50 protein-coding genes and 1 tRNA gene (2 of these 51 running past the window's edge) are annotated in these 57,671 nt (G+C 55.4%); 36 read left to right on the forward strand and 15 right to left on the reverse strand.

The genetic code is table 11. The features are described from left to right. Window positions 1-1,544, forward strand: the 3' portion of a protein-coding gene (locus SR894_RS00890; protein WP_133731664.1) for a bifunctional metallophosphatase/5'-nucleotidase. 97 nt of this gene lie to the left of the window's left edge; the window shows 1,544 of its 1,641 coding nt (coding positions 98-1,641); its start codon lies beyond the left edge, outside the window; its stop codon occupies window positions 1,542-1,544. Window positions 1,545-1,562: 18 nt separating this feature from the next. Here the strand turns inward: SR894_RS00890 and SR894_RS00895 are convergent, their stop codons facing one another. The 4 genes from SR894_RS00895 to ugpB form a co-directional block, all read right to left on the reverse strand. After that, the gene (locus SR894_RS00895; RefSeq protein WP_223288615.1) at window positions 1,563-2,621 is read right to left on the reverse strand and encodes a sn-glycerol-3-phosphate import ATP-binding protein UgpC; all 1,059 of its coding nucleotides are present in this window, start codon (window positions 2,619-2,621) and stop codon (window positions 1,563-1,565) included. Window position 2,622: 1 nt separating this feature from the next. Next, window positions 2,623-3,465, reverse strand: a complete 843-nt coding sequence (ugpE, locus tag SR894_RS00900) for a sn-glycerol-3-phosphate ABC transporter permease UgpE (RefSeq protein WP_133731662.1) — start codon at window positions 3,463-3,465, stop codon at window positions 2,623-2,625. 18 nt (window positions 3,466-3,483) lie between these two features. Next, window positions 3,484-4,368, reverse strand: a complete 885-nt coding sequence (ugpA, locus tag SR894_RS00905; protein WP_133731661.1) for a sn-glycerol-3-phosphate ABC transporter permease UgpA — start codon at window positions 4,366-4,368, stop codon at window positions 3,484-3,486. A gap of 90 nt (window positions 4,369-4,458) precedes the next feature. Further along, window positions 4,459-5,784, reverse strand: coding sequence for a sn-glycerol-3-phosphate ABC transporter substrate-binding protein UgpB (gene ugpB / locus SR894_RS00910; protein WP_133731660.1), 1,326 nt, complete (start codon window positions 5,782-5,784; stop codon window positions 4,459-4,461). Between the two features lie 215 nt (window positions 5,785-5,999). On the opposite strand from ugpB, the gene argE reads away from it, so the two are divergent. Continuing rightward, window positions 6,000-7,163, forward strand: coding sequence for an acetylornithine deacetylase (gene argE, locus SR894_RS00915; RefSeq protein WP_133731659.1), 1,164 nt, complete (start codon window positions 6,000-6,002; stop codon window positions 7,161-7,163). Between the two features lie 77 nt (window positions 7,164-7,240). Here argE and SR894_RS00920 read toward each other — a convergent pair whose 3' ends face one another. After that, on the reverse strand, window positions 7,241-7,552 hold the full coding sequence (locus tag SR894_RS00920) for a hypothetical protein (protein WP_022520780.1): 312 nt from the start codon (window positions 7,550-7,552) through the stop codon (window positions 7,241-7,243). A 184-nt stretch (window positions 7,553-7,736) separates the two neighbouring features. On the opposite strand from SR894_RS00920, the gene SR894_RS00925 reads away from it, so the two are divergent. From SR894_RS00925 to SR894_RS00980, 12 genes are all read left to right on the forward strand, one after another. Then, window positions 7,737-8,210 (forward strand): YchJ family protein, encoded by a 474-nt coding sequence (locus SR894_RS00925; RefSeq protein ID WP_088702122.1) that lies wholly within the window; start codon window positions 7,737-7,739, stop codon window positions 8,208-8,210. After that, window positions 8,203-8,502 (forward strand): GIY-YIG nuclease family protein, encoded by a 300-nt coding sequence (locus SR894_RS00930; RefSeq protein WP_133731658.1) that lies wholly within the window; start codon window positions 8,203-8,205, stop codon window positions 8,500-8,502. The genes SR894_RS00925 and SR894_RS00930 overlap by 8 nt, the downstream gene beginning before the upstream one ends. Before the next feature lie 46 nt (window positions 8,503-8,548). Continuing rightward, window positions 8,549-9,583, forward strand: a complete 1,035-nt coding sequence (locus SR894_RS00935; protein WP_133731657.1) for a histone deacetylase family protein — start codon at window positions 8,549-8,551, stop codon at window positions 9,581-9,583. Window positions 9,584-9,685: 102 nt separating this feature from the next. Continuing rightward, entirely contained in the window at window positions 9,686-10,021 is a 336-nt protein-coding gene (locus SR894_RS00940) for a hypothetical protein (RefSeq protein ID WP_022520776.1), read from the forward strand. Between the two features lie 231 nt (window positions 10,022-10,252). Continuing rightward, entirely contained in the window at window positions 10,253-12,109 is a 1,857-nt protein-coding gene (locus tag SR894_RS00945) for an ABC transporter ATP-binding protein (protein ID WP_133731656.1), read from the forward strand. 35 nt (window positions 12,110-12,144) lie between these two features. Then, a complete protein-coding gene (locus tag SR894_RS00950; protein WP_133731655.1) occupies window positions 12,145-13,674 on the forward strand; it encodes an ABC transporter substrate-binding protein in 1,530 nt (509 codons plus the stop codon). 94 nt (window positions 13,675-13,768) lie between these two features. After that, entirely contained in the window at window positions 13,769-14,692 is a 924-nt protein-coding gene (locus tag SR894_RS00955) for an ABC transporter permease (protein WP_133731654.1), read from the forward strand. 2 nt (window positions 14,693-14,694) lie between these two features. Continuing rightward, a complete protein-coding gene (locus SR894_RS00960) occupies window positions 14,695-15,549 on the forward strand; it encodes an ABC transporter permease (protein WP_133731653.1) in 855 nt (284 codons plus the stop codon). Next, window positions 15,546-17,333, forward strand: a complete 1,788-nt coding sequence (locus tag SR894_RS00965) for a M14 family metallopeptidase (RefSeq protein ID WP_133731652.1) — start codon at window positions 15,546-15,548, stop codon at window positions 17,331-17,333. The genes SR894_RS00960 and SR894_RS00965 overlap by 4 nt, the downstream gene beginning before the upstream one ends. A gap of 52 nt (window positions 17,334-17,385) precedes the next feature. Continuing rightward, window positions 17,386-19,077, forward strand: a complete 1,692-nt coding sequence (locus tag SR894_RS00970; protein WP_133731651.1) for a VRR-NUC domain-containing protein — start codon at window positions 17,386-17,388, stop codon at window positions 19,075-19,077. Continuing rightward, window positions 19,074-21,362, forward strand: coding sequence for an ATP-dependent DNA helicase (locus SR894_RS00975; protein ID WP_133731650.1), 2,289 nt, complete (start codon window positions 19,074-19,076; stop codon window positions 21,360-21,362). Before SR894_RS00970 ends, SR894_RS00975 begins: the two co-directional genes overlap by 4 nt. A 21-nt stretch (window positions 21,363-21,383) precedes the next feature. Beyond that, entirely contained in the window at window positions 21,384-22,166 is a 783-nt protein-coding gene (locus SR894_RS00980; RefSeq protein WP_133731649.1) for a sulfite exporter TauE/SafE family protein, read from the forward strand. A 17-nt stretch (window positions 22,167-22,183) separates the two neighbouring features. On the opposite strand, the gene SR894_RS00985 is transcribed toward SR894_RS00980, so the two are convergent. From SR894_RS00985 to ispB, 7 genes are all read right to left on the reverse strand, one after another. After that, window positions 22,184-25,189, reverse strand: a complete 3,006-nt coding sequence (locus SR894_RS00985; protein ID WP_133731648.1) for a response regulator — start codon at window positions 25,187-25,189, stop codon at window positions 22,184-22,186. Next, on the reverse strand, window positions 25,186-27,162 hold the full coding sequence (locus SR894_RS00990) for an ATP-binding protein (protein WP_133731647.1): 1,977 nt from the start codon (window positions 27,160-27,162) through the stop codon (window positions 25,186-25,188). Before SR894_RS00990 ends, SR894_RS00985 begins: the two co-directional genes overlap by 4 nt. Before the next feature lie 33 nt (window positions 27,163-27,195). Beyond that, window positions 27,196-28,848 (reverse strand): diguanylate cyclase, encoded by a 1,653-nt coding sequence (locus SR894_RS00995; protein ID WP_133731646.1) that lies wholly within the window; start codon window positions 28,846-28,848, stop codon window positions 27,196-27,198. Continuing rightward, window positions 28,832-29,230 (reverse strand): response regulator, encoded by a 399-nt coding sequence (locus SR894_RS01000; RefSeq protein WP_133731645.1) that lies wholly within the window; start codon window positions 29,228-29,230, stop codon window positions 28,832-28,834. Before SR894_RS01000 ends, SR894_RS00995 begins: the two co-directional genes overlap by 17 nt. 225 nt (window positions 29,231-29,455) lie before the next feature. Beyond that, window positions 29,456-30,640, reverse strand: coding sequence for an MFS transporter (locus SR894_RS01005; RefSeq protein WP_133731644.1), 1,185 nt, complete (start codon window positions 30,638-30,640; stop codon window positions 29,456-29,458). A 190-nt stretch (window positions 30,641-30,830) separates the two neighbouring features. Further along, window positions 30,831-30,907: transfer RNA gene (locus SR894_RS01010), tRNA-Pro, on the reverse strand. A gap of 100 nt (window positions 30,908-31,007) precedes the next feature. Further along, complete coding sequence (ispB, locus tag SR894_RS01015; RefSeq protein ID WP_133731643.1) at window positions 31,008-32,012, reverse strand: octaprenyl diphosphate synthase; 1,005 nt, start codon at window positions 32,010-32,012, stop codon at window positions 31,008-31,010. Window positions 32,013-32,347: 335 nt separating this feature from the next. Between ispB and rplU the strand changes: the two genes are divergently transcribed. The 4 genes from rplU (at window position 32,348) to proB (ending at window position 35,678) form a co-directional block, all read left to right on the forward strand. Next, a complete protein-coding gene (gene rplU / locus SR894_RS01020; protein ID WP_133731642.1) occupies window positions 32,348-32,659 on the forward strand; it encodes a 50S ribosomal protein L21 in 312 nt (103 codons plus the stop codon). Between the two features lie 29 nt (window positions 32,660-32,688). Continuing rightward, entirely contained in the window at window positions 32,689-32,946 is a 258-nt protein-coding gene (rpmA, locus tag SR894_RS01025; protein ID WP_008957069.1) for a 50S ribosomal protein L27, read from the forward strand. Between the two features lie 222 nt (window positions 32,947-33,168). Continuing rightward, window positions 33,169-34,356 carry an Obg family GTPase CgtA gene (cgtA, locus tag SR894_RS01030; RefSeq protein ID WP_035582832.1) on the forward strand — a complete coding sequence of 396 codons (1,188 nt, stop codon included), beginning with the start codon at window positions 33,169-33,171 and terminating at the stop codon, window positions 34,354-34,356. Window positions 34,357-34,538: 182 nt separating this feature from the next. Then, window positions 34,539-35,678, forward strand: a complete 1,140-nt coding sequence (proB, locus tag SR894_RS01035) for a glutamate 5-kinase (RefSeq protein WP_133731641.1) — start codon at window positions 34,539-34,541, stop codon at window positions 35,676-35,678. 19 nt (window positions 35,679-35,697) lie between these two features. Here proB and SR894_RS01040 read toward each other — a convergent pair whose 3' ends face one another. Then, a complete protein-coding gene (locus SR894_RS01040; protein ID WP_133731640.1) occupies window positions 35,698-36,711 on the reverse strand; it encodes a DUF1853 family protein in 1,014 nt (337 codons plus the stop codon). A 120-nt stretch (window positions 36,712-36,831) separates the two neighbouring features. Beyond that, window positions 36,832-37,311, reverse strand: a complete 480-nt coding sequence (locus SR894_RS01045) for a PepSY domain-containing protein (RefSeq protein WP_133731639.1) — start codon at window positions 37,309-37,311, stop codon at window positions 36,832-36,834. Between the two features lie 174 nt (window positions 37,312-37,485). Here SR894_RS01045 and SR894_RS01050 point away from each other — a divergent pair, with 174 nt between their 5' ends. From SR894_RS01050 to SR894_RS01110, 13 genes are all read left to right on the forward strand, one after another. Next, window positions 37,486-37,845 (forward strand): PepSY domain-containing protein, encoded by a 360-nt coding sequence (locus tag SR894_RS01050; protein WP_022520757.1) that lies wholly within the window; start codon window positions 37,486-37,488, stop codon window positions 37,843-37,845. 37 nt (window positions 37,846-37,882) lie between these two features. Beyond that, on the forward strand, window positions 37,883-38,557 hold the full coding sequence (locus tag SR894_RS01055) for a response regulator transcription factor (RefSeq protein WP_133731638.1): 675 nt from the start codon (window positions 37,883-37,885) through the stop codon (window positions 38,555-38,557). Beyond that, window positions 38,554-39,942, forward strand: coding sequence for a sensor histidine kinase (locus SR894_RS01060; protein WP_133731637.1), 1,389 nt, complete (start codon window positions 38,554-38,556; stop codon window positions 39,940-39,942). Before SR894_RS01055 ends, SR894_RS01060 begins: the two co-directional genes overlap by 4 nt. Before the next feature lie 19 nt (window positions 39,943-39,961). Continuing rightward, complete coding sequence (locus tag SR894_RS01065; RefSeq protein ID WP_133731636.1) at window positions 39,962-41,881, forward strand: alkaline phosphatase D family protein; 1,920 nt, start codon at window positions 39,962-39,964, stop codon at window positions 41,879-41,881. A 148-nt stretch (window positions 41,882-42,029) separates the two neighbouring features. Further along, on the forward strand, window positions 42,030-43,787 hold the full coding sequence (locus SR894_RS01070; RefSeq protein ID WP_133731635.1) for an EAL domain-containing protein: 1,758 nt from the start codon (window positions 42,030-42,032) through the stop codon (window positions 43,785-43,787). Between the two features lie 103 nt (window positions 43,788-43,890). Beyond that, a complete protein-coding gene (gene phnD / locus SR894_RS01075) occupies window positions 43,891-44,856 on the forward strand; it encodes a phosphate/phosphite/phosphonate ABC transporter substrate-binding protein (RefSeq protein ID WP_133731634.1) in 966 nt (321 codons plus the stop codon). Between the two features lie 77 nt (window positions 44,857-44,933). Further along, window positions 44,934-45,794, forward strand: a complete 861-nt coding sequence (phnC, locus tag SR894_RS01080; RefSeq protein WP_133731633.1) for a phosphonate ABC transporter ATP-binding protein — start codon at window positions 44,934-44,936, stop codon at window positions 45,792-45,794. Beyond that, a complete protein-coding gene (gene phnE, locus SR894_RS01085) occupies window positions 45,791-46,609 on the forward strand; it encodes a phosphonate ABC transporter, permease protein PhnE (RefSeq protein WP_133731632.1) in 819 nt (272 codons plus the stop codon). Before phnC ends, phnE (SR894_RS01085) begins: the two co-directional genes overlap by 4 nt. Before the next feature lie 61 nt (window positions 46,610-46,670). Continuing rightward, window positions 46,671-47,486: a phosphonate ABC transporter, permease protein PhnE gene (gene phnE / locus SR894_RS01090; protein ID WP_133731631.1), complete on the forward strand. Its 816-nt coding sequence runs from the start codon at window positions 46,671-46,673 to the stop codon at window positions 47,484-47,486. A gap of 34 nt (window positions 47,487-47,520) precedes the next feature. Beyond that, window positions 47,521-48,150: a histidine phosphatase family protein gene (locus SR894_RS01095; protein WP_223288614.1), complete on the forward strand. Its 630-nt coding sequence runs from the start codon at window positions 47,521-47,523 to the stop codon at window positions 48,148-48,150. A 65-nt stretch (window positions 48,151-48,215) separates the two neighbouring features. Further along, complete coding sequence (locus SR894_RS01100; RefSeq protein ID WP_133731629.1) at window positions 48,216-48,728, forward strand: C40 family peptidase; 513 nt, start codon at window positions 48,216-48,218, stop codon at window positions 48,726-48,728. Between the two features lie 244 nt (window positions 48,729-48,972). Beyond that, window positions 48,973-50,925: a methyl-accepting chemotaxis protein gene (locus SR894_RS01105; RefSeq protein ID WP_133731628.1), complete on the forward strand. Its 1,953-nt coding sequence runs from the start codon at window positions 48,973-48,975 to the stop codon at window positions 50,923-50,925. Window positions 50,926-51,291: 366 nt separating this feature from the next. Next, window positions 51,292-53,010, forward strand: coding sequence for a putative bifunctional diguanylate cyclase/phosphodiesterase (locus SR894_RS01110; RefSeq protein ID WP_227406295.1), 1,719 nt, complete (start codon window positions 51,292-51,294; stop codon window positions 53,008-53,010). Here the strand turns inward: SR894_RS01110 and SR894_RS01115 are convergent. Beyond that, window positions 53,007-53,648, reverse strand: coding sequence for a putative metalloprotease CJM1_0395 family protein (locus SR894_RS01115; RefSeq protein ID WP_133731626.1), 642 nt, complete (start codon window positions 53,646-53,648; stop codon window positions 53,007-53,009). The two genes, SR894_RS01110 and SR894_RS01115, sit on opposite strands and share 4 nt — an antisense overlap. Window positions 53,649-53,790: 142 nt before the next feature. On the opposite strand from SR894_RS01115, the gene SR894_RS01120 reads away from it, so the two are divergent. The 5 genes from SR894_RS01120 to SR894_RS01140 all read left to right on the forward strand — a co-directional run. Then, a complete protein-coding gene (locus tag SR894_RS01120; RefSeq protein ID WP_133731734.1) occupies window positions 53,791-54,018 on the forward strand; it encodes a DUF2835 family protein in 228 nt (75 codons plus the stop codon). Window positions 54,019-54,025: 7 nt separating this feature from the next. Next, a complete protein-coding gene (locus tag SR894_RS01125) occupies window positions 54,026-54,433 on the forward strand; it encodes a hypothetical protein (protein WP_133731625.1) in 408 nt (135 codons plus the stop codon). A 128-nt stretch (window positions 54,434-54,561) separates the two neighbouring features. Beyond that, window positions 54,562-55,137 carry an antibiotic biosynthesis monooxygenase gene (locus SR894_RS01130; protein WP_133731624.1) on the forward strand — a complete coding sequence of 192 codons (576 nt, stop codon included), beginning with the start codon at window positions 54,562-54,564 and terminating at the stop codon, window positions 55,135-55,137. A gap of 151 nt (window positions 55,138-55,288) precedes the next feature. After that, window positions 55,289-55,960 carry a glutathione S-transferase gene (locus SR894_RS01135; protein WP_133731623.1) on the forward strand — a complete coding sequence of 224 codons (672 nt, stop codon included), beginning with the start codon at window positions 55,289-55,291 and terminating at the stop codon, window positions 55,958-55,960. A 9-nt stretch (window positions 55,961-55,969) separates the two neighbouring features. Next, on the forward strand, window positions 55,970-57,671 hold the 5' portion of the coding sequence (locus SR894_RS01140) for a putative bifunctional diguanylate cyclase/phosphodiesterase (RefSeq protein WP_133731622.1). The gene runs 137 nt beyond the window's last position; 1,702 of the gene's 1,839 nt are visible here — the first part of the coding sequence; it begins with the start codon at window positions 55,970-55,972; its stop codon lies beyond the right edge, outside the window.

A 57,671-nucleotide genomic window follows, 5' to 3' on the forward strand; every position in this document is an offset into this window, starting at 1 on the left:
CCAACGATCTACATGGGCGTACCGATCAGTATCCCTATTTGATCACCACGCTGAATGAGGCGCGGGAGACTTACGGCGAAGGATTATTGCTAGACGCTGGCGATATCTTTTCGGGCACGCTCTACTTCACTGAATCTCAGGGCCAGGATGCGCTGGAGTTTATGAACTTGATGGGCTACGACGCCTTTGTGCCCGGCAACCATGAGTTCGATTTAGGTGATCCACAGCAAGGTCACCAAGCGCTAGCAGCGTTTTTCGCAGGCGCCGAATTTCCTATTTTAGGGGCTAATCTGGTCTTCTCCGCAGGCCCGGAGTTTGCTGACATGCTGGGTGAGTCAGTCAGTGCTGACCCGCAAGCGGGGACGCTTTATGACGGCATTATTGTTGAGCATAACGGCGAGCCTATCGGCATCTTTGGGTTAAGCACTCTAGACAGCGAGACGATCTCTAGTCCTGGCCACGTTACTATTAGTGATTACCGTCAAGCCGCTGAAGTCATGGTGGCAAGCTTTGAAGAGCAGGGTGTTAACAAAATTATTGCCCTTACCCACCTTGGTTACGACAGCGACCCCAGCGTAGGTAACGACCTGCTGCTGGCAGAGCATGTTGAAGGCATCGACATTATTATTGGTGGCCACAGCCATACCCAAGTGTCGCCCCCCAGGCTGCTGAGCGAGAGTCGCGCTGGTGAGACGCTCACATCACCAACGGTGATTGGCCAGGCAGGCGAGTATGGCCAGCACCTGGGGGTTATGCAGGTCATCTTCGACGAGAACGGCGTGGTGGTGGATGCCAGTGGTGAGCTGCTGGCCGCCGACGACCGCGAAGCGGATTCTGACGCGGCTCAGCGGCTTGAACCCTACACCGCGGAAATTGAAACATTACGGGATACCTTGATCGGCGCCAAGGCGATCGCCGAGTTACCCAATCCCCGCCACGGCAGCGGTGATGAACGGAGCGTGCGAGCCAATGAAACAGCGCTAGGCAACTTGATTACCGATGCCCAACTGCATGCCGCGCAGCAGGTAGCGCCCGACACGGTCATGGCGATCCAAAATAGCGGCGGTATCCGTGAAGCGATTGAAAGGGGGGATGTGTCCGTAGGCGATCTAATCGCCGTACAACCATTTGGCAATCGCCTGACGCTGCTTGACGTCACCGGCGCTGAACTGTTGGAAACCTTCGAAATCGCCCTGGCCAATGCACCCGGCGAGGATGGCGGTTTTCTGCAGGTGTCAGCAGGCGTTGAGTTGGTGTATGACAGCAGCGAGCCGCCAGGTGAGCGGGTTGTGAGCCTACACGTTGCCCAGGAAGGCGCGATGCAGGCGATTGATCCAGAGCGTACCTATACCATCGCCACCAATAGCTTTACCGCCGCCGGTGGCGACAGCCATACGGTGCTTGGCGCTGCCTATGAAGATGGTCGTAACACCATCGTCGGCAATACAGACTGGGAAATGCTGCGCGACTATATGGTGGAGCGTAAAGAGGTATTCTACCAAGTCGAAGGGCGGATCATCGACTTGGCTCAAGAGGGCGCGTAATAAGTCGCTTTTATGCCTCTATCGTGTTTCCGTGCGTTTCCCCGTAGCGCTGTTGAAGGGATGCAGCGCTTCTAAAGTGACATAGAAGCGTAACGTCTCGCCTTCAGCGACCGGCGGCTGCCCCGATACGCGGATGACTGTGGGCTGGTCGCTATCGGCCAGGGTCACATACAGGTGGCTTTCGGCCCCCGCGGCTTCAAACAGCGCAAGCGTAGAGTCGACAATTAGGTGAGGCGCAGTCGGCGGCGCTAGATGCATATCATCCGGTCGAATGCCGACGACATCGGTGCCTTCGGGTAGGTTATCCAGTAGACCGTTGGCGCCTTGTTCTTTCAAGTAATCCACCGGTAGCATGTTCATGGCGGGGGAGCCGATAAACCCGGCGACGAACATGGTGGCGGGGCGGGCATAGATCTCCATGGGCGTGCCCACTTGCTCAATCTGCCCGGCGTTAAGCACCACTAAACGGTCACCCAGGGTCATGGCTTCCAGCTGGTCGTGGGTCACATAGAGGCTGGTAGTCTTCAGGCGCCGCTGCAGCTGTTTGATCTCCACGCGCATCTGCACCCGCAGCTTGGCATCCAGGTTGGAGAGCGGTTCGTCGAATAGAAACGCCGCAGGCTCGCGCACCAGGGCACGGCCCATGGCTACCCGCTGGCGCTGGCCGCCGGAGAGCTTGCGCGGCTTGCGCTCTAGAAAATCTTCGATCTCGAGCATTTTGGCGGCAATTCGCACGCGCTTTTCAATGTCTTCTTTGTTAAACCCGCGGTTCTTGAGGCCGTAAGCAAGGTTGTTGTACACCGTCATATGCGGGTAGAGCGCATAGTTCTGGAACACCATGGCGATATCACGCTCGGCGGGTTCTAGCTTATTGACCACCCGGTCACCGATTTTGAGCGTGCCCTCGGTAATGGTTTCAAGCCCTGCCACCATGCGCAGCAGGGTAGATTTGCCGCAGCCGGAAGGCCCGACCAGCACCACAAATTCCCCATCTTCAATCTGTAAATCGATGCCTTTGACGGCGTGAACATCGCCGCTATAGGTTTTCTTTAGCCCTTCCAAGGTAATGCTGGCCATCTTATTTCTCCGTCTCGGTCAGGCCTTTCACAAATAGGCGTTGCATAAACAGAATCACTAAAACCGGCGGCAGCGCTGCCATCACCACTGCCGCCATCACCAGTTGCCACTGAGGGTTCTCTTCCGAGGTCATGCGCTGAATGCCCATCACGATGGTGTAATAATCAGGGTCGGTAGTGATAATTAACGGCCAGAGGTACTGGTTCCAGCCGTAGATAAACATGATCACAAACAGCGCGGCGATATTGGTTACCGACAGCGGCATCAGTATGTCTTTAAAAAACTTCAGCGGCCCTGCGCCATCGACTCGGGCGGCTTCGAGCATCTCTTCGGGAATGGTCATAAAGAACTGGCGGAACAAGAAGGTTGCGGTAGCCGAGGCAATCAGCGGGATCGACAGCCCGGCAAAGCTATTGAGCATATTAAGATCCGCGACGACCTGAAAAGTCGGAATAATGCGCACTTCCACCGGCAGCATCAACGTGACGAAGATCACCCAGAAGAAGAACATCCGGAAGCGGAAGCGGAAGTAGACGATGGCAAAGGCGGAAAGTAGCGAAATAGACAACTTTCCTACCGTGATCGCCATGGCCATTATAAAACTGTTCCAGAGCATCAGGGCGGCCGGCGGTGCGCCAGCATTGGAGACGCCCGACTGCCACATCCGCGTGTAGTTTTCGATCCCGTGACCGCCGGGCAGCAGTGGTAGCGTGCCCTGCAGCAAGCCCGAGAGGGAGTGGGTAGAGGCGATGATCGCGACATACACCGGAAAAGCCACCAGCGCGACACCAGAGATCAAAACAATATGGGCTATCAGGTTAGCCCAAGGGCGGTTTTCAACCATTAACGTTCTCCCTAAGGCTTAGTAATTGACTCGGCGCTCAATAAAGCGGAATTGAATCATCGTTAATGCCACCACAATCACCATCAGAATCACCGACTGAGCCGCGGACGAGCCAAGGTTTAGCCCGACAAAACCGTCGGCATACACTTTGTAAACCAGTATGTTAGTGGCCTGGGCCGGGCCGCCTGCGGTGGTGGCGTGAATAATCGCGAAGGTGTCGAACATGGCGTACACCACGTTAACCACCAGCAAGAAGAAGGTGGTAGGCGTGAGCAGCGGGAAAATGATCGTCCAGAAGCGCTTGATCGGGCTGGCGCCGTCAATGGAGGCGGCTTCAATCAACGATTGGGGAATGGACTGTAAACCCGCCAGAAAAAACAGGAAGTTATAGGAGATCTGCTTCCAGGCAGCGGCAAAAATCACCAGCAGCGTGGCGTCACTGCCCGAGTTACGGTGGTTCCACTGGTAACCCACCATTTCCAGCATATAGGGCACAATGCCGATAGAGGGGTTGAAGATAAACCACCACAACACGCCCGCAAGAGCGGGGGCGATGGCGTAGGGCCACACCAGTAGCGTGGTGTAGGTGCTGCGTGAGCGAATCATCCGATTGACGGTACTGGCCAATAAAAGCGCCACTGTCATCGATAGCAGGGTAGTGCCCACGGCGAATACCACCGTCACCGATAGCGAATTGACATAACTGCCGTCACGAAATAGACGGGCAAAGTTCTCAAGACCCACAAACGTTGAGCGCAGCCCAAAGGCGTCTTCGCGCAACAGCGACTGATACAGCGCCTGGCCTGCAGGCCAGATAAAGAAAATCAGTGTCACAATCACCTGGGGCGCCAGCAGCGCGTAGGGCAAAAAGCGACCAGGGTAGGTCATGCGTTTGGTTTGCATGGGCAGCTCTGCAAATGGTTAGTAAATATAAGCATCAACAAACAAAATCGCCGCCTGCCCAATTAGGCAAGCGGCGAAGTGAGTGCTTATTTACTGGTTGGCAGCTTCAAAGTCACGAAGCAGATCATTGCCGCGTTCCACAGCGTCGTCTGCCGCTTCCTGGCCCGATTTGCCACCGGTCATTACGGCTTCCATCTCTTCGGAGATGATGTCGCGAATCTGCACGAAGTTACCAAAGCGTAGGCCTTTGGAGTTCTCGGTCGGCTCGTTAAGGGTCATCTGTTTCAGCGAAATATCTGCACCGGGATTCTCTTCGTAGTAGCCCTGTTCTTTGCTCAGATCCCAAGCGGCTTGGGTGATGGGCAGGTAGCCGGTTTGCTGGTGCCACTGTGCCTGCACTTCGGGCTGAGAGAGGTACTCAAAGAACGCTGCAACGGCTTCGTACTCTTCGTCGCTGTGGCCCTGCAGTGCCCACAGGGTGGCGCCACCGATAATCGAGTTTTGCGGTGCGCCTTCTACGTCGTCGTAGTAGGGCTGCATGCCAAAGCCAACTTCAAACTCTGAATTGGCGGCGACATCCGCACGTGAAGCAGAAGAGCCGAAGAAAATCGCGCAGTCCTGGGAGTAGAACATCGGCTCAGAGTCGGGGCCGGAGCCGGGGCCACCCCATTTAAAGACGCCTTCTTCCTGCCAGTCGTGGAGGTTGTCCCAGTGGCGAGCGACTAGCTCATTGTTGAAGGTAAACTCGGTTTCCATACCGCCAAAGCCGTTTTCCAGCGTACCTAGCGGCACGTTATGCCAAGCGGAGAAGTTCTCCAGCATCACCCAACTAGGCCAGGAGGTGGTAAAGCCACAGCTGGCCGCACCAGACTCGACGATTTGACGTGAAAAATCGGCCACTTCTTCCCATGTTTCGGGGGGCTGCTCGGGATCCAGGCCCGCTTCTTCAAACATGTCCCGGTTGTAGTACATGATGGGCGTAGAAGAGTTGAACGGGAAAGAGAGCATATTGCCGTTGGTGTCGGTGTAATAACCAACCACGGCGGGCAGGAAGGCTTCGTTATCAAAAGCGCGACCATGCGCTTCCATCAACTCGTACACTGGGTAGATGGCGCCTTTGGCGTTCATCATGGTACCGGTACCGACTTCAAACACCTGCAGGATATGCGGCTGCTCATTGGCGCGGAAGGCGGCAATGGCGCCTGTCATCGTCTCGGTATAGGTGCCGCGATAGCTGGGTGTGACGTGGTAGTCGTCCTGTGAAGCGTTAAACTCTTCGGTCATTTCTTCGAGAATTTCGCCCAATTGACCGCCCATGGCGTGCCACCAACTAACTTCAGTGGCTGCCTGGGCAGACAGGCTAAGGCTGGCAGTAGCCACACCAACGGCAAGTGCGTGCAGTGTAAAACGAGACATAACAGCTCCTTGTGGGCCTGAGCTTAGTCAGGCGTGCAATGCGTTTGTTGAGATTTTTGGATGCACTGAACAGTAAGAAGTGTAGATGACGTTTTAGTGAATGCACGATGAACCTGCCGTGACAGTCAACGTTAATTTATTAACCGGTCTGCTCAGTAGGAAAACGAAGAGGCCAGTGATAGGGTGATATAAACAGCCTAACTAACGAGAGAAGTATGACTGAAGCGACAACTTTGCTGGCGAAGCTGGTGTCGTTTGACACTACCTCCAGCGAATCCAATCTAGCGCTGATTGAGTACGTGGAAGGTTATTTGGCCGAGTACGGCGTTAGTGCCGAGCGGGTAATGAGCCCCTGCGGCACCAAGGCTAATTTAATTGCAAGGATCGGTTCAGAGGCGCCGGGCGGGGTAATGCTTTCCGGGCATACCGATGTGGTACCGGTAGCGGGGCAGCCCTGGTCGAGTGATCCCTTCACTCTGCGTGATGGCGGCGATGGGCGTCTTTATGGGCGTGGCACCTGCGATATGAAAGGCTTTATTGCCTGCGTGCTGGCTATGGTGCCCAAGTGGGTTGAGGCACCTCTGCAGCAGCCCATTTATCTTGGTTTCTCTTACGATGAAGAGATCGGCTGCGTGGGGGCGCCAAGCCTCATTAAGCGCTTTTACGAGCACTACTCCACCACCGCCCATGTGATTGTCGGCGAGCCCACCAGCATGCAGCCAGTGGTCGCGCAGAAAGGGGCGACCAACCTACGCACCACGGTGATTGGTCAGGAAGCTCACAGCAGCCAGGTCAATCAAGGCACCTCAGCCATCCACGTAGCGGCAAGGCTGGTGACCTTTATTGAGGACACCATGGCGGCGTTGGTGGAAGAGGGGCGCGTCGATGAGGCCTTTAATGTGCCTCACACCAGCTTGCACGTAGGCAAAATAAAAGGCGGTACGGCGATCAATATTATGGCGCGGGAGTGTCAGTTTGAGTGGGAGATTCGCCATCTGCCTACGGACACCTTCGACGAAATATACGCGCGCTTTGAGGCCTATTGCGGCCAGCTAAGCGCTGAGCTGCAGGCCAAAGGCAAGCACGTTGAAATCATCACCGAGCCGCTAAACGTGACAGTGCCGGGCTTGGCCGACCGTGAAAACGAACAGGTACTGCGCTTAGCCAAAGACCATTTGCCAACAGGGTGCTGTGACCACGCGGTGGCCTATGCAACCGAGGCCGGGCAGTTCCAGGGCCAGGGCCTGCAGACAATAATTCTTGGCCCTGGCAGCATCGCCCAGGCGCATCAGCCCGATGAATATATCGATATTGAGCAGCTTGAAGCGTGCGAAGAGTTTCTAATGAAGATGGGCAAAGCGTTAGAGAAGACTGTCTAAATAGCTAATAACCAAAAAAATCCCACCCGGTTAATGGGGTGGGATTTTTTGTAGTGCTTTCATACCATGTCGCTTTTTCAGTGCTGAGGATGTTGTTCGAACAGCTCAGCTTTGGCATGGCGCATCACATCTTCGCACGCCTGCTGTTGGGCTAACTGTGTTAGCAGGCGTTGAGTTACTTCGAAGCCCTTGCCTAAGCAAGTGTCGACTTCCTGTTGGCTAACCGCTGGCGTCACTCGGTAATCGATTTTTACCGTGCGCCCACCACCTTCCAGCCGATCCGCAACTCCCCTGAGTCGCCACGCGATTTTCTCTTTCCAAGTTGCTGATTCTTCCGCGCCTTCGTTTACGCTAAACGTGCACTGCCATTCCGGTTTAAAGACCTTCATAGGAGAACCTCCAAAAATTTTGGAAAGAATGATCGATCGTGTTTCGTACCCCATCGTCTGAATGTATTGCCCCACCACTATATACCTAACGCAGCATAAATATCGAACAATAGTCATACACGTCGGGCGACGCGCATAGGGCGTATCGGTTAGGCTATAAATGATGTGACTAACGAGCTTTTTTATGACCTCCACAACTGATCCAAGTTGCCCCTGTGGTAGCTCTTTAACGCTTGATAAGTGCTGTGGCCGTTATCATCAAGGCGAGCCTGCTCCCACGCCTGAAGCATTGATGCGCTCTCGTTATGCGGCTTTTGTGCTAGGGCTTAGCGACTACCTGTTGGCGACATGGCATCCCTCTACCCGCCCTGCAGAGCTTGCGCCGGATCCTGACGCTGAGTGGAAGTCGCTATCCATCATCTCCGCAGAACCGCCGATCGAGAATATCGGTTACGTGCATTTTCGTGCTTGTTTTTATGAAAGGGGGCGAGTGCAAAAAGGATGGCACGTATTAGAAGAGGTCTCCCGCTTCGTTAACGAGCAGCAACGCTGGTGGTATATAGACGGAACACCCACGCTTACCCGCCTGAAACCACGCCGAAACGACCCGTGCTTATGTGGTAGCGGGCGCAAATTAAAGGTATGTTGCGGTGAATAGTGGCATCGTTCAGCCTCACAAAGCCGAACCGCAATGGTATCTCTATTTGTTGGAGTGCCAGCGCGGCACCTATACGGGCATTACCAATAACCTGGCAAAGCGCTATCAAGCGCACTGCACCGGTAAAGGGGCGCGTTATACCCGTGCAAATCCGCCTGTTGCGCTGCTGGGTGCCGAACCGTTTGAAGACCGCGCGGCCGCAAGCCGGGCTGAATATCAGTTAAAGCAACAAACGCCGAGCCAAAAGCGCCGCTGGGCCAGGCAGTGGCCCGTGCAATTAGAAGCTAACTAAGTATCCATTACCCGCTACCGCATTAGGCGTGGATTAAGGAGGCAGAATGCTGACGTTTTATTCAGAGGATAGCCGTTTACGCCAGGCGCGCACGGAGTTGCACGACGGCGCTTTGGTGACCCCGTTTGAGTGCCCTGAACGCCTTGATCTAGTGCTTAAGCATCTTCGACAGTCCGGGCTTGTGGATATTCGTACTCCTAGCGCCTATGGGTTAGCGCCAGTATTAGCGGTGCACGACAAAGAGTACGTGGGGTTTCTAGCCAACTGTTGGCAAGAGTGGCAGGCGGCTGGGCATGAGGGGGAGGCGATTCCCAATATTTGGCCCGCACGAACCATGCGTGGTGACCGCATTCCGCGATCCGTTAGCGGTCAGCTAGGCTACTATGCTTTGGCGGCGGAAACGTCGATCTCAGAAGGCACCTTTGAAGCCGCCATGGCGAGTAAAGACGTGGCGTTAGGCGCGGTAGAGCATACGCTGCAAACTGGCGAACCCAGTTTTGGTTTATGCCGGCCGCCAGGCCACCACGCCGCGTTTGATCAGTTTGGCGGTTACTGCTTCTTTAACAATGCCGCCATTGCCGCCCAGCGAGCCTTAGATACAGGCAAACACCGGGTCGCCATTCTTGACGTCGACTTCCACCACGGCAATGGCACTCAGCAAATTTTCTACCAGCGTGACGATGTGCTGTTTATCTCGCTGCACGGCGACCCAGAGGTCACCTTTCCTTACTATTTGGGCTACGCTGATGAAAACGGTGAAGGGCAAGGCAAGGGCTTTAACGTCAATTACCCGTTACCGCCGGGCACCAGCGTTACCACGTGGATGGCCACACTTGAACAAGCCTTGGCGCAAATTAAAGCTGCGGAGTGTGAATGCCTGATCGTATCGCTAGGGGTCGATATCTTCGAAGGTGACCCAATAAGTGCCTTCACCTTTACTAGCGCAGATTTCATAGCGTTAGGTGAGCGCCTGGCTCAAGCAGGCCTACCCAGCGTGTTTCTGATGGAAGGGGGCTATGCGGTAGATGAAATCGGTGTCAATGTAGTCAACGTGTTACAAGGTTTTGAACAGGCGCTATAAAAAGGTCTTGAACTGCATCTAAACAAGGGTAAAGGTTAACCGTGACAGCGGCCCCTAAATCGGGCAGGCTATTGCCCTTTCAACGGGGCAGGGAGCTCAAGCGTGGCAGTGTATGGTGGAATTCAGGCACATGAATTGGAGCGTTGGCTTAATGCGTTAACCAACGCCGCCTATGACCGACGCTGCCCGCTGGTAAAAGTACACGGTGGCAACGCCCGTGCGCGTACCGCCCGTCAAGATCTCCTTCATTTGGCGAACGACTATCGCTGCGGCGACTCTAGTCGCGAAGAGAGCGCCGCCGACCTGGGCCGCTGGTGCCAAACCTATCTTTCAGAGGCCGAGTGGTACGTGCTGGTCGGCACCCGTCAAGCCCCTTCCCAGCCGCAAAGCGAAGAAGAGAGAAGCCTTACCGTGCTCAAGCAGCATCGGGTGGGGTAACAGCGCTCATCAGCACTAACTGCGATCAAAAGCTCCTGCGATGGGGCTTTTTTTGTGCGCGAGATGTATGTCTTAACAGGCAGGCGAATTTTTTTAATGGCAGGAAAATTAGTAGGTGCTTAACAACGATGTGTTGACAAAAGTTTAACAAGATGAGTAGTTTGAAAGGATATGTCTACTCGACTAACGTTTTACAAAAACGCTATCTAAGAGCAGGGGGCAATACATCTTGTGACCATTACACCAGCGCTATCGGTTCGCTCCTTGGGCGTGAATTTTGGCTCCAACCAGGTTGTTAAAAATCTGAGTTTTGATGTTTATCCCGGTAAAACGACGGCAATCGTTGGCGAATCCGGCTCGGGTAAATCGGTGACTTCACTGGCTATTATGCGCTTGGTGGAGTACATGAATGCTGAGATTACCAGCGGCACAATACTGTTCCACCGTGACGCCAGTGGCTCTCAACCGAAAGATCTTACCCAGCTTTCGGATAAGGCGATGCGCAAGATACGTGGCAAAGAGATTGCCATGATTTTTCAGGAGCCCATGACGTCGCTGAATCCGGTTTACACCATTGGCGATCAGATTACCGAAGTGCTGGTATTGCATGAGAAGCTAACCCAAGACGCGGCGCGGGTCGAAGCAGTAAAACTGTTAAAACTGGTGCGCCTGGCCGATGCTGAAGCGCTGTTAAAACGTTACCCCCACCAGCTATCCGGCGGCATGCGCCAACGAGTGATGATAGCGATGGCGCTGGCCTGCCGACCAAAAGTGCTGGTTGCCGATGAGCCCACCACCGCATTGGATGTCACCATTCAGGCGCAGATCCTTACCATTATGCGTGACCTGCAGCAGGAGCTAGGGATGGCTGTCATCTTCATTACCCACGATATGGGGGTGGTGGCGGAAATGGCCGACCAGGTAGTGGTCATGCGCCATGGCGAAAAGGTCGAGGAAGGGGCGGTGGAGGAGATTTTCGCCCGCCCCCAACACCCCTATACCCAAGCACTGTTAGCGGCGGTGCCAAAGCTTGGCAGCATGCAGGGCGAAGCCCTTCCACGCATGGATCCATTAGTGGTGCTGGATGGAAATGTTGCGCGTACGCTGGGTGAAAGTCGTCAGCAGGATACCGCTAGAACCGATGCAGCCCCAGTGGTGGAGATAGAAAATTTAGTCACCCGCTTCGATATCCGTAAGGGCTTCTTTGGTGGAGTTAGCCATCGCGTCCATGCGGTGGAAAATGTCAGTTTCAGCATTTTTCCTGGAGAGACGCTGGCGCTGGTAGGAGAGTCGGGGTCTGGCAAGTCGACCATCGGGCGCACCATTCAGCAGTTGCAGGAAAGCACCAGTGGCACGATACGCTTTGGTGGCAAGGCCGTGGCCGACATGTCGCGGGCAGAAAAAATGCGCCTGCGCCAAGAAGTGCAGTACATTTTTCAAGACCCGTTTGCCTCCTTGGATCCCCGCAAAACCGTGGGCTTTTCGATAGCCGAACCCATTCGTACGCACGGCTTGTTGCACGGTGCTAAAGCAATCCGTCAGCGCGTTAATCAGTTACTTGAGCGCGTTGGTTTGAGTGCTGATCAGGCTGAGCGCTATCCTCATGAGTTTTCTGGCGGCCAGCGCCAACGGGTATGTATTGCCCGCGCTCTGGCTTCCAAGCCTAAGTTGATCATTGCTGATGAAGCGCTATCTGCCCTCGATGTTTCTATCCAGGCGCAGATCATTCACTTGCTCATGGAATTGCAGCAAGACGAAGGCTTGGCCTATCTGTTCATTAGTCATGACATGGCTGTAGTGGAAAAAATGAGCCACCGCGTGGCGGTATTGCATCTTGGCCAAGTCGTTGAGTTAGGCGAGCGTCGAGCGGTGTTTGATTCGCCTCAGCACTCCTATACCCGCAAGCTGTTGAGCGCTGTGCCGGTGGCCGACCCCTCACAGAGGCGGGAGCGTACATTGCTACAGGGCGATATTCTTAGCCCTATCCGTAAGGTCGGTGATGAGCCAGAACATTTGCCATTAGTGCAGGTGGCTAGCGGTCATTTCGTTGCCCAGGAAGTAGGCAGCGCCGAGCGTTTGGCATCATAGTTGGTTTTCAGATGATACAAAAAAGGAGTCATCCAATGAAGAAAAACAAACGCGTGCTCAATGGTGCCATCGCCGGTATGGCACTGAGCGTTGCCTTCTCTGCCTCTGCGCAGGCTGGTTCATTAACGATTGCTTCACCGCAAGATCCGGGTAGCTGGGATCCCATCGATACGTTTTTGGTGAATTGGGCCTCGGTTGCCACCAATATTTTCGATGGTTTGACCTATAGAGGCCCTGATCTAGAGCTGGTGCCCGGCCTGGCAACCGAGTGGGAGGAACTGGATGAGGGTACCCGTATCCGTTTCACTCTGCGTGAAGGCGTCACCTTCCATAATGGCGAGCCCTTCAATGCTGAAGCGGTAAAGTTTACCTTTGATCGCTTATTAGGTGAGGAAGGGGGGCAGGGACCCCAGCGCTCCAACTACACGGCGATTGAAAGCGTGGAAGTCATTGATGACTATACAGTCGACTTCCACCTGAATGAGCCCGACCCAGTGCTGCTCACCAAACTAGCAGGCTACGGCGCAATGATTGTGCCACCGGAGTACCTGGCCGAGCATGGCGATGAGCACTTCAATACCCATCCGGTAGGCACCGGGCCTTTCAAAGTAGTGGAATATAATCCCCGTGAAGACGTTCAGCTTGAGGCCTTTGCCGAGCACTGGGGCGGCGCGCCGAAACTTGACGAAGTGACTTACCGCTTTATCTCCGAGCCATCTACTGCCGTGGCTGAACTACAGGCTGGGCGGGTTGATATCGTCATTCCGCCGACGGTTCCTATCGGCATGATCGACACCATCAATAACCATGACGGGATCAGCGTTGTCAGCGTGGCTTCGCCAACGGTGGAAGCGATTCGGTTCAACACCCAGTCCGGTATTACCGCCGATGAACGCGTGCGTAAAGCCATGATCATGGCGGTGGATCGTCAGGCGATTATCGACTCCATCCTGGCTGGCGAGGGCGAAATGATCGCCAGTTTCCAGGGTGCTCAGTCCTTCGGTAACGACCCAGATATGGAGCCCCTGCCATATGATCCGCAGCAGGCTCGCAAACTGCTGGATGAAGCGGGCGTCGAGCAAGGCGCTACGGTACAGATCGATGTGCGCGGTAACGACGCCACCTTTGGTGAGGTGGCCCAGGTAGTGGCGGCTTACCTGCAAGGGGTGGGGATTACCGCATCGATCCAGCCTTACGAGACCAATGTGCTACTCAACGACATTATTCCGGCAGGCCGCACTGGAGAGATGTTCCAGCAGAAATGGGGCGGTTGGACGTTCGACTTCGACAATACCGCTTATCTGATGTACCACACAGGCGAACGCTGGAATCCTTATGACAGCGACGCTGAGTTAGATGAAATGCTCGAATCCCAGCGCAGCATTACGGATCAGGAAGAGCGAGAAACGCTGCTCCAGGAGATTGCCCAATATACCCAGGATCGCGCCTTGGAAATGCCGCTCTATAGTATCAATGCCCTTTACGGTGTCAGTGACCGGGTGGAGAATTTTGAGCCTGCCCCGGATAACCGTATACGTTTAACCAACGTGGACGTTAGTGAATAAACGTAACGCCATCCGGCCGCTTGCAAGAGCGGCCGGTTCTTCACACTGACACTTCACAAAAGCTTCATGTAAGCGTTTCGGGCTTGGGGTCATAGTGGCAAAATTTCTTCTTTATCGAATACTGCAGGCCGTCTTTGTGGTGATCGCCGTGACGCTGATCGTCTCTTTTGCGATCAGGTTAACCGGTGATCCGGCGGTCATGCTGGCACAAGGGGCGGGGAGTATTACCGAGGCGGATCTGGATAGGATTCGTGAAGCCTTGGGGTTGAACCAATCCTTCCTGACCCAGTACATCGGTTTCCTGCGCGGTCTGGTGGTGGGTGATTTTGGGCGCAGCTTTATGGGCGGAACCCCAGTGAGTGACCTGATCGGTCGCGCGCTGCCCGCCACCTTGGCGCTGGCTTTCGCCTCGCTGTTTGTGTCTATCGTGGTATCGATACCGCTGGGAATCAAGGCAGCGGTATCGCGGGGAAGGTGGCCCGACCAGATGATCAGGATATTTTCCCTGATCGGGCTCTCTTTTCCTAACTTCTGGCTGGCCATCATGCTGGTGCTGCTGCTCTCCATCACTTTTAATCTGCTGCCGCCCAGTGGCATGGAGGGCTTCTCCAGCTTCATTATGCCCGCGGCGACGATGGGGATCATTCTAACCGCCACCAACGTGCGCCTAGTGCGAACCACTATGCTGGATACCCTCCGCTCTCAGTACATCATGGTGGCGCGGGCAAAAGGCCTTTCCAACACGGTCGTACTCTACAAACATGCGCTGCGTAATTGCTCCATTCCGCTGATCACCTATTTTGGTTTGCAGTTCGGTGGTCTGTTGGGCGGTATTGTCGTTGTCGAGCGAGTTTTCAACTGGCCGGGGCTTGGCACCTTGGCCTTTGAGGCCGTGTCAGCCCGGGACTATCCGGTCTTGCAGGGCGTTATCACCGTGCTCTCGTTAATGATCATCTCTATCAACCTTCTCGTTGATATCGCTTATGGCTTGGTCGACCCCAGGGTGCGTAAGGAATAACCATGACGGCAGCTATCAAAACCGACAAATTGAAACGCTTTAAGAACCTGGAGTTTATTCTCGGTGTGCTGCTCGTCGGGGGGATTGGCTTTGCCGTGATCTTCTCCGGCTGGCTATTCCCCGGCGGTGGCTCAGAGCTAAATCTAGCCTATCGGTTAACGCCGCCGTTGGTGGAGCCTGGCTTTCCCTTGGGCACGGATCCGTTAGGTAGGGATGTGCTGGCGCGGGTGATTATTGGTGGAGAAATCTCGCTAAAAGTTGGGGTCTACTCAGCCCTCGGAGCGGTGGTGATCGGCATCATTATGGGGTTGGTATCCGGCTACTACGGTGGGTTTCTGGATATGATCGTGATGCGCTTTGCCGACGTGCAACTCGCGCTGCCCTTTATCCTGCTGGCGATTACCTTTATTGCCGTGATTGGTGGCGGACTAACCAATATGATTATTCTGTTGATTATCTCCCAGTGGGTACAGTACGCACGCTTGGTGCGCGGCTCGGTGCTATCGTTGCGCGACCGCGAATTTATCCTGGCGGCCAAAGCGATTGGGGTAAAAGATATTCGCATTCTGTTCCAGCATTTGTTGCCGAACCTGATTGGCCCCGTCATCGTGCTGATGACCCTCAATGTGGCCAATAATATTCTGCTGGAGAGCAGCCTGACCTTTTTAGGCTTGGGCGTGGATCCGGTGATTCCCAGTTGGGGCGGCATGCTGGCTGAAGGGCGCACATATCTGCAAACGGCGTGGTGGGTTAGTGTGTTCCCCGGCTTGGCTATTCTGTTAACCGTGCTGGGGCTGAACCTGCTGGGTGACTGGCTCCGGGATGCCCTGGATCCCACTGGACGCACCTCCTTATGACCAACGATCCCCGTATGGATATCTTGTTAGAGCGCTCGTTTCCACGCACCACGCGATCTTTGCTTGATGAGTACGCCACGCCTGCCTATCAAGGCTATCAGTTGGAGGCGTGGGTCTTCGACGATGAAGCCGAACGTCAAACCACAGAAGCTGCCTTCAAGGCCGCGGGTATTAGTGCGCGCCTGCGCAGTGCCTATAAGCCCCTGGTGCACTTCTTTTTAGAGGAGTTCTCTTGGGCGTCGCTGCAGTCGTTGGTGATTGAGTATCCTTCGTTAGCGCACGCGCCACGCCGCTTTCTGCTGGAAGCCTACCCGCTGGCGGCGCTACTTCCGCAAGGTGTAGCGCTACGCTGGGAGGAAGTGGGTACCACGCCTACCACTATTTCAACCACTATCTCTACGCCTCTTCATTATCGCGTTCGTGTAGAGCGAAGCACTGGGGAGCTGGAAACGTACTGTGTTGAAGCGCCTAATCGTCAACATCTAGATCATGTAGACGAAGCACAGTGCTCACCCTGTGGCTGGCTGCGGCTCACCTCTCCCAATGGCGAGGTAAGCGAGTCAATTGTTGAGACGGACTATGAAGCGCTGTTTCAAGCGGCGATGGCGACGTTATCCTCAACCCAGTGGCAGACAGCATCGCCCTACTTTGAAGAGCTCAACTTTACGGTGCAGTTGCCCTGTAGTGACCGCCGGTTAGCGTTGGACGATGAGCATATCAGCCTTGCCGAGGCGCTCCATGAAGAACTCTATTTCTCAGCGCTGGAGTATTTTCAGCGCCGTGCAGGGTTGGCGCTGGGGGATCGATCCATTCAGCCGGGGCAGATTGTGCCGGAAGTCTCCTCCCAGGGGGAGCGAGCCTATTTAAACGTCAGCCTACGGCCTTTGGATGCCTCCCAACTGCCGCGGGCCGAGGTCGAACTGGAGAGCGCTCAGGAGGCTATCGGCGTTGAGCAAATAGAGGCTTTATTGGCGGCGCTGGGTGGTCAGGCGTTACACGCCAAGACACGAGCGGGGAGAGCGGTAGAGGCGCGTTATATCGTCGGCAGTGACCGCGCCGTGATGATCAGTGCGGGGCAGCATGCCAACGAAACCTCCGGCGTGGTGGGGGCGTTGCGTGCCGCGGCTCAGCTAAGCGGTGAGCCAGAGGCCCACTTTGTCATCTCGCCGCTGGAAAACCCTGATGGTTATGCGTTGCAAGGCCGGCTCATTGCCACTCAGCCACGCCATATGCATCACGCGGCGCGCTATACCGCCTTTGGTAATGACCTACAGAGCCAGCCACTTGGGCAGCCATTTGAACATGCTATTCGTGAACAGGCATTTGCTTTCAGTAATGCCGGACTGCATATCAATCTGCACGGCTACCCGGCCCATGAGTGGACGCGGCCGTTAAGCGGTTACGTGCCCCGCGGCTTTGAGATGTGGACGATTCCCAAGGGCTTTTTTTTGATCCTGCGCTATCAACCAGGCTACGAAACAGCCGCCGAGCAGTTGGTGGAAGCCGTTACCCAGCAGCTTGCGCAAGTGCCTGGGCTGGTCGAATTTAATGCCGCGCAAATTGGGTTATTTGAGACCCACGCAGGCGCATTAACTTTCCCGATGTTGAACGGCTTCCCCTACCTTGTCTCGGAAGACGGCGATCAATTAACGCCATTGATGCTGATCACTGAATACCCCGATGAGACCCTAACCGGCGAGCCCTTTGTGCAGGCGCATACCGCGCAAATGGCCACGGTGGTGGCGGCCTATAACGCCTTTCAAACGCTCTCATTGAATGCTTAATCTCAATGACGGCGAGACTGTCACAATAGCGTTGCACTGTTATAATGGATGAATGAACAGTGCTTTCGCGACACCTACCGCCTCCCTCGATGACCCCTTCTATTACCTGACGAACTTTCGCTTCGTTTTGGCCTGGGTGGGGGAGCGCCACGCTGATCTGCTCGCAGCAGGCGAGCTTACCTTTCTTGAAACGTTCAAAACCTTGCCGCAGGCTTCTCAAGCGCTGCTGGTACGCATGGTAATGCGTAAAGGCGAGCTGTTTCGGCTTAGCAAATTACGCTATACCGAAGTAGGCGACAGCGCTGAGGCGATAGCGCCCTTGATCGCTCTTGGCTGGGTCGATAGCGACCCGGCACTTAGCGTCGATGAGCTGTTTAACCAGCTACGCTTGGCCGAGTTACGCCAGGCGTTGGCGGCGGATATACACGCCGCCGGGCTGAGTGCCTCTAGCGCCAAAACCGTGCTCTACGACACGCTGGCAAGCCCGCTCAATGAACCCAAGCGGTTATGCCAGTGGTGGCCCGAGGCAAACGATCCAATTCTGCGGCTAACGGTCATGGAAACCTGCGACCGGCTGCGGCTGATGTTCTTTGGCAACCTGCGCCAGGATTGGGCCGAGTTCGTTTTGACCGAGCTTGGCCTCCAGCGTTTCGAGTCGGTGCCTTTTACCCCGCAGTCCCGCGCGTTCCAGTCGCGCCAGGAAGTGGACACCTACTTAGCGCTCCATCGTCTGCGCCAACGTCTGGACGACGGCGAGCTGCCCGCCGATCTATTCCCTGAAGTGCCACCGCCTGCGGATAACCGCTGGCTGGCCACACGGCGCGCGCGGTTACTGCTCCAGTTGGGCCGAGTAGCAGAGCGTAGCGGAGACGCAGCGCTAGCGATGACGCTGTATAGCGAGTCCGCCAGTAGTGAGGCGCGCATTCGGCAGCTACGTGTGTTGGAGCGCCAAGGGGAACACCCTGCGGCCTTTGAGCTGGCGACCCAAGCGCTTAATAGCAGCCCCAACGAAACCGAGCACCAGGCGCTGGCGAGGATCCTGCCACGCTTGCAGCGGCGGCTTAAACTGCCTGCTGAACCGAGCGACCCCGAACCCGCCCATGAGCGCTGGGACTTATCATTGCCTGGGCCGCAGTGGGTCGAACGCGCTGTGGTCGAAGTACTCAGCGAGCCTGAGGCGCCGGTCAACTACGTGGAAAACGCGCTGCTGACTGGGCTGTTTGGTCTGCTCTGCTGGCCAGTGATTTTCGCCCCCCTGCCAGGGGCCTTCTTCCATCCTTTCCACAATGGCCCGGCGGATTTATACCGCGACGATTTTGTGGCACGGCGGCGAGACGCCTTCGATGCTTGCCTTGCGCGTCTGGAAGACGGCAGTTACCGCGAAGTGATTCGATCCACCTGGCGGGAGAAACACGGCCTGGCGTCCCCCTTTGTGCACTGGGCGATTGTTGATGAACCGCTGGTTGAGCTGGCGCTTTCGTGTATTCCCGCTGTGCACCTACGGCTGTGCTTTGAGCGGCTGCTAGGTGATTTGAAAGCCAACCGGGCCGGGCTGCCCGACTTGATTCAATTTATGCCCGATGCGCCTGTTGGCGAGCCGCGCTATCGGATGATTGAGGTCAAAGGCCCCGGTGATCGGCTGCAGGATAACCAGCGCCGCTGGCTGACGTTTTTTCACCGTCACGAGATGCCCGTCGCGGTATGTTACGTGCGCTGGGCGGAAAGCGACGAGCTTGAGGTATGAGTGTGACCTACCGCGTGGCGGTGCGGGCGCTGTGTGACTTTACTGCCCGGGAGGGAGATCTCGATCACCGCTTTACCCCGGCCCCCAGCGCGCGCGAAGGCATCGAAGGGCACACCCTTGTAGCCAGCCGACGCGGGGCAGACTATATCGCCGAATTGCCGCTGACCGGTGCCTTTGAAGGGCTAACCGTCACTGGCCGCGCCGATGGTTTTGACCCAACGGCCAACAGCTTGGAAGAGATTAAAACCCACCGCGGCAGTTTAGAGCGGATGGGAGATAACCAGCGCGCCCTCCACTGGGCACAGGTGAAGGTATACGGCGCGCTGCTGTGTGCGGAACGCGGCCTGGAAACCCTTACCTTAACGTTGGTTTATCTGGATATTACCAGCGGAAAAGAGACCCTGATCAGCCAGAACGCCGCTGCCGACGAACTCCAGGCGTTCTTTGCCGAGCAGTGCCAACGCTTCCTTGCCTGGGCAGAACAGGAGGCCGGGCACCGTCAGGGGCGCGATAGTCGCCTGCAGACCCTGCGCTTTCCCCATGCTGCGTTTCGCCCCGGTCAGCGGGAACTCGCCGAAGACGTTTATAAAGCCGCCAGCACCGGGCGCTGCCTGCTCGCCCAGGCGCCCACCGGTATTGGTAAAACCATGGCCACGCTGTTCCCGATGCTTTCGGCCATGCCTCGCCAGCAGCTCGATCGCATCGCCTTCCTCACCATGAAAACCCCCGGCCGCCGTTTGGCGTTGGACGCCTTGGCAATGCTGCGCGCTAGTGATGAAACACTTCCTCTGCGGGTGTTGGAGCTGGTGGCGCGAGAGAAGGCCTGCGAATACCCCGATCGAGCCTGCCACGGCGAGTCATGCCCACTGGCCGCAGGCTTTTACGATCGCCTGCCCGCGGCTCGCCAAGCGGCAGTAGAGCAGGCATGGCAGGATCGTGACGCGTTGCGCGAAGTGGCGTTGGCCCATGACGTGTGCCCGTATTACCTGGGTCAGGAGCTGGCGCGCTGGGCCGATGTGATCGTCGGCGACGTCAATCACTGGTTCGATAGCCACGCACTGCTGCACGGTTTGGCCCAGGCCAACGATTGGCGAACGGGCGTGTTGGTCGACGAAGCACATAATTTAATTGAGCGTGCTCGCGGCATGTACAGCGCCGAGCTCGATCAGCAGCGTTTCAATCGGGTGCGTCGCGCTGCCCCAAAGCCGCTCTCTCGACCCTTGGGTCGTTTGGCCCGCCAGTGGCAGGCGGTGATTAGAGATGCGGGGATTGAGGAACAGGGCGAGCCGAGACGCCCGGCCTACCGCCTGCTCACGGCGCTGCCCGAAAAGCTGGTAACCGCTGCCCAGCAGGTCGGCGCTGCGATTACCGACCACTTGGGTGAGCACCCCGAAGATGCCAGTTTGGAGCTCCAGGAAGTGTTATTTGAAGCGCTAGCGTTTTGCCGCCTGGCAGAGCACTTTGGTGAGCACTCCCTGTGTGACCTTACCCGCTACGGCCGTGGGCGAGCGGTGCTGGGTCTCCGCAATCTGATACCCGCCGATTTTCTGGCCCCGCGGTTTAAAGCAGCCCGCACAAGCGTGCTATTTTCGGCAACGCTAACCCCTGCTCACTACTATCGGGATCTCCTCGGCCTGCCGGAGAACACGGTATGGCGTGAAGTCGCCTCGCCCTTTGCTGCGCGTCAGCTTGAGGTGCGAATACGCAGCGATATCTCCACGCGTTTTCGTGATCGAGAGGCTTCAATCGATCCTATCGTCGCAACCATGGTGCACCAGTATCAGCGCAAGCCCGGCCACTATTTAGCGTTCTTCAGCAGCTTTGCCTACCTGGAAGCAGCGCTGGCGCGATTTCGCGAGGTGCACCCGGAAGTGCCTGTGTTCAGCCAAACCCGCGGGATGCCGGAAGCGCAGCGCGAAGCGTTTCTGGCGCGCTTTGCGCCCGGCGGAGAAGGCATCGGCTTTGCGGTGTTGGGCGGTGCCTTTGCGGAAGGTATCGACCTGCCTGGCGATCAGTTGATCGGTGCTTTTATCGCCACCCTGGGACTGCCACCGTTTAACGACTTTAACGAAGCACTTAAAGCACGCTTAACCGCACGCTTTGGCCAGGGCGACGATTACACCTACCGCATTCCCGGCATGATCAAAGTGGTGCAAGCCGCAGGCCGCGTTATTCGTAGTCCAGAAGATCAAGGGGTTGTGGTATTAATGGATGATCGTTTTGCCCAGGCCAGTGTGCGCGCGCTATTGCCACGCTGGTGGTCGCTGGGCAACCCCACTCCCTAATTGAGAACCTTAACGCGAGCCATGACAGATCTACTTTGGTACCAGTATGTGCTGATTGGGCTAATTTTCGCCTGGAGCGGTTTTGTGCGAACTAGCCTGGGCTTTGGCGGCGCCGTGCTGGCGCTGCCTTTCCTACTTTTAGTGGTCAATGAGCCACTGGTGTTCTTGCCGATTATTGCCATTCACCTGCTGATTTTCTCCAGTTGGATCGCCTGGAGCGGGCACCGCCAATTGCAGAAAGCGGGCGTGGGCACCACATCGCCAGAGAGTAATATCGATTGGGGGTATTTAACCAAAGCCTTGAAAATCATGATCATCCCCAAACTGATCGGGGTGGTAGGGCTGTTAACGCTGCCCGCGCAGGTCATGACCAGTATCATTTTCGGCATTGTGATCATCTATGCCATTGGCTATGTGCTGAACAAGCCCTTTAAGAGTAAGAACAAGTACGTGGACTACGTGCTGCTGGCACTCGGCGGCTATGTCAGCGGTACCTCGCTGATTGGCGCGCCGTTGATTGTGGCGGTGTTTGCCACTCACGTGGCCAAAGAGCAGCTGCGGGATACCATGTTTGTGCTGTGGTTTATCCTGGTGGTGATCAAGATGGTCTCGTTCTTGATTGCAGGTGTGGATCTTCAGTTGATCCACCAGCTGTGGCTGCTGCCCTGCGCCTTTATCGGCCATTTGGTGGGAGAAAAAGCCCACCGCTATATGCTCAACGCGGATACTGGGCTGTTCTTCCGTGTGTTGGGCGCAGTGTTGATTCTGGTCAGCGTGGCGGGGCTGATTCACCCGCCAGGGTAACTAAATCATGTAAGCACTTAACTAGCAGGGTTTGTGGGTGGCTGTCTGGTCGAGCGGAACGATTGAATACGCGCATTGATTCCATTAATCAATGTCTCTTTGGATAGCCGTGATTTAAGCAAAACAGCTTCGACTTGCCCATGTTGTTGCTGGGTCATATCGGCCCCGGAAAGGATGACCAATTTAGCGCCAGGCTGGCAAGCGCGAATGTCAGCAACTAACTCCCACCCCGATCCATCCGGCAGCCCGATATCAAGGAGTACGACGTCAAATGCCCCCTGCTTCAGGCGTGTGAGAGCTTCTTGCACCGTATAGGCAGCTTCAAAAGAAAAGTGATCACCGGCCATGGCACAAACCACTTCATGCAGGTCGTGGTCATCTTCGATGTGGAGTACGCGTGAATGATGCTTGTACTTGTCTGATAATTGTTGCTGGACTATGCCGATGAGTTGCTTCTGGTCGATCGGTTTAGCCAGCCAGTCAATGTTTGTTGCATCGCCGTTGATAGCTAAACGACCCTGTTCCATTTTTGCCGAGACCACGACTATCGGTATGTCAGCGGTGTCTGGCTGTTGGCGCAGCAGACGGATAATATCTAGTCCATCGGTATCGGGTAGCATCAAATCCAGGCTGATGAGGTCGTAATGCGTTTGCTTCAGGCGGTTCAGTGCCTCTGCGCCAGTCGATGCAGTATCGACTTGGTACCCGGCATCGTTGAGCATGATACTCAGCAGTTTGGCGACGTCTTTATCATCTTCGACCACTAAAATACGGGGAGCTTCCTGATGGTCAGTGATACCTTCCAGTTGCCAAGTGTCTTGCTCTGCCGCTTGAACTAACGGTAGTTCAAAGAAAAAGCGTGATCCGTTGCCTTCGGTGGACTCAAAATCAATCCGCCCCCCCATGTGTTCCACCAGTTCACGCGTGATGGCTAAGCCAAGGCCAGTGCCTTCTTTAGCACGGGAATCCGAGGCATCCGCTTGGGCAAAACGCTGGAATATTTGTTTACGAAACGCGTTGGCAATGCCAGGCCCGCTGTCAATAACGCTGATACTTACCTTGTTTGATGTGGTTTCCACCGCAAGGGTAACCTCGCCCCCCTGGGGGGAAAACTTGATCGCATTGGATAATAAATTGGCCATTATTTGCATGAAGCGCTGGTTATCAACATTGATCAGCGCATTTGACGCATTACCCGCCAATGACAGCGTAATACCCCTATTGCTTCCGTAGTGTTGATTCGCCTCCAGTGCTTGTTCGAGCAAGGGCATCACTGCATGAACCTGCATATCGAAATGCAGTTTACCCTCGGCGATTTTTTCGATATCCAGCAAATCGTTAATCAAGTGAGTCAAGCGCTTGCTGTTTCTATGGGCGGTCGTCAGTAGTGTCTGGGCTTTTTCGGGCAACTCGCCAACATTACCACCGACCATCAAGCCCAGCGCACCGGAGATGGATGTTAACGGCGTACGCAGTTCATGGTTAACCGTCGATATAAACTCATTTTTAATCTTGTCGGCGCGTTTCCGATCGGTAATGTTTTCAGCAATACCCACGTAACCATTAATCTCTCCAGCACTGTCGCGCATGACCGTGACTACCATTGATACGGGGATCTGGTGGCCATCTTTGTGAACGTAGATCCACTCGCGTTTTTCTGATCCACGTTGTTCGGCTTTCTCCACAAATACTCTAAAACCCTCAACGGAATGGCCTAGCTCAGTGGTTAGTTGTGCCGACCGAGCATCCACCTCCTCTTTCAGGTGCAATATGGCGGGGGTCTGTTTGCCGACCATCTCTTGGTGGCTATAACCGAGCATATTCTCGGCACCTTTATTAAATGCAGTGATTATCCCGGTAGTATCGGTCGCAATAATTGATACTTCCGACGCGGACTCAAGCACACTGGATAAAAATCGCTCGGCTTTATAAATGGCCATATCCGCCGCTTTGCGCTCATTGGCTAAGCGGTTCATCGCGTGGGCTAATGCAGTTACCTCTGGGCCGCCCTTTTCCTGGAAATCACTATCAAAGCGTGCATTATCAGCCATATGCTCAATACGGCGGGTTATTCTTTCTATGGGCTGCGTTAGGCTGCGTGCAATCCATGCGCCCGCTAAGCCCACGATGGTCATAGCAATCAGCGCGATAAGCAGAAAATGGCGAAAAGATGCCTGTGCTGGGGCTATGGCCTCACTGTAAGGTAGCGCCCGCAGGATGATCCAGCCGGGAGAGTCCAACTGCCGGCTAGCCACTAGGTAGGACTCTTGCTGATACTCAACGATGCTGCCCGCAGGGCTGAGCGATAGTGCCGCGTCGACTAAGGCATCAGCGCCTTCATCGGGCAGAGGTTCGGGCCTGTCGAAGCGCTCTTGCATTGATACAAACAGGCGGTGTTGAGGGTCAATGATCAGGGTAACTGTGCTTGGATCGCTCTCAATGACGCTCCCTGTGTCGACGAGGGGCGTATTGGCAAGATTCAGTAGACCGCCCGCATAGCCGATAAGATCGCCACTCTCAGCCACAATCGGTTGCAAGTATGAGAGCAACGGCAGCCCGGTGGTACGCCCCAAAATCGGCTCAGAAATCACTGCCTGTTGGGTTTGCCGGGCAAGTTGAAAGTGAGGGCGGTCGGCGTAATTGGTGCCCAAACGCCCCGGTGAATATTGATCTTCTGCAACAGCAGTGGCCTCTGCATCAAGCACCAGCAAGCCATCCGGGAACAGCTCGCTGGCAACAGAAGACTTCTGCAGCAGCGATTGCAGTGCGTCGTCGTCAAGTAGCTGTCCGTCATCGGTAACTAAGCGGGTGGCGAAGGCCTCTAATCCCAGTAAACGTTTTTGATTTGATAATTCCAGCTCGGAGGCTACGCGCTTTATAACCGCTGTTTCTCGCTCAGCTACCAATGCTTCGTAATCGGAGACCATTAACTGGTAAACCGTTGCTAGCATGCCGCCGACCAGGATGCCACTCGTGACTAGCACGAGTAGGACAATTCGCACGCTTAGCGGTGCTTTTATCATGATAATACCCTTGGCAATACAATAAAAAAGTTGGCTCCGCCACCTATCGCTTCGCGGTAGCCGACTTCTCCGCCCATTTGCTGGCAGATTTCCTGGCTAATCGCCAGCCCAAGCCCCGTTCCGGGTAGCTTTCGGGTATCACTGCCGTCAGCTTGAGAAAAACGCTGAAACAAATGAGTGCGAAATATCGGATCAACCCCCGGGCCGTGGTCGCAAACGGAAATTTCGATGGTGTTCGCATAAGGCTTAACGTCAACCTCAACGGCTTCGCCCTGGGGGGAGAATTTAATCGCATTGGATAATAAGTTAGAGAGCGCTTGTGCCAAGCGAGGGGCGTCAACATTAATCAGAGCGCTAGGCCAATCGTCAGGCATTTGGATAGTTACCTGATGCTGCTCGCTATAGCCGCTCATGGACTCAATTATCTCGTCGAGTAACGGGGCCACCAGTTGCACGCTCATCTTCATCGGCATTTTGCCAGCGACCAGTTTTTCCATATCTAATAAATCATTAATCAATACGAACAAGCGTTGAGCGTTGCGTTCGGCGGTCTTTACCAGCGCCTGAGCTTTGCTGGGTAGTTGGCCCGCTGCGCCACCATTAAGTAGCCCTAATGAGCCTTTAATAGACGTTAGGGGGGTGCGCAACTCGTGGCTAACGGTAGCGATAAACTGATCTTTCATTTTATCCAATTTGCGGCGTTCAGTGATGTCTTCTATCAATGACCAGATCACCTGTCGCCCATCTTGTTCCTGGCTGAGCATGCCTTGTAAGCGAACTGGGTAACGGCTGCCATCCTTGCGGATATACTCTTTTTCGAAAGGGCCGTAGCGTCCCGTGGTCTTTAAGCTTAAAAGCGCTTTCTCTTCTTCGGGTTGATACTCTTTAGGGGTGACGTCCCAATAGCTCAACGACACAAACTCATCGCGGGTATAACCCGTGGGTAAGATTAAGGCGTCGTTCAAATCGATAAACTGCCCGGTGTCAAAATCATTCAAGGCAATACCGATGGGAGAAAATTCGAACAGCCCCCGTAAGCGGGCTTCGCTGTGCGTCATGGCAAGGCGTGCCAGTTCCTGTTCATGAATATCTTGCAGGTAACCATGCCATAAGGTACTGCCATCGATAAGGCGTTCTGGTTTGGCTTGCCCCGTAATCCAGCGATAGTCGTTTTCCTGGCGCGCAACACGAAACGTTGCCGTCCAGTCTTCCAGTGTGCTGGATGAGTGTTCGATAGTCGCACTGATGGCGTCGAGATCATCGGGATGAATCCGCTCAAAGGCCGGGGTCGCATCTTCTGCGGCCTGCGCGGGGGTGATGCCATACAGTTGTTGAATTTGCGGTGAGCTGAACGGAAACGTCATGTGGCCGTCAGGAAAACGGCGAAACTGATAGACCGTACCTGGCAGCTGGGCCACTAGCTTTGTCAGCCGTTCACGGCTGGCTCTTAATTCAGATTCAAGGCTTAAGTATGATTGTTGGCTGATTTCGTCGACTTGTATCAGCTCTTCCGCCGTTGCCGCTAGATCGACCAACATACCGATCTGTTCTGCTGAAAAGGTTCGCGGTTGAACATCGATCAGGCACAGTGTGCCAATGCGATAGCCGTCGACGGTATGTAACGGCGCGCCCGCGTAAAAGCGTATCTTAGGTGCCTCGGTCACGAGGGGGTTGGTGGCAAAGCGGGGATCTTCCAGTGCATTTTCGACGATCAATGGCGAGCTGGACAGAATGGCGTGACCGCAAAAGGATAGGTTACGCGGCGTTTCCTCAGCATCGAGCCCTTGACGTGACTTGAACCACTGCCGCTCGTGGTCAATTAATGAGACAAGGGCAATGGGCACTGAGAAATACTGTCGGGCAAGGCGCGTTAGGCGATCAAAGCGCTCCACCGGGCCGCTATTCAGCAATCCGGTTGCATCAAGGGCGCGCTGACGTTCATTTTCGTTATCCGGGGTCGGTGGCGTTATCATTGTTCTACCTCAACGGTCACATCGCTTTTGATGCTAATCTATCGCCAAACAGACACGGTTGCGGCCACTGTTCTTGGCTTGGTAAAGCGCTTGATCAGCTCGGTTAAGCAGAGACTCGGCGGTGTCATCAGGAAAGTGCTGATTGTCTACCACGCCCGCCGACAAGGTGCAGGCAAACGGGTTGCCGCCGCCGGTAAACTGAATAGCAGCAAAGTCTTCGCGCAGGTTATTCACCATGCGCTCGGCGTGGTCAGCGGTGCAATCAACCAGTACCAACGTAAACTCTTCTCCACCGTATCTGCCTAGTCGGTCGGTACTCCGGAAACGTTGGCGCAGCAGGGTGCCTACCGCTGCAATGACGACGTCCCCCATGGCATGTCCATGGGTGTCGTTAACGGCCTTGAAGTGGTCGATATCGAGCATGACCACGCTGAAAGGCTGCGGTTTTCGTTGAGTCAACTGCCATTGGTAGTCCAGCGCCTCTTTGATGCTGGCGTGTTTCAATAGTCCGGTAAGGCTGTCTCGGTTTTGGGTATCTTCCAGCTTACGTCGTTGTTTTACCCGGGAGCGGCATAGGTTGATGAGAAGGTCGGGATCAATGGGCTTTTCCAGAAACGCATCGCCCCCCTTTAATAATGCCTGGTCGCGTAGCTCTGAATTGAAGTGGCTCGAAAGATACACAATGGGCACCTGAGCCCATTGTTCCACTTGCCTTAAAAGGGCCGCCATCTCTGTGCCGGTAACGTCAGGCAACCAGAGATCCATCAAAATCAGTTCAGGGTTCGCATCATGCATCGCCTCGAATAACGCATCGGCACGATCAAGCACTGTCACGTGCATGCCAGCCTCTACCAACACGCCTTGAAGGTGCTGAGCCAATTCCTCGTCGTCTTCGACAATCATCACCCGCTCGGGCACGGTATCTTTGGTTTTAATCAATTGCGCCATATAGGAGGCCAGATTGATCATATCCAAGGGTTTGACGAAATAGCTCTGTCCTCCGCTACGTAAGGCGTTGAGGCGCGCCGTGAAGCTTTCCTCGCTCCCGATAAAGAGAACCGGGCAGGTAAAGTCTTTTAAATGCTGTTGCCAGAAGGTGACAGGATCAGCTCTGAGGGCCTCTAGATGGGAGGCACGATGGTCGATTAAGAGCAAATCAGGCGATGAGTTTTTGTCGTGAGCGAGCGCCTTTGCATTAAGCAAATGGCGGATATGAAATCCGAAGCTGTGCAGTTGTTGAACCATATATTCTGCCAACATGGTATCGCGCTCTACCAGCCAGATGACCGGCTCTCCGCCAACGCTTTCTGCCCTGGAAGTCTCTATGCGGATAGCCGATTTTTTGCTTTCATCCGTTTTAAGCGCTTTTTGTAACGCGGTAATCCATTCAAAAACAGGCAGTGGCTGTTTGTCATTGCAAGATTGCTCCAGGTTTTGTGCTACCTGCAGCTCCTGCTCTCTGGCCTGACGCCCAAGCTGCACGAAGCCGAAGGTACCTGCAGAACCTGCCAGCGAGTGCAAGGCGGCATGTAATTGCTGAAGGGATTGTGTACACGACGGGTCTTCTTCGAGCTGACCAGCGAGCATCGTGAGATGACTAAAATCATCAGCAAGACGTTTTGAGTAGGCAGCAGCTAGCTTTTCCAGCCGGGCAGCGAAGGTTTGGGGGTTAGTTGAGTCGGCCATTAAATGCCTTCCAGATTGAGCGGACGTCGTCAGCGAGCGTCATGGGGTCAAATGGCTTTGCTATGACGTCTGTGGCCCCGAGCTTCTTATAACGCGCGATCTCTTCAGGATGAACTTTAGCCGTCATGAAGGCCACCGCTGTTGCTTCGGTGATATAGCCTTGGCGGCTTAATTCCAATAGCGTGCTAGGCCCATCCATGCCCGGCATCATCACATCAAGTAAAAACATTTGGGGAGCAAACGCTTCAACGTCTCTTAATGCTTGTTCGCCGGAACTACAGGCCTTGACTGTTAAGCCGCCGACATCCTCCAGCGCCATGCATGCGACTAAACGGATATCGTCATCGTCTTCAACGTACATGACTCTTTCTAGTGTATCCAAGCAGCGTCTCCTTCAAGATTTTTAAAGGATTTATCACAAGCTATCACTGTATGAGCGATATACTAGAAGTGCCATGCTTTTTTAGTAGCGGCGATGGTGCGGCTGCTTATTGCAATCAACGTTTGCTCGATCCACGCTCCGCCAAGCTTTTTTGAAACGTTTTATTATGATGCGATCGGACGCGCTTTATTTAGCAGCGGCTGGTAATGGCAAATTAAGGTCGGCCTACAGCTTGTTATCTGCCTGTAGGGTCGTTTTGCCCAGAATAATCAGGACGACGGCTAAAAGACAGCAAACGATCGCCATCGCGGTAAACACATTACGTAGGGATTCCAGCCAAACCATCGTGGGGGCGACCACCACCGGGGAGATAAACTGGCCAAAAAAGAAGGTTGAGGTAAAACCACCAAATACCCGGCCCCGCACTCGCTGCGGAGTGATTCGCATCAGCCAAGTGGTAGTGTTGGGCATAAACGCACCTAGACCTAAACCGGAAATCGCCGCACCCACAATGGCCATGGCGTAACTCTGGGTGAACCCAACGATCAAAAAGCCAGTGGCCGCCAGCAGGAACCCTAAAACATAGATCGTCATTACCGACAGAAACGGTTTGTAGTAGCCGTAGCAAAACGCCACGATACTGGCCGTTAGGGCCGCCATCGAAAGCGCGATGCCGATCGCCATGCCACTGATCTGGCCCTGCTGAGAGAGCAAAAAGGGGAGTTGGGCGGGGAACATATAAAACATCGCCATGCTGATCATAGCAATGAGGTAGGCAAGGCCGGTGCGCCCATAATCCACCTTCACCGGGGCATCGGTTACATCAGTGTTTACGCCACTGCTTGCTTTGGGCTCTTGAAGAATCGCCCAGGCATAGGGCAGTAAAAGCACGCCGGTTAGGTAGAGGAGAAACGGGCCGCGCCAACTCCAGTCTGAAAGTATTCCGCCAAGGTTAATAAAAATAACCCCGCCCAAAGCCATGCAACTGCTTTGCAGCCCCAAAAAGCGGGCGCGTTCGGTGCTATCGAAATAATCGCCTACCAGCGTGGTGCTGATACTGAGGATACCGGCCACCGCAATCCCCATCAGTGCGCGGGAGCTTAATAGCAGATCCACGCGATCAATGAAAAAGCCCGCGACTCCAGCAAAACCGTAAATGCCCAGCATCATCAGCAGCAATTTCTTGCGCCCAAACCGGTCAGCCAGATAGCCCATCAGTGGGCTGAACAGCGTAATCATCAGCGCAGGAATAGTCAGGATCAGTTGAATCAACACCTGTGGCTGGTCAGGAAAATGGCGGCTAATTCCCGGCAGCGCAGGCGCGATAATCGCCCCCGACATGACGGTCATGGTGCTGGCAAACAGCAGAACGGCCTTAATATGCGTTAACTGGCTAATGGTCTTTTCCATATCAAGAGAAGGGGAGCGAGTGGAAAGCTCAATCGCTTATCGTAGCATGTTTGTTAGCGGGCTAGTTTGTTTTTGGCAGTGCTTTTATTGGTAAGCAGCGGCGAGTTGAGCCTATATTGAGCCTAGCAATCACCCAACAAAAAACGGCCACTTGCTGTATTAGCTAAGTGGCCGCTCTTCATGGAATTTTTGGTCGGAATAGCAGGATTCGAACCTACGACCTCTGCCTCCCGAAGGCAGCGCTCTACCAAGCTGAGCTATATTCCGAATGTTGCCGAGCTGTGCTCATCTGTACTCAACAACGGAGGAGGATCATACTTAGCCAGACGTGTTTTTTCAAGTCCTCGGCGGTGTGATCTAGCAATTTTTATGCTTGGCGATCAACCGCTAAGCGGGCCAGTTGGGCCATGCTGTCGCGGTAGGCGCTGGGCGGCAGGGCGTCTAACTGTTGCAGGGCTTTATCGGCCATCTCTTCGGCCCGCTGGCGAGTATAGTCAAGTGCGCCGGTGGCGTGAATAATTTCCAGCACGGCGTCTAGCTGCTCGAGCCCGCCATCGCGAATCACCTGGCGAATCAGCTTGGCCTGTTCCGGCGTGCCTTGCTCCATCGCATGGATCAGCGGCAGCGTCGGTTTGCCCTCGGCCAGGTCGTCGCCAACGTTTTTGCCCATGGCATTGGCGTCGCCCTGGTAATCCAGCAGGTCATCAATCAACTGGAAGGCGAGCCCTAGGTAGCGCCCATAATATTGGAGCGCGCGCTCCTGTTCCGGCGTTGCTTCTGCCAGCACCGCACCGCTGTGAGAAGCCGCTTCAAACAGCATGGCGGTTTTACCCAAAATGGTCTCGAAGTAATCCTCTTCTGAGATGCTAGGGTTGCCGATGTTGGTCAACTGCAGCACTTCGCCTTCTGCGATGATGCAGGTGGCGCCGGAAAGGATCGCCATAATGCGCATGGAGCCCACATCGACCATCATCTGAAACGAGCGGGCGTAGAGAAAGTCACCGACGAGTACCGACGGCGCATTGCCCCAAGCGTCGTTGGCGGTTTTCTTGCCCCGGCGCATATGCGATTCATCCACGACGTCATCGTGTAGCAGCGTGGAGGTGTGCATAAACTCTATTAATGTGGCCAGCGGTATATGCTTGTCGCCGGTGTAGTCGAGCGAACGGGCGGCTAGAAGTGCCAATAAAGGGCGCAACCGTTTGCCGCCGCTTTCGGTAATGTACTGGCCGATCGTTTCGACCAATGGCACTTTAGAGTTGAGCTGCTCGACAATCGTCCTGTTGACGGCTGCGAAGTCATCAGCCACCACGGCGTGCAGCGGTGAAGGTTTTGGGCTGACGGGCTGGGCTGAGGAGACGTTAGCAGTCATGGGATCCGTTCATCGCGGCAGAGGGAGGCGGTAAGTGCCGCCCGTATTTGTGGATTAGTTGTGATCATGTGTTGGGGTCATGCTATGGGGCTGCCTGTTGGGCGTCAAGACACGCGCTGCGGTTACGCTGTGGTAGTGAGAGCCGCAACAATTGACAAGTGCCTGTGGTCTTGTGATAAGCACCGATAGTCGTTATAATCCGCGACCCACTCATCATGCTCCCTGTCAGATGGCTCCAAAAGGGGCGCCACTCGCAGCAGGTCGATAAGAGCGGAAGGCGATGAGCGTTGGTTACGCGGGGCGTAACCGGCATTAACGACAGTCCGGAGAGCGACATGTACGCAGTTATCAAAAGCGGTGGTAAGCAGTACCGCGTTCAAGAAGGTCAAACCCTCAAACTCGAGAAAATCGAAGTCGCTACCGGCGAAACGATTGAGTTTGACGAAGTGCTGATGGTCGCTGACGGCGATGACTTCAACATCGGTGCGCCGATGATCAGTGGTGCTAAAGTCTCTGCCGAAGTGGTTTCCCACGGGCGCGGCGATAAAGTCACCATCATCAAGTTCCGTCGTCGGAAGCACAGCATGAAGCGTCAGGGCCACCGCCAGTGGTTCACTGAAGTCAAAATTACCGGAATTTCTGCGTAAGCGGTCAATTCCCTTAGGAGGATTTTGCAATGGCACATAAAAAGGCAGCCGGCTCCACGCGTAACGGTCGCGATTCCGAGTCCAAACGCTTAGGTGTAAAACTCTTCGGTGGCCAAGCGGCGACTGCGGGTAACATCATCGTGCGTCAGCGCGGCACGCGTTTCCACGCGGGCACAGGCGTAGGCCTTGGTCGTGACCACACACTGTTCGCACTGAGCGACGGTTTTGTGAAGTTTGAGACCAAAGGCCCGAAAAACCGCAAGTTCGTTAGCATCGTTTCTGCCTAAACGGCTAGAGCTATGCTCGCGGTTGCGAGAAAAAAGGCCCCGCTATGGCGGGGCTTTTTTGTCGGTTAAATCTCTTTTCCAATACGCTTTACCACGATGCCTTTATCGCCATATCTATATCACGATGTATTTATCATTATGCTGGTGGCGATAAAGGGTTGGGAAAAGAGTTGGGAAAACAGCAGTGCATATTAGGGCGGCGGAAGCGGCCGGGAGAATCCAATGCAGTTCGTCGATGAAGCCTCGATTATTGTTGAGGCGGGCAAAGGCGGCAATGGCTGTCTGAGCTTTCGCCGCGAAAAATATGTGCCCAGGGGCGGTCCTGATGGGGGCGATGGCGGTCATGGTGGTAGCGTTTACCTCATTGGTGACGATGCCCTTAACACCTTGATCGATTTTAAATTCCAGCGCTTCTATAAAGCCCAAAACGGGCAGGGCGGCATGGGCCGTCAAATGAGCGGCAAGGCCGGTGAAGACCTGCACGTCAAAGTGCCGGTGGGCACCACGGTAATTGATGAAGACACCCTGGAAGTCATCGCCGATGTGACCGAAATTGGTCAGGTGGTGCTGGTAGGCGAAGGTGGTCGGCGTGGATTGGGTAACATCCACTTTAAATCATCTACCAACCGCGCACCGCGTCGGACGACACCAGGCACCGACGGTGACCGCCGCAATTTGCGCCTGGAAATGAAAGTAATGGCCGATGTAGGCCTGCTGGGTATGCCCAACGCGGGTAAATCGACGCTGATTCGCTCGGTGTCTGCCGCCAAGCCCAAGGTCGCCAACTACCCGTTCACCACCTTAGTGCCCAACTTGGGCGTGGTGAAACTGGGGATGCACGAGCACTTCGTGATGGCCGACGTACCGGGCTTGATCGAAGGGGCCTCTGAAGGCGCCGGGTTGGGGCTTCGTTTTTTGAAGCACCTAACCCGCACGCGGCTGCTGTTCCATGTGGTCGATGTGGCACCGTTTGATGAGTCTGATCCGGTGGAAGCAGCCAAGGCGATTGTGCACGAGTTGGGTCAGTTCTCTCCGGCGCTTTCTGAGCGGCCGCGCTGGCTGGTGCTGAACAAGTTTGACCTGCTGCCGGAAGATGAGCGTGAAGAGCGCGCCCAGAAGATTATTCAGGCGCTGAACTGGGAAGGCCCGGTGTTCCGCATTTCGGCGATCAGCAGCGACGGCACCGATAAGCTGGTTCAGGCGGCTTACCGCTGGTTGACCGAGCAGCGTCGCCTTGAGAACGAAGATGAAGAGGCGCTGGCCCGTGAAGAAGAGATGCGTCGCCGCATGGAAGAAGAGTCGGTTGCGCGTACCGAAGACCGTTTGGGTCGTCGGCGTAAGCGCGACGATGAAGATGACGAAGATTTCGACGACGATGATTACGACGTTGAAGTCGAATACGCCCCTTAGTGGTATTGAGCGGGTGTATTCGGTAGTCAGCTAAATTCGGTAGTATGCAAAAAGGGGCTGCGTTCGCGCGGCCCCTTTTATGGGCGTCTGATTAAGTTGCACGTGTCTGATTTAGTAGTGAGTATCTGATTTAGTGATGAGTGCCTGATGTAAGTTGTTAGCGTCTGATTGAGGTGGGTCGCATGGAAAGTAACGAGCAAATCCTGGGCCGCAGCGCGCTAAGCCGTGCACGGCGGGTCGTGGTGAAGATTGGCAGTGCGCTGCTGACTAACGATGGTCGCGGCCTGGACGAACCCGCAATCGGTGGCTGGGTGGATCAAATTGCCGCCTTGCACCAGCAGGGGATAGAGGTGGTGCTGGTCTCTTCCGGCGCCGTGGCGGCTGGCATGGTGCGTCTTGGCTGGCAGGTGCGCCCCAGCGCCGTGCATGAGCTACAGGCGGCTGCGGCGGTAGGCCAAAATGGCCTGACCCAATGTTATGAGCAGCACTTTGCCCGCCACGACATGCTCACCGCGCAGATTCTGCTTACCCATGACGACCTTTCCAACCGCAAGCGCTACCTGAATGCGCTCTCAGCGCTGCGTACGCTGGTAGAGATGCGCGTAGTGCCGGTCATCAATGAAAACGACACCGTGGTCACCGATGAGATTCGCTTTGGCGACAACGACACCCTTGGAGCGCTGGTTGCAAACCTACTGGAAGCGGATGCGCTGCTGATTTTGACCGACCAGGAAGGCCTGTTTGACGCCGATCCACGCCACAATCCAAACGCCCAGATGATTGGCGAAGGACGGGCCGACGACCCACGCTTAGCCGCCGTAGCAGGCAGTGGCGGTGCACTGGGGCGGGGTGGTATGAGTACCAAGGTGCGCGCGGCGCAGTTGGCGGCGCGCTCCGGGGCGGTCACAGTGATTGCCAGTGGCCGCCAGCCCGACGTCATCAACCGAATCATGTCGGGGGAGGCTCTCGGCACGCTGCTGCGTCCTGACCAAGTGCCCATGGCGGCACGCAAGCGCTGGTTGGCGGGTCAGCTGCAGGTGCGTGGCACGCTGGTGCTGGATGCGGGGGCGGTCAAGGTATTGCGCGATAAAGGCTCAAGCCTACTGGCAGTGGGCGTGCGCGACGTACAGGGCGGCTTTAAGCGCGGCGATATGGTGGTGTGCGTGGATGAGCAGGGTGCGCCAGTGGCCAAAGGTTTGGTCAACTATGGTGCTGACGAGGCCCGTAAATTGGCGGGCCAGCCCAGCCACCAGATCGAAGCCATCCTCGGTTACGTGGAAGCCCATGAACTGATCCATCGCGATAACCTTGTCGTTATATAAAGGCTTCCTCTGATCGTTCTTAGTCTCGCATGCGGGGCGGTAGCGGCACTTGCCTGGGCCAGTCATCGGGAACCAAAAATAGCCGCTCGTAGCGTTGTTCGTTGTACTCCCGCTCTGAGAAACACAGCATCACTTGCTGGGGTGAGCGCCAGGCGTGAACCTTTTCGATAATAGCGGGCAACTGCTCCGCCGCAGGGCGAAAAGCGCTGAGGGGCGGCGGTGCCAGCCAGTGAGGTTTTTCCAACCACGCCATGCGCGACATGGTGGGAAACTGGGCTGCTAGCGCAGGCCAGTCACGTAAGTAGCACCAGGTACCTCGGCGATGGTCTGCCGTGGCGCCCTCCGGCGCTGGCATGTCGGCGTGCCAGGGGTAGTAAAGTACGCCGGTTATTGCTAACCGCTGGGTTAACTGTTCACCTAAACGCAGATCATAAACACCCAGATCCCGTGGCGTTAGCCAATGGGTAAGTGTTTCCAGCGCGGGCGCCGTGGTGGAAAGGGGGAGCTGATGACGTCGCAGGTGAGAGCACTTAAGCGCCAGGCTGTCTAACCCGCCGGGGCCAATCCAGCGGCTTTGGCTATTGGCTGCCCCAGGCCCTTCAGGCAGCCCCAGGTAGAACTTAATAGCGACTTCTAAATGTATCGGTGCCGGGTTGTCGCAGGTTCTGTACAGCATATCCAGCTCGCCCAGGGTGTTGCGCTGGCGGGTGATGCGCACGTTACGGGCGAGCAGCCGTGTATTGGGTGCATGATCTAACAGCGTATGCCACAGACGTTCGTGGTAATGGCCCATGCGCGTTGCGCGGCTGCCGTTCAAGGCGGCTAACGGCGGTCGGCCAAGCTTACGTAGCCAGGGTAGTAGCGCGTTCTCCAGCCCTAACTCCTTAATGGTAGGTCGCCCTCCACAGGGAATCGGCGGAGGAAGCTCCACAAGATCAGGCGTGGCGACCAGCCAGGCCAAGTCTCTTAGCACTGACACCGTGTTGCCGAGTTCTACATTTTCCAGCGCGCCGTCAACGCCTTCGTTCAGCACGGATATCTCCTCAGCAACCTGGTAAGGTCAGCACTATCACTTTAGCGACATGTTTGGGCAGCCTAACATAAACGCAGCGGGCTCCCCGTAGGGAGCCCGCAAAGCGATTAGCTAAAAATATTAATCGCGGTCAATTTGGGTAACTTCGGAAGAGCCCTGACGCACGCTGATTTCTAGTTCGCGGCCATTTTCGCCACGGCCTTCGATATCGATGATGCCGCTTTTACCAATATCGAGAGATTCAAATTCGACCATACCTTCCTGGCTGGCTACGTCTAACGCTTGGCGGATATCATCTTCGCTCATGCCCCAAGCACCGGTAATCAGGCGCTCACGTTGCTCTTGCAGTGTTTCACCGTTATCGAGTGAAAATTCCACGTCGGCGTACCACTCATCGTCCAACCAGCCTTCTACTTCTGCGCGGCCACGGCTTTCAATGCTAATTTCTTCGTAGTGGCTGAAACCGTAGTCATTGGCGTGGGTCAATACGTCATCAATGCGATCCATCGGCAGCGAATCGTCGGCCTGCACACTCCCAGCAGCAACGGCAAGCAGCAGAGCAGAGGTCGGGATCAGCAGCATTTTTTTCATGGTGTTCATAGCAAATTCCTTCTTTACGTATCTGTACGAGAATCTCTGTACGTCAATGTTTATACAACAGTGAATAAACGGCATTCAGCGAATGCGACAGTGAATTTATACCACCCCGATACTTTCCTTAAGCTGACAAACCTGTTCATCTAACGTTCATGTTGCCTTTGGCATGCTGACCCTATGAGTAAAATCCTCCGCCACTTTAAAAAGCTACTGCGCAGCGTCCCTCGCCGCAACGTCACTGGGTTAGCCTTGGTGCTGTTGCTGGCGGGTAGCGCAGTGGGTGACCAGCATTGGGAGTCGCTACACGGTGAAGTGCGCCGCGGTGAGGTCGTGCCTCTCGACACTATTTTGGACTGGCTGGAAGCGCACTATATTGGGGAAGTGCTGGAGGTTGAGGTGGAGCGTGAAGGGGGCTATGTCGAGTATGAGATCAAATTGCTCGGCCCCCAGGGCCAAGTTGTCGAGTTCGAGTTTGATGGTCATAACGGCCAATTGATGGCCATTGAGGGGGTGCGTATCAATGATATGCGCCGCTAGCCTGTTGATGTCACTTGCCAAAAAGGGTAGTTAGCCGATGAAGTGTTTGTTGGTAGAGGACGACCAGGCGCTGGCTCGCGAGCTTAGCCAAGCGCTGCGCGACGGCGACTGGCTTGTTGAGCATGCGGCTAACGGTCAGGATGCCGATTTTCTGGTGCGCACGGAAGCCTATGACACGCTGATTCTGGATGTCGGACTACCCGATGGCGATGGCACCCGCTGGCTTTCGGCATGGCGGGAAGATGGCATCGACCTACCGGTGCTTATTCTTACTGCCCGAGAGCGCTGGGCAGATAAAGCCGCGGGGTTTACTGCTGGGGCGGATGACTACGTCACCAAGCCGTTCGAGTCAGCGGAAGTCCTGTTTCGCCTGCGCGCCCTGGTGCGCCGCAGCCACGGCCATGCCCATCCGGTTCTGAAAGTGGGGGAGCTGAGTTTGGATACCCACACCCAACACGTTACCTTGGCAGGGCGGCCTGTGGGATTAACCGCCCAGGAAACTCGGCTGCTGGGCTATTTAATGCACGCCGCACCGCGGGTTGTGAGCCGCACCGAGCTCTCGGAGCACGTTTACGATCGCGACCACGAGCCGGACTCTAATGTGATTGATGTTCAAGTCAGCCGCCTGCGCCGTAAGTTGGGTAGTTGGCGAATTGCCACCCTGCGGGGCCAGGGCTACCGACTACTGTCAGAAGAGCCCGCCACCGAATGAGTCAACCCAGCACGACGTGGCGTGAACAATGGTCAAGGCGTTGGGCTAAGCGCTCTATCAGCCTGCGGCTATTGCTGGCCGTGCTAGTGATGATAGGGCTGGCGCTGCCTATCGCTGGCATGCTGCTTTCCCACCACTACCGCGCCGCCGCAACTCAAGCCTTTGACGAGCGCCTGGGGGCCACCCTCAACGTCATTATCGCAGGCGTTACCTATGACCCCATCGAGCAGCAGCTCGTCCACGACCGGGCGCTGGGTGACCCGCGTTTTGAGACTGTCTATTCCGGCTGGTATTGGCAAATCACCGATGGCGAGGAAAACACCCTGGCCTCGCGTTCGCTGTGGGATCAGCGCCTGCCGGTGATCGATAGCGACATCCTTAGCGCCCGCTCGATACCCGGCCCCCGGGGGCAATCGCTGCGCGTGGTAGAGCGTGATATCTATCTGTCGCCATTAGAAGCACCGCTACATATTAGCGTCGCCGCCCGGGATGATGTGTTGGCCCGCGATATTGGCGAATTTCAACGCCTGCTGTGGGGCGGTTTAGTGGGCTTAGGCGTGCTGCTACTCGGCGTGTTGGCGCTGCAAGTACGCTGGGGGCTAGCGCCGCTACGCCGCATGCACGCCAACCTGCATGAGGTGGAGCAGGGGAGCGCTGAACAGTTAGATACCCGCTTGCCTGATGAGTTGGCGACGCTTGCAGCCTCAATGAACGCGGTGCTGGCTCGCGACCAGCGCTTGATCGAGCGTGGCCGCCATACCGCGGGCAACCTGGCCCATGCGCTGAAAACCCCGCTGAGCGTGATGCGTCTGCAGCTACGCCAACTGCCGGAAGCGAACCGTGCCGCCTGGGAGGTTGAGCTAGAACGCGTGGATAGCGCGGTACGTCATCACCTGGCACGGGCATCGGCAGCGGGCGAAGGCGTTCGCTTTGCGCCCATTGATTTGCACGCCACCCTGGCACCGCTGCTCAATGGGCTGGCTAGGCTCGCCCAGCGGCGTGGCATTGAGCTGCGCCAAACCTGGGCGAGTGAGATTAATGTGCATATGGATGGCCAGGATATCCAAGAGCTGGTGGGTAACCTAATGGATAACGCGCTACGCTGGGCGCATAGCGATGTGCAGCTACAGGTAGCGATGCACGAGCAGCAGTTAACCTTAACCGTTAGCGATGATGGCCCCGGTATGTCCGAAGCCGAGTGTCAGCAGGCGGTACAGCGCGGTAAGCGGTTGGACGAACAGCGCTCGGGCAGTGGCTTGGGTTTGGCCATTGTGACTGACCTTGTCACCCTGTACAGCGGCCATATGCACCTTAGTCGCGCCAGCACTGGCGGATTGAAAGTGGTGGTGGAGCTGCCCGTCGTCGCGCGTAATCGTCGCGCGTAACTAATGGAGACCGCACCGAATGAATCGCACAGATACGCTGCCCGATATAGTCGCCGGCCCCCTGTTAAGACGCATCAGCACTACCCGTCTGGTGCTTTGGCTTGTCGCTACCCGGCCGCTGAACATGGCCTTGGTACTGCGCCCAGGGCGCACCGATAGCCAGTCGATCAGCTTAGCGCACCATCAGCAGTGCATCCCCATTGGCCAGCGGGCCTTTATCTACCTAATTGATTGTGAGCTTGAGTCAGCGCTGCCCTGCGACGAGCGCATCGAGTACGACCTGCAGGTGGAAACCCAGCAGGGCGAGTGGCGTTCTTTGCCTGAGTGGGCGCCGTGGCTGTGTTATGACGGCGCCGCCTATCCCGCCTTTGTGATTGCCTCGCGCCATCACCGCCTGATGCATGGCTCCTGCCGCAAGCCCCATCACGACAGTGCCGATGGTCTGGTGCGCGCCGACAGTTGGCTTGCTGAGCAGCAGTCAGCCCCCACCGAGTGGCCCGCTTGGCTGCTGATGACCGGTGATCAGGTGTACGCCGACGATGTGGCCGGGCCGATGCTACGCGCCGTGCATGCGCTGATTGAGCGGCTAGGGCTGGTGGATGAGTGGCTGGAAGGCGCGACTGTCGACGATAGTCAGGCGCTCTACCGCTCGCCGGATAGCTACTACCGGCGTGCGGAGCTGCTGCCGGATGTGACCAGCAACGCGGCCCTGCGCGAGCGCTTCTTTGGCGGTGTCAAAAAGCCGGTGTTTACCTCGGCGAATGCCCATAACCACCTGATGACGCTGGCTGAAATGCTCGCCATGTACTGCCTGGTGTGGTCGCCGGTGCCCTGGCAAGTGATTGCCCCTGAAGCGCCCGCCCTTGATGAAAAAGACGCCGAACTCTATCGTCAGGAGAAGGCGGTGATCGATACCTTCGCTGAAGGTTTGCCCCAGTGCGCGCGGGTAATGGCGCACCTGCCCAGCCTGATGATCTTCGATGACCACGACGTTACCGACGACTGGAACCTAACTGCCGACTGGGAGCGCGCCGCCTACGGCCATCCGTTCTCTAAGCGTATTATCGGTAACGCCTTGGTGGCCTATCTGCTCTGCCAAGCCTGGGGTAACGATCCGGATAAATTGAACCCATTAGTCCATCATGCCTCGACCCTGCTGGGTGAGGGCGACCAACCGCTAGCCTGCGCTGAACAGGATGGGTTGATTGAGCGGCTTTTGCGCTTTCAGGGCTGGGAGTTTCAGGTGCCTGGCACCCCCGCACTGATAGTGCTGGATACCCGCACCCGGCGCTGGCGCAGTGAGCGTAGCCCGCACCGGCCTTCAGGCTTGATGGACTGGGAGGCGCTAATGGAGATGCAGCAGGCGCTCATGGGGGCCAAAAGTGCGGTGATTGTCTCTCCCGCGCCGATGTTCGGCGTCAAGTTGATAGAGGGAATTCAAAAGCTGTTTACCCTCGCCGGTAAGCCGTTGGTGGTGGATGCCGAAAACTGGATGGCCCACCGTGGGGCAGCCAATACGCTGCTGCAGATTTGGCGGCACTCCAAAACCCCGGGCAACTACGTGATTTTATCGGGTGACGTGCATTACTCGTTTGTCTACGACATTGTGGTGCGCCATCAGCGCCGTTCTCCCCACCTGTGGCAGATCACCTCCAGCGGGATCAAAAACACCTTTCCCAAAAACCTGCTCAATACCTTTGACCGGCTCAATCGCTGGCTCTACGCGCCGTGGTCGCCGCTTAATTGGTTCACCAAGCGCCGCAAGCTAAGCGTTAACCCCCGCGATCCTAATCGCGCCAGCGCTGGTGAACGGCTTTGGAACGCCAGTGGTATTGGTTTAGTGACGCTTGATGAGAAGGGCCACCCTATCGATATCCGCCAGCTCGACGCTGACGGTAGTGAGGTGGTCTTTCCGCCGCGGGAGAAGCCGCTCACTTGAGCGCCAACTGGCTGACGTCACTGATGTTTGTCATGATAGCGTCACAAAAATGACGCACGCTTGCAGCTTATTAACAACCTCCAGGGAAGGTGACAGATCACAGGCACCACCGCTGGTTATTAGGGTGGCAGAATAGGGCAGCAGGCAAATGACCGCACAAGAAGCGCAGTGGCTTAACCAAATTATTGCGTCAGAAGAGCTACACGTGCTCTTTCAGCCCATTGTGGACGCCAGTCAGCAGGCGATTTATGGCTACGAAGCACTGATTCGCGGGCCGAAAACGTCGCCGCTGCACTCGCCGTTACGGCTGTTTGATGTAGCCACCCAGGCCGGGCTACTGGTGGAGTTAGATATTCTCTGCCGACGTCTGGCTATTCGTCGCTTTGCAGAGCTTGAGCTGCCCGGTTTGCTGTTTCTTAACGTAATGCCACTGACTATCGTTGAGCGTGATTTTCGCGAAGGCTTAACGCTTGGCTTTATTCGTGACAGCGGCTTGCCCCCGGAGCGGGTGGTGATCGAGCTCACTGAACACGTGCCAATCCATGACTACGAGCTAATGCGTCAGGCGGTGGATCACTACCGCACCATGGGCTTTCAGGTAGCGCTGGATGATCTTGGTGCGGGCCACTCAAGCCTGCGCCACTGGTCAGAGCTGCGCCCCGATTTCGTTAAGCTCGACCGGCACTTTATCTCCGGCATTGACCAGGATCCTGCCAAGCGAGAATTCCTGCGCTCGATTCTCGACGTGGCGCGTAGCCTGGACTGCCAGGTCATTGCCGAAGGGGTGGAGACCGCCGCTGAGCATCTTTGCTTGTGGGAACTCGACCGCGGCCTTGCGCTGCTGCAAGGCTTCTATTTCGCCCGCCCCAGCCAGCAGCCGCCTTTAGAGCTCAACATGCTGCTACCGGCGACCACTCACTTAAAAAGTCCCGCCGGCCGCACCGCACGCTCGATTTTGCGGGCGACCGATCCCATAACGACAGATTGCGCAGTGCCTTATCTCTCCGATCGATTTCGCCAACAGCCCAGCTTGCGCTGTGTGGCCGTGCTGGAAAACGGTAAACCCGTGGCGGTGGTGCGCCGCAATGCGTTTTTAACCCTGTTTACCAATCCCTATAGCCATGCGCTGTATGCCAAGCGCCGCGTACTGGACGTTGCGGATGCACGCATGTTGGTGGCCGAAGCGGATACCCCGCTTGAGATTTTGAGTCAGAAGTTGACCGATAGTCGGGATATTGAGCAAGAGGACTTTGTCATCGTTAACGCTAACGGTGACTACCTGGGGATGGGCAATATCGTTGACCTGTTGCGTGAGATTACTGCGATTCAGGTGCGCCAAGCGCGACATGCCAACCCGCTTACCGGCCTGCCGGGCAATATTCTGATTAATGAAACCCTGGCCAGCTACTTGGCTGCCGAGCGGGGATTTGCCGCCGCCTACGTCGATTTAGATAACTTTAAAGCCTTTAACGATGCCTATGGGTACGCCCGAGGCGATCACATCATTATTTCACTGTCGCGGCTACTGCAGGCGCAGGTAGAGAACGCCGGGGGCTTTATTGGTCATATTGGCGGTGATGATTTTATGATGTTGCTGCCGCTTGAGCACTGGGAAAGTGTTTGTCAGCAAATTCTGCACTCATTCGAGGTGATGGCGCCGGGCTTCTATGAAGAGTCTGATCGCCTTCAGGGCGGTATTTATATCGAAAACCGACAAAATAGGCTGACGTTTTTCCCTTTTGTTAGCGTCTCGATTGCGGTGAAACCCATTCCCAATACAACCAGCTGTCAATCGCTGGATATTGCTGGCGAACTTTCCGAGCTGAAGCACCAAGCCAAAAAAATCCCTGGCAACAGTTTGTTTGTAGAGCGCCGCGGTCACGAAGCCTCTCCATCTGTACATTAATGTCCTTCGCCAAAACGTCACGAAGTGGTCACATAAGTGCCCCATTTCTGTCACTTGAAGCCGTCAGGATGTCGTCATCTTCTAATAACGCTACAGGTGACCCATGCAGACATTATCTCTCTCCCGCACGTTAATCAGCGCCGCCGTTGCTAGCGCCTTCGCCCTGGCTGCGGTGAACGCTTCTGCGGATCTGTCGTCGCGCTATGTGGATAACGATGGCGATATGGTCGCCGATGTTCCCAGCGATGAGTCTCAGTGGGTGGATCCGGATACCTTGGTGTTTGCCTATACCCCGGTTGAAGACCCAGCGGTTTACGCTGACGTCTGGTCTGACTTTTTGGATCACCTGAGCGACGCCACCGGCAAAAAAGTGCAGTTCTTCCCGGTGCAGTCCAACGCTGCCCAGCAGGAAGCGCTGCGCGCTGGCCGTCTCCACGTAGCCGGTTTCAATACCGGCGGCGTACCGGTCGCGGTTAACTGCGGTGGTTTCCGCCCCTTCGCCATGATGGCCGCTGAAGATGGCAGTTTTGGCTATGAGATGGAGATCATTACCTACCCAGGAAGCGGCATTGAAGCCGTTGAAGACTTGCAGGGTCGCCAGCTAGCGTTTACCTCCGAGACCTCAAACTCTGGCTTCCGCGCTCCCTCGGCGCTGCTGCGCTCTGAGTACGGTATGGAAGCGGGCGAAGATTTTGAGACCGCATTCTCTGGCTCCCACGATAACTCTATTCTTGGCGTCGTCAACGAAGATTACGACGCGGCGGCGATTGCTAACTCTGTAGGCAAGCGGATGATTTCCCGCGGTGTGGTGAACGAAGGTGATTACGACATCATCTACACCTCACAAACCTTCCCCACCACCGCTTACGGGCTGGCGAATAACCTGAATCCGGAACTTGCCGAGAAAATTCAGGATGCGTTCTTCAGCTACGACTGGGAAGGCACTGCCCTCGAGTCAGAATTCGCCAACTCCGGCGAAGCACAGTTTATTCCGATTACTTATCAGGAAAACTGGGAAGTTATTCGCACCATCGCTGACGCCAACGGCGTGACCTACGACTGCGATTAATCTCTAAGCAGTACCCCAATACGATCGGCCAGGAGGGCAACCTTCTGGCCGAACCGCTATGTAGATGAGGCACTTCCATGTTGACACTCACCGGCGTTGGCAAACGTTACCCTACCGGGGATCGAGCGCTGACGGATATTGAACTCACGCTGCCCAAAGGCCAAGTGATGGCGCTGATTGGCCCCTCTGGCGCGGGTAAAAGCACGCTAATTCGCTGTGTTAACCGGCTGGTTGAGCCTACCCAGGGCAGCATTCGTCTGGACGGCACGGAGCTGACGAAGCTCTCGGGGCATAAGCTGCGTCACGCCCGCCGCTCCATGGGCATGATTTTCCAAGAGTATGCGCTGGTAGACCGCTTAACCGTGATGGAGAACGTACTGTCGGGTCAGCTCGGTTATGTGGGCTTTTGGCGCAGCTTCCTGCGCCGCTACCCGCAGGAGGCCGTGATTGAAGCCTTCCGTCTATTGGAGCGAGTGGGGCTGCCGCATGCCATTGATAAACGCGCCGATGCCCTGTCTGGCGGCCAACGCCAACGGGTGGGTATCGCCAGGGCGCTCCTGCAAAGTCCCAAACTGTTGCTGGTGGATGAACCTACCGCCAGCCTTGACCCAAAAACTTCCCGGCAAATCATGCGCTTGATTCGTGAGCTATGCGCAGAGCGCGAATTGGCGGCGATCATCAATATTCACGACGTAGCGCTGGCCCAGCAGTTTGCTGACCGCATTGTCGGCCTGCGGGCGGGTGAAATCGTCTTTGATGGCCTTCCCAGCGAACTCACCAGCGAGATCCTTACCACGATTTACGGTGAAGAGGATTGGGATACCACGCCTGAACCAATGGACGATGAAGTCAGCGGTGATGAGGCGACTAACACTGCTGCGATTAATCCTCCCTACGCGCGGGTGATGTCGACCATTGAAGCGGGAGCGGCACGATGAACGAGCAGGCACGCCAGCAGGCGGCGCAGCGCGGTCAGTGGCGGCGACTACCGCTAATTGAGAGTCCCCGCTTGCGCTGGGGGCTCGCCATCGGCGCAGTGGTGTATCTGTTTTTAGCGCTTGCCTCGGTCGAGGTGAACTGGGCGCGGGTGGCGGAAGGCGCGGGCCGAGCGGTTAATTTTTTAGGCGCCTTTATGCAGCCCGACTTTGTCAGCCGCTACGACGATATCGTCGCGGGCTTGCTGGAAAGCTTGACTATGACGCTCACCTCCACGGTACTGGGTGTGCTACTGGCGATACCCGTGGGCTTAGGGGCAGCGCGAAATATTTCACCACTGCCGATCTACTTTGTGTGTCGCGGGATTATCGCCGTTTCACGTACGTTCCAGGAGATCATCATCGCCATTCTGTTTGTGGTGATGTTCGGCTTTGGGCCCTTTGCGGGCATGATCACCCTGGCATTTGCGACGATTGGCTTTATGGCCAAGCTGCTGGCGGAAGATATCGAGGACTTGGATTGGCGGCAGGTAGAAGCGGTGCGCGCCACGGGCGCCAGTTGGTGGCAAACCATGAATCACGCCGTGCAGCCCCAGGTCATGCCGCGTTTGATTGGGCTTTCCATGTACCGTTTGGATATCAACTTCCGTGAGTCCTCGGTGATTGGCATCGTCGGTGCAGGCGGTATTGGCGCCACGCTGAATACCTCGCTGAGCCGCTATGAGTACGATACCTCTGCGGCGATTCTGCTGATTATCATCGCCATCGTGCTGCTGTGCGAGTACAGCTCAAGCCACGTTCGCCGCTGGACTCAGTAAACGCTGATTCAGTAACTGCTGGATCCGTAATTTCTGGCCCCTTAATTTGTCGAGAGTTTAAATGCCTGTTTCCACTACACCCCAGGGGCAGCCGGTTTGGCGGCGGCGCACTAGTCGCGCTCAATGGTTGCAGTACCTGGCTTGGCTGGCAGGTGTCAGCCTATTTCTGCTCTGCTGGAAGATAATTTCCGACAACACCATGTGGGTGTTTGTGGAAGATGCCGGTCGCCAGGGAGCAGACCTGATCAGCCGCATGACCCCTCCTGAATGGGGCTACGCCAATGTGCTCTGGAAGCCCATGTGGGACACCATCAATATCGCTACTTTGGGCACCGCGTTAGGGATTATGATGGCGTTTCCGGTGGCATTTTTAGCCGCCCGTAACACGACGCCGCACCCGCTGGTGCGAAGTTTGGCGCTGATGGTGATCGTCTCATCGCGCTCCATTAACTCGCTGATTTGGGCGATGCTGCTGGTCACCATTCTTGGCCCCGGCGTACTGGCGGGGATTATTGCCATTGCCCTGCGCTCCATCGGCTTTGTGGGCAAGCTGCTTTACGAAGCGATTGAAGAGATCCATCCCACACCCGTTGAAGCGATTAGCGCTACCGGCGCGAGCCGACTGCAGGTGATGAACTACGGTGTGCTGCCCCAGGTGATGCCCGCATTCGCGGGGATTAGCGTTTACCGCTGGGACATTAATATTCGTGAGTCGACGGTGTTGGGCTTGGTCGGGGCAGGTGGTATTGGTCTGCAGTTGAATGCCTCGATCAATAGCCTCGCCTGGGATCAAGTTAGCGTCATCTTTATTATGATTTTCGCCACCGTGCTGGTGTCGGAGTGGATCTCTGCCCGCGTGCGTCACGCAATTATCTAAACTGCAAGCTGCCTAAATCGGCGAGGTTACCCCTATGCGCTTTCCTGAAGCCGAGCTAACAACGATAGATTTACTGCGCCACGGTGAGCCGGTGGGTGGGCGTATGCTCCGCGGCTCCACCGACCATCCGCTGAGTGAAAACGGCTGGCAGCAGGTGACCGATGCCGTCATGCGACAGACGGTCGACGGACATTTGCCCTACGATGCGATCGTGACCTCGCCGTTAACACGCTGCCGTGAATTTGCCCTATGGCTGGGGGAAGAGTTTGATCTGCCCGTTCAGGTGGAGGACGATTTCGCTGAACTGCACTTGGGGCGGTGGGAAGGCAAAACCCACGTCCAGGTGTTTGCCGAAGAGGGCACCGAGCGTATGAGTGCGTTTTGGTTCGATCCTGCCGCGGTGTCTCCCCCTGGCGGCGAAACCCTGCAAGCTTTTGACGCGCGATTGGCCGAGGCCTGGCAGCAGCTGTTAAGTAATCCGCCTGGTAAGCATGTGCTGGTAGTGGCGCATCTATTTGTCTGCAATGGCCTGCTGCGCCAGGTAATCGAGCAGCCACTTTCGCGGGTACTGGCAATGGATTTACCTTACGCGGCAATTAGCCGGGTGCGTCATGAGCGCCATGCGCTGGGTGAAACCAGCTTTGTCGAGTGGATTGGACGTTAACTATTGGCGGCTAGGCATGCTTTGCGCCATCATGAAGGCACGTTGGTTTATCGGAGCGGCTGTCCATGAGATTGGTTCGCCTGTGGTCTCTACCTTGCGGATTGGCCCCCTCTGGAAGGTGGCTGCTTACCTGCCTGTTACTACTGGCACTAGCGGGTTGTGCCAGCCGCGATCTTACCCCCATTGAGGCACCCCCTAACCGCGCAGGACTCTCTATGGAGCGTGCGCTGATTCTCTCCCATGCCCAGCAGGCCATTGGCACACCGTATCGCTTTGGGGGAAATACGCCGGATGGTCTGGACTGCTCTGGCTTGGTGGAAATGACCTACCGGGCGGCGGGTATTCGCGTTCCGCGTACCGCTGATGAGCAGTTTCGCGCCTTGCCCCAGGTGAAATCCCCTCGCCCTGGCGATCTGCTTTTCTTTGGCGACCGTCGCAAAGCGACCCACGTAGGGATTTATCGTGGCAACGGCCAAATGATTCATGCGCCTGGCAATGGCCGCGCGGTAGTCAGCGTGCCGTTAGAGATCGATTACTGGCAGGCGCGCTTTTTGGGCGCCGCCAGCCCAGCGCCTTAAGGGTCGCTTAACTCCGCCGCTTGTTAGGCCGGAAAATCCGTCAGGCTTTATGACTTGAATCAATATAGAGTTCCTCACACGCCCTATACTCGCGCCGCTTTGTCATTAATTTATCTATTGAAATTAAACATATTTAACTACATGACAAAGTGCGGCAGACTTAGCTAAACGCATCAGTTGATGCGGATAATAATAATTGGGCACGCCGCTTACCCCAACGACGCTATCTGTTTGAGGCTAAGCCATGAAAACTATCATTAACCGCATGTCGATGCGGTTTAAATTTGCCTGTGTGTTGGTGCTTCCCTTGCTTGCCCTGGCCTGGTTTGCTGCACAAGGCATTATGGAACGTTTGACCACCCTGCAGGAGTTTGATCGTCTGCACGCCATGACCCAATTAGCTCAACGCGCCGGTGATACCGTTCACCAAATGCAGCTTGAGCGCGGAATGACCGCTGGCTTTCTGGGCAGCGAAGGTAATGCCTTTGGCGACCAGCTTAAACAGCAGCGTCCCAACACCGACGCCGCTGTCCAGACTTTCCAAACTCAGCGTAATGCCTTGGATCCAGCGCTGTTAACGCCTGCTGTCCAGCAACGACTCAACGAAATTGACGACCAGTGGCAGCGCCAGGCAGCCTTACGCAAGCGTGTCGATGACCTGGATATTGCGATGGGTGATGCGTTAAGCCACTACACCGGCATCAACGGTCAACTAATGGCCTTTGTGGGTACGCTGTCGCATCTCACCAGCGAAGGCGGTATTGCTCGCCAGTTAAGTGCCTACTACCAGTTGCTGGAAGCCAAAGACTTAGCGGGGATTGAGCGGGCGCTGCTTTCTAATGCCTTCGCCAGTGACGGCATGCCTGACGCTACACTGCGCCGTTTCTTGTCCTTGTTGGGCGAGGAACAGGCATTCTTGGCTAGCTTCCGCCTGTTGGCTGGAGAAGAAAGCCGCGACCAGCTTGACCAGGCGTTAAGCGGTGCAGAGATTGAACGCCTCTTGGCTCGCCGAGAATTGGCGATCAGTCAAGCGCAAACAGGCGGTTATGGGGTCGACCCAGAGCAGTGGTTCGAGTGGCAAACGGTAAAAATTGCGCGCCTCAAGGCCTTAGAAAACCACGTTGCTGATACGGTGGTGGCCCAAACCGTTGGACTTCGCGAATCAGCTCAACAGGCTCTTTGGCAGTATGCGGTAATTGCCCTCGTGGCCAGCTTGATGGCGATTATTGCTGCTGTATTGATCGTACGTGCCATTACTCAGTCGCTTAACCAGGCGCTAACCAGTATCGCGACCCGGGGTAGCGATTTAACGCAGCGCTTGGTAGTGCCGGGTAGCGATGAGTTATCACAACTATATCAGGCGTTTAATGAATCGTCGGAAGTTACCGAAGCGCTGGTGGCTGACGTTAAGCGCAATGCGCAGTCGGTAGCGGTGGCCAGCAATCAGATGGCGCAGGGTAATCAAGACCTTGCCCAGCGAACCGAAGAGCAGTCCGCCTCGCTGGTGCAAACCGCGTCGAGTATGGAGCAGATCACCGCCACGGTGCGCCAGAGTGCTGAAAACGCGCAGCAAGCCCAGCAGATGACGGGTGATGTGGCTCAAGAGGCAAAAGAAGCCACCGCCGTCGCTTCTCAAGCCCAAACAGCCATGCAGCTTATCCTGCAAGCCAATGAGCAGGTAACTAGCATTGTGGCGACCATCGATAACATCGCTTTCCAAACCAATTTATTAGCGCTTAATGCCTCGGTTGAAGCGGCGAGAGCCGGTGAGCATGGGCGCGGTTTTGCAGTGGTCGCCGACGAAGTGCGCAAATTGGCTAGTCGTAGTGCCCAGGAGGCCAGCCAGATTCGTCAATTGATCGATAATAACGTGGCAAAAATTTCAGAAGGCGAAAGTCTGGTGACTACCACAAACGAAACCTTGGGACGGATTGCTCAACGGGTAGGGCAAATGGCAAGTCTGATGGATGAAATGGCGTCGGCTACCCATGAACAGTCGGCAGGGATTGAGCAAATTAACCGTGCCATGGCCCAGTTGGAAGATGTAACCCAGCAAAATGCTGCATTGGTTGAGGAAATGGCCGCGGCGAGCCGCTCCCTTGATGATCAGGCAGACGACATGACCAGCAAAGTGAGTGATTATCTGGTGCGCGATATTGAGCCGGCCGCAAGCCGTTTAACCATGTCCTACGCATAGCGTTAAAGCCTTGATAGGGTGGGCACGCTTAACTTTTTGCATTGGCAGCCGATAATGCACTTTAGTATTGCAACGCCCTCGCGCCGGAATAGGGTGTTAATATACAGCAGCGTTAATATACCTATGCAGGAGTAGGTGTGAGATATCAAAGTAGTGCGGGGGCGTCCTAGGGTGTCCGCCGTGCTATCTTCATCATCGCATTATTTGTACTTGAACAGCCCTATATAACGGCGAACCTATATGGCGATGTCTCTATAACAATGACGAGGAGAGCAAAGACGTATGCACGAATCCTTGAAGTTATCGAAGGAGCAGTCTTTGTCTCAACAGCCCTCCCTGACAACATCAATTCCCCGCTTGAACACGATGCCAACAGCGCCTAAGCGCTATACAGCGTCACCTGCTGAATCGGTATTTTGCTACGCCAACGAAGCGATCATTATTACCGATGCGGAAAACCGGGTAGTGGAGGTTAACCCTGCTTTTTGTGAGTTAACGGGGATCACCCAGGGAGATGTGCAGGGCAAAACGCCAGAAGCGTTCAGTATTTTACCGCTGGATGATAGCCGAACCACGCGGTTGATGCGGGAAGAGCTGCAGTTGCGTGACCGTAGCAAAAGCCAGGTTAGCTATCGTAGCCATGATGGCCAGTTTTATCCGGGCATGATGTCGATTAATCGCGTGCGCAATGAGCAAGGTGAGATCGATCACCATGTGATTGTGCTTGCTGACCTTTCGGCCATTCCAGCCCATGCCCGCCACCTTAATCGAGAAGTCTATTTCGATGCCCTAACGGGGCTGCCCAATCTGCAGCTACTGACACAATTGATTCAAGAGTCCATGCAGCATGCAGAAACCAAACAGCTACCCTTGGCGGTGTGCTCGCTGGATATCGACTTCTTCAAAAATATTAATGACCGGCTGGGTTCCACCGTGGGCGATGCGCTGCTTTCCTCTTTTTCGCAGCGGATAAGCCATCTGCTGTTCGGGGATGATGTGTTGGCTCGGGTGGGGGGCGATGAGTTTGTGCTGTTACTCCATCATGGTGTCGACGACGATTTTTTTGAGAAGTTGTTAGCCTCCATTCGCCAACCGCTGATGATTGACGGGCAGAGCATTCACCTGACGGCAAGCTTGGGAGTAACGCTCTATCCGAATGATCAGGTTCAGGGCGACCTGCTGTTACGCCATGCCAATCAGGCGATGTACCGTGCTAAACAGCGGGGCCGCGATACCTTTCACTTGTTTGACCCTAACCATGACCGCTTACTACAGGTGCGCCATGAGCAGCGTCAGCGCTTTATTGATGCGCTCAATAACAATGAACTGCGCCTTTATTACCAGCCCCAGGTCGATATGCGCAGTGGCAAGGTGGTCGGTCTTGAGGCGCTGATTCGTTGGCAGCACCCTGAAGAGGGGCTGCTTGCACCTGGGCAGTTTTTACCCATTATCGATACCACACCGTTAGAAGTGGAGCTTGGTGAATGGGTCATTGAACGAGCGCTGCGCCAGTTGAGTGAGTGGCAAGTTCAAGGCATTGCGCTACCGATCAATGTGAATATAAGCCCAACGCATCTGTTAGTGAGTGACTTTAGCCAGCGGTTGGGCGAGCTATTGGCAAGCTACCCTGATGTCCCCCCAGCAATGCTCAAACTCGAAGTGTTGGAGAGTGCGGCGATGCACGATATCGAGGCCGCGCTGCAAAACATGTCGCGCTGCCAGTCGCTGGGAGTCAGTTTTGCGATTGATGATTTTGGCACCGGGTTTTCGTCTTTAACCCACCTGCGGCAGCTACCGGTATGTCTGATTAAAATCGATCAGAGCTTTGTCCGCGATATGCTTAGCGACCAGGACGATATGGCGATTGTGGAAAGTGTCATTTACATGGCTAATCGCTTTAAGCGACCCATGCTGGCAGAGGGTGTAGAAACCTTAGAGCATGCCAAAGCCTTGATAGCACTAGGCTGCGATTTAGCTCAAGGCTATGGTATTGGACGGCCGATGCCCGCAGAGGCATTACCTAACTGGTTAGCGAATTGGCCTAGCCGTGAAGAGTGGAGTTCACTTGCCCTAGTGGACAATTAGGCGGCTTGTTCCTCTAAAGATTGCTCGCCAGCGGCTGATTCATCTGCAGAGGCTGTTACCGCGGCACCGTCACTGCGAGCTTGCTCCATTTCACTGCGCTGCATGGAGGCTTCAAGCTTGGCTTCCAACAGGTACTGGCGCGCTTGGGCGGCCACTTGGTGGTCTTTTGGTGAGGGATCCGCAGGTGCCATGGCAGCGGCGATCACGGTCTGCATTTTTTCAATTGTGGCTTGGGGGTCATTGGGCACCGGACCGTAATCGATCGGTACCTCCCCCGCAACCGCATACCGCTTGCCATCGGGGCCAACTTCATACTCATAGCTGGCGCCGCCAGTATAGGCACCGCCCACTGTTTGGTGGGCCATTTCATGTTGGCGAACTTCGCGATCGGTCTGTTTAAGCTGATCTAGTAGCTGAATCTCTTCCGGCGCCATGGGCGTGCCGTCTGCCCGTTTGGGGCCAGCCTCGGCGCTGCTGCTCTCTTCGCTCGCGCTCGTCGTTTTAGGGTCGTCTGTAGACGCCGTATCTTCTTCAAGTGCACGGCCTTTTGCTGTTTGCTCAACGCGCGGGGACATTGTATTCGCTGAAGGATATGTCCAGGCAGCATAAGAAACGGTGCTAATGGAAGAAACGGCCATAGGTCATTACCGACTAAGTACGAGTTGGGATACCATGAAGTATTAGCGAGCGATACCGACAGTGCAAGTTTTTGCAGTACTAGATCGCTACTTTTCCGACACGATGGCACTCTTATGCCAGCCCTATCTTATTGCCAACCCTATGCAAACCATTGATGTAGTTATTAATCTTAATTATGATGAGTGTTTGGCTCATTACGAAGGGCGTATTGCCAATGTGCGTACCCGCAGCGTAGATGGTCGTTGGGTGATATTTCCGGCCGAGGCGATTCGTCGAGTAGTAAGTCGCGACGGCGTGCACGGTATTTATCGATTAAGTTTTACCGAGCAGGGCCGATTTATCAGCATTAATCCTTTAATCGGACGTTGAATTGCCTATGCACCGCCATGGAACACCGATCACTTTAAATGACCTCATTTATTCCATTATTCCCAATTTAAACAGTGCTGAAAAGTTAGTTTTCGCTACGCTAGAGAGCTTGATTGAAACGGCTTCAAACCCTTTGGACATCCTTAAGCGCACCGATCAACGTCAGGCGTTTGGTCTGGAAGTTCATCGTATACGCATCAACCTGGAACACCTGCTCGACCGTTACCGAACCGAGCTAGAAGCCGTACTACGCAGCGAAGGTGAGTATGCCGGCCCGGTACTAGACCCCGACCCCCAAGAAGCAGATGCCATTCGCAGCGCTGTGGATATCTATGTTCATGTATGCGCCTTTCAACGCGGCGAGCGTCCCAGCCCCGTGCCTCGGCGAGAATCTACGCCGCGTATACGACCATAGTGTAACATTCACAACATGGCATCAACATTGCTTGTATAATGTGGCAATTATGACTTTCAGGGTTACCCCCTTGAAAGCAAGCAGCCTGCCTATCCGGCGCTGGCTGTAGACACATTAGGAGATATACCATGTCTGCCTCACCTGTCACATTGATGGTGGCTCGTCGCGTTGAGCACGGCCGCTACTCCGATTTTAATCGTTGGCTTAATGAAGGGCGCGAACTGGCGGCCGATTTTTCTGGCTACCTCGGCTCCGGCGTATTGGCGCCACCGGCTGACGACGATGAATACCAGATTATTTTCCGCTTTAGCAGCAGCGAAACCTTAGCCGCTTGGGAGCACTCTGCCTCACGCCATGCGTGGTTAGCGCGCGGTAAAGGCCTGTATGAGGCGCCCCATGAACACCGGGCTACTGGGCTGGATGCGTGGTTTCAAACCGGTAGCAGCGCACCGCCGCGCTGGAAACAGGCCGTTGCTGTCTGGTTGGCTTTCTTTCCTATCTCGCTAATTTTTCAGCTTGTATTTGGTGGCGTCCTGGCCGATTGGGCGCTGCTGCCGCGGGTAGTGGTGAGTACCCTAATGCTGACGCCAGTGATGGTATTTGTGTTTATTCCGCTCTCTATGCGTTTGCTCGCGCCCTGGCTGCAAGGTAAATGGTCACCGTTGGATCTGCTGGCACGTTGGCGCCACGCGCACCGATCATAACGCACCTAATTAATAGTTGCTTTTGACGCAGCGTTGATACTGATGCTCCTATGATGATGGGCTATATGGTACTAAGCTTAATGTGCCGTTAGAAAAGGAATAAGTGTCGCCAGTGCAATGCTGGCGCGCAACTCAGCCCCACGGAGAGTTTATGATCCACGTTCACCATCTGGAAAAGTCTCGTTCGCACCGCATCCTATGGCTACTTGAAGCCCTGGAGCTGGAGTACGAGTTGGTGGTTTACCAACGCGATGGCAAAACCCAGCAAGCGCCAGATTCGCTGAAAAAAATTCATCCGCTGGGTAAATCACCGGTGATTACCGACGGCGATTTTACCGTGGCCGAATCGGGCGCCATCATTGATTACCTGTTGCAGCGCTATGGGCAGGGGCGCTGTCAGCCTTCAATCGATGATGTGAATGCGTGGGTGGATTACCGCTACTGGCTGCACTATGCCGAAGGGTCGTTAATGCCACTGCTGGTGATGCAGCTTGTGTTTAGTCAAATTCCCAAACAGTCGCCCTGGCTGATTAAGCCACTGGCAAAGGGGATTAGTGATACGGTAAGCAAGCGCTTCTTAGCACCGCAGCTCAAGCAGCACCTTAACTTTATTAACCAACATCTGTTGGCGCAGGGGAATTTTGCCGGGCCGTGGCCAAGCGGTGCTGATATTCAAATGAGTTTCCCGCTACAGGCAGTGGCCGCCGTGCAGTCGTTGGAAAAGTATCCAGCCATCGCTGCGTTTGTGTCACGTATTGAAAAAGACGCTGCCTGGCAGCGAGTGGTCGAGCGGGCGGGCCCGCTTACCATGCCTGGCCAGTGAACAGCCACCATGTACTATTTTACCGCGTCTGCAGCTTTTCCAGTGGAGCTGTTGGGCAGTATTGACGACTACTTGGGGCGTTGGGGTATCGTCTTGCTGCTTGTGTTCCTTCTTTTGGCGCTGCTGGGCAACCTGTTGCTCAAGCGGCGCATGCGACATAACCGGGCGCTACTCCAGACCAACAAAGAGATGCTGGCGACTATCCTGGATAGCGTCGATGCCTTTATCTATATCAAATCCCCTTCCTTAGAGTATCAATACGTTAATCGTCGCATTAGCGACCTATTTGGCCTGCCTGCCGAAAAAATAATCGGTAAGCGCGATGAGGTGTTTTTCGATGCCGGGAGCGCCGCTGAAATCAAGCAGGTTGATCGCAGCGTATTAGAGTCGGGTATGAAAGTAACGGTGGAGGAGAGCAATGTCTTGCAGGGCGAAAGCAGGGTAAGAACGTTCTTATCGATTAAAATGCCGCTCTCCATGTCACCCGGTGCAGCCCCCTGCCTGTGCGGTATCTCGACTGAACTGACTGACTACCTGGAAATGCAGTCGCGCACCCACTACCTGGCTTTTTATGACTCGCTGACAGGGCTTCCCAACCGGCGGCTACTGATGGATTCCCTAACGGCCGCTATTGAGCACGAGGAGTGGGCTGCGTCCTATAGTGCGGTAATGGTGATCGACCTGGATAATTTCCGCTTAGTGAATGACATTCAGGGCCATGAGAGTGGCGATCAGCTATTGATCAGCGTTGCTGAACAGCTACGTCAGCGGCTAGATGCAGAGGAAACCTTGGCTCGCTTTAGTAGTGATGAGTTTGTTGTGCTGATCAATAACTTGGGCGAACAACAGCCGAACGCTGCACTAAAAGCAGAGCGCGTGGCGCGTCAACTGCTAGAAACGATTGCGCAATTAAGAAACAGCCATTCATTACCGATCAGTGCCAGTATTGGTATTTCACTGTTTACGGGAGGGGGCGAACACAGCATGGATAGCGTGCTGCAACAGGCTGATATGGCGTTGCAGAAGGCTAAAATCACGGGCGGCAATACGCTGTGTTTTTTCAACACAGAGATGCAGACCAGCGTATTGGAGCGGGCCAGTTTAGAAGCCGATTTACACCAGGCACTCGAGCGCAACGAACTGGCGCTTCACTATCAAGTGCAGGTCGACCATCAAGGCGTGACTACCGGCGTTGAGGCGTTGCTACGCTGGTATCATCCCCAGCGTGGCTGGGTATCCCCCGCGACGTTTATTCCGCTGGCGGAGGAGAACCGGCTGATTATCCCGATCGGTTACTGGGTGCTTAAGTCAGCCTGCGAGCAGCTAGCGAAGTGGTCCCATCAGCCGGCCTATGCGTCGTTAAGTATTTCCGTCAACGTGAGTTCAGTGCAGTTTCAACAGCCGGAGTTCGTGCGGGATGTTGAGGCACTATTAGCAGAAACCCAGGCACCGCCTAGTCGCTTGGTGCTCGAAGTCACCGAGAGTCTGTTAATGCACGAGCCGGTGAGAGTGCGCAGCACGATGTTGAAACTGCGTGCTAGGGGGATACGTTTTGCATTGGATGATTTTGGCACCGGTTACTCATCGCTGAGTTACCTGAAGCGCTTACCGCTGGACGAGTTGAAAATTGATCAATCGTTTATTCACGAGCTGCTGACCGATAAAACAGACGCAGCAATTGTCGATACCACGATTCTGCTTGCGGTGAGTT

Source organism: Vreelandella neptunia (genome assembly GCF_034479615.1).
GTDB lineage: Bacteria > Pseudomonadota > Gammaproteobacteria > Pseudomonadales > Halomonadaceae > Vreelandella > Vreelandella neptunia.

Excerpts from the sequence above, each read along its gene's own strand:
- phnC (WP_133731633.1), top strand. The coding sequence starts at position 44,934 with ATGTTGACACTCACCGGCGTTGGCAAACGTTACCCTACCGGGGATCGA.
- SR894_RS00995 (WP_133731646.1), bottom strand. The coding sequence starts at position 28,848 with ATGGCCGACTCAACTAACCCCCAAACCTTCGCTGCCCGGCTGGAAAAG.
- SR894_RS01130 (WP_133731624.1), top strand. The coding sequence starts at position 54,562 with ATGTCTGCCTCACCTGTCACATTGATGGTGGCTCGTCGCGTTGAGCAC.
- SR894_RS01125 (WP_133731625.1), top strand. The coding sequence starts at position 54,026 with ATGCACCGCCATGGAACACCGATCACTTTAAATGACCTCATTTATTCC.
- argE (WP_133731659.1), top strand. The coding sequence starts at position 6,000 with ATGACTGAAGCGACAACTTTGCTGGCGAAGCTGGTGTCGTTTGACACT.
- ugpE (WP_133731662.1), bottom strand. The coding sequence starts at position 3,465 with ATGGTTGAAAACCGCCCTTGGGCTAACCTGATAGCCCATATTGTTTTG.
- SR894_RS00950 (WP_133731655.1), top strand. The coding sequence starts at position 12,145 with ATGAAGAAAAACAAACGCGTGCTCAATGGTGCCATCGCCGGTATGGCA.
- SR894_RS00895 (WP_223288615.1), bottom strand. The coding sequence starts at position 2,621 with ATGGCCAGCATTACCTTGGAAGGGCTAAAGAAAACCTATAGCGGCGAT.
- SR894_RS00990 (WP_133731647.1), bottom strand. The coding sequence starts at position 27,162 with ATGATAACGCCACCGACCCCGGATAACGAAAATGAACGTCAGCGCGCC.
- SR894_RS01045 (WP_133731639.1), bottom strand. The coding sequence starts at position 37,311 with ATGAACACCATGAAAAAAATGCTGCTGATCCCGACCTCTGCTCTGCTG.
- SR894_RS01135 (WP_133731623.1), top strand. The coding sequence starts at position 55,289 with ATGATCCACGTTCACCATCTGGAAAAGTCTCGTTCGCACCGCATCCTA.
- SR894_RS01050 (WP_022520757.1), top strand. The coding sequence starts at position 37,486 with ATGAGTAAAATCCTCCGCCACTTTAAAAAGCTACTGCGCAGCGTCCCT.
- SR894_RS01055 (WP_133731638.1), top strand. The coding sequence starts at position 37,883 with ATGAAGTGTTTGTTGGTAGAGGACGACCAGGCGCTGGCTCGCGAGCTT.
- SR894_RS00985 (WP_133731648.1), bottom strand. The coding sequence starts at position 25,189 with ATGATAAAAGCACCGCTAAGCGTGCGAATTGTCCTACTCGTGCTAGTC.
- phnE (WP_133731631.1), top strand. The coding sequence starts at position 46,671 with ATGCCTGTTTCCACTACACCCCAGGGGCAGCCGGTTTGGCGGCGGCGC.
- SR894_RS00935 (WP_133731657.1), top strand. The coding sequence starts at position 8,549 with ATGCTGACGTTTTATTCAGAGGATAGCCGTTTACGCCAGGCGCGCACG.
- SR894_RS01120 (WP_133731734.1), top strand. The coding sequence starts at position 53,791 with ATGCAAACCATTGATGTAGTTATTAATCTTAATTATGATGAGTGTTTG.
- SR894_RS00965 (WP_133731652.1), top strand. The coding sequence starts at position 15,546 with ATGACCAACGATCCCCGTATGGATATCTTGTTAGAGCGCTCGTTTCCA.
- SR894_RS01065 (WP_133731636.1), top strand. The coding sequence starts at position 39,962 with ATGAATCGCACAGATACGCTGCCCGATATAGTCGCCGGCCCCCTGTTA.
- SR894_RS00960 (WP_133731653.1), top strand. The coding sequence starts at position 14,695 with ATGACGGCAGCTATCAAAACCGACAAATTGAAACGCTTTAAGAACCTG.
- SR894_RS00975 (WP_133731650.1), top strand. The coding sequence starts at position 19,074 with ATGAGTGTGACCTACCGCGTGGCGGTGCGGGCGCTGTGTGACTTTACT.
- SR894_RS01100 (WP_133731629.1), top strand. The coding sequence starts at position 48,216 with ATGAGATTGGTTCGCCTGTGGTCTCTACCTTGCGGATTGGCCCCCTCT.
- SR894_RS01095 (WP_223288614.1), top strand. The coding sequence starts at position 47,521 with ATGCGCTTTCCTGAAGCCGAGCTAACAACGATAGATTTACTGCGCCAC.
- SR894_RS01070 (WP_133731635.1), top strand. The coding sequence starts at position 42,030 with ATGACCGCACAAGAAGCGCAGTGGCTTAACCAAATTATTGCGTCAGAA.
- ispB (WP_133731643.1), bottom strand. The coding sequence starts at position 32,012 with ATGACTGCTAACGTCTCCTCAGCCCAGCCCGTCAGCCCAAAACCTTCA.
- SR894_RS00980 (WP_133731649.1), top strand. The coding sequence starts at position 21,384 with ATGACAGATCTACTTTGGTACCAGTATGTGCTGATTGGGCTAATTTTC.
- cgtA (WP_035582832.1), top strand. The coding sequence starts at position 33,169 with ATGCAGTTCGTCGATGAAGCCTCGATTATTGTTGAGGCGGGCAAAGGC.
- phnE (WP_133731632.1), top strand. The coding sequence starts at position 45,791 with ATGAACGAGCAGGCACGCCAGCAGGCGGCGCAGCGCGGTCAGTGGCGG.
- ugpA (WP_133731661.1), bottom strand. The coding sequence starts at position 4,368 with ATGCAAACCAAACGCATGACCTACCCTGGTCGCTTTTTGCCCTACGCG.
- SR894_RS00920 (WP_022520780.1), bottom strand. The coding sequence starts at position 7,552 with ATGAAGGTCTTTAAACCGGAATGGCAGTGCACGTTTAGCGTAAACGAA.
- phnD (WP_133731634.1), top strand. The coding sequence starts at position 43,891 with ATGCAGACATTATCTCTCTCCCGCACGTTAATCAGCGCCGCCGTTGCT.
- SR894_RS01005 (WP_133731644.1), bottom strand. The coding sequence starts at position 30,640 with ATGGAAAAGACCATTAGCCAGTTAACGCATATTAAGGCCGTTCTGCTG.
- ugpB (WP_133731660.1), bottom strand. The coding sequence starts at position 5,784 with ATGTCTCGTTTTACACTGCACGCACTTGCCGTTGGTGTGGCTACTGCC.
- proB (WP_133731641.1), top strand. The coding sequence starts at position 34,539 with ATGGAAAGTAACGAGCAAATCCTGGGCCGCAGCGCGCTAAGCCGTGCA.
- rpmA (WP_008957069.1), top strand. The coding sequence starts at position 32,689 with ATGGCACATAAAAAGGCAGCCGGCTCCACGCGTAACGGTCGCGATTCC.
- SR894_RS00970 (WP_133731651.1), top strand. The coding sequence starts at position 17,386 with ATGAACAGTGCTTTCGCGACACCTACCGCCTCCCTCGATGACCCCTTC.
- SR894_RS00925 (WP_088702122.1), top strand. The coding sequence starts at position 7,737 with ATGACCTCCACAACTGATCCAAGTTGCCCCTGTGGTAGCTCTTTAACG.
- SR894_RS01060 (WP_133731637.1), top strand. The coding sequence starts at position 38,554 with ATGAGTCAACCCAGCACGACGTGGCGTGAACAATGGTCAAGGCGTTGG.
- SR894_RS01115 (WP_133731626.1), bottom strand. The coding sequence starts at position 53,648 with ATGGCCGTTTCTTCCATTAGCACCGTTTCTTATGCTGCCTGGACATAT.
- SR894_RS01110 (WP_227406295.1), top strand. The coding sequence starts at position 51,292 with ATGCCAACAGCGCCTAAGCGCTATACAGCGTCACCTGCTGAATCGGTA.
- SR894_RS01105 (WP_133731628.1), top strand. The coding sequence starts at position 48,973 with ATGAAAACTATCATTAACCGCATGTCGATGCGGTTTAAATTTGCCTGT.
- rplU (WP_133731642.1), top strand. The coding sequence starts at position 32,348 with ATGTACGCAGTTATCAAAAGCGGTGGTAAGCAGTACCGCGTTCAAGAA.